The sequence below is a fragment of the Curtobacterium sp. AG1037 genome (genome assembly GCF_003349855.1).
Taxonomy (GTDB): domain Bacteria; phylum Actinomycetota; class Actinomycetes; order Actinomycetales; family Microbacteriaceae; genus Curtobacterium; species Curtobacterium citreum.
In genome coordinates this window covers 230,150-284,482 of sequence record NZ_QQAO01000003.1, presented here as the reverse complement: position 1 = coordinate 284,482, position 54,333 = coordinate 230,150, and the positions used below count along the sequence as shown (strand labels likewise).

At 73.3% G+C, this 54,333-nt stretch carries 59 protein-coding genes and 1 riboswitch (2 of these 60 only partly in view); of the genes, 39 read left to right on the top strand and 20 right to left on the bottom strand.

Annotated elements, in window-relative coordinates:
• Both DEU32_RS06045 and DEU32_RS06040 read right to left on the bottom strand, forming a co-directional pair.
• On the bottom strand, positions 1-428 hold the 5' portion of the coding sequence (locus DEU32_RS06045) for a GNAT family N-acetyltransferase (protein WP_114849751.1). The gene continues 43 nt to the left of window position 1, outside the view; only the first 428 of its 471 coding nucleotides appear in the window; its start codon is at positions 426-428; the stop codon falls past the left edge of the window.
• A complete protein-coding gene (locus DEU32_RS06040) occupies positions 425-1,237 on the bottom strand; it encodes a LysR family transcriptional regulator substrate-binding protein (RefSeq protein ID WP_181819209.1) in 813 nt (270 codons plus the stop codon). The genes DEU32_RS06045 and DEU32_RS06040 overlap by 4 nt, the downstream gene beginning before the upstream one ends.
• 32 nt (positions 1,238-1,269) lie before the next feature.
• On the opposite strand from DEU32_RS06040, the gene DEU32_RS06035 reads away from it, so the two are divergent.
• From DEU32_RS06035 to DEU32_RS06025, 3 genes are all read left to right on the top strand, one after another.
• Complete coding sequence (locus DEU32_RS06035) at positions 1,270-1,662, top strand: DUF5997 family protein (protein WP_114849749.1); 393 nt, start codon at positions 1,270-1,272, stop codon at positions 1,660-1,662.
• 31 nt (positions 1,663-1,693) lie between these two features.
• Entirely contained in the window at positions 1,694-2,209 is a 516-nt protein-coding gene (locus DEU32_RS06030) for a hypothetical protein (RefSeq protein ID WP_114849748.1), read from the top strand.
• Between the two features lie 121 nt (positions 2,210-2,330).
• Complete coding sequence (locus DEU32_RS06025; protein WP_058741376.1) at positions 2,331-2,858, top strand: Lrp/AsnC family transcriptional regulator; 528 nt, start codon at positions 2,331-2,333, stop codon at positions 2,856-2,858.
• A 46-nt stretch (positions 2,859-2,904) separates the two neighbouring features.
• Here the strand turns inward: DEU32_RS06025 and DEU32_RS06020 are convergent, their stop codons facing one another.
• Positions 2,905-3,336, bottom strand: coding sequence for a GNAT family N-acetyltransferase (locus tag DEU32_RS06020; RefSeq protein WP_114849747.1), 432 nt, complete (start codon positions 3,334-3,336; stop codon positions 2,905-2,907).
• A gap of 110 nt (positions 3,337-3,446) precedes the next feature.
• Here DEU32_RS06020 and DEU32_RS17100 point away from each other — a divergent pair, with 110 nt between their 5' ends.
• The 9 genes from DEU32_RS17100 to DEU32_RS05970 all read left to right on the top strand — a co-directional run bounded on the left by DEU32_RS17100 (position 3,447) and on the right by DEU32_RS05970 (position 14,720).
• Positions 3,447-4,856: a hypothetical protein gene (locus DEU32_RS17100; RefSeq protein WP_181819208.1), complete on the top strand. Its 1,410-nt coding sequence runs from the start codon at positions 3,447-3,449 to the stop codon at positions 4,854-4,856.
• Positions 4,857-4,944: 88 nt separating this feature from the next.
• Positions 4,945-6,987, top strand: a complete 2,043-nt coding sequence (locus tag DEU32_RS17385) for a cell wall anchor protein (RefSeq protein ID WP_220152768.1) — start codon at positions 4,945-4,947, stop codon at positions 6,985-6,987.
• Between the two features lie 172 nt (positions 6,988-7,159).
• The gene (locus DEU32_RS06000) at positions 7,160-8,485 is read left to right on the top strand and encodes an esterase family protein (RefSeq protein ID WP_229666651.1); all 1,326 of its coding nucleotides are present in this window, start codon (positions 7,160-7,162) and stop codon (positions 8,483-8,485) included.
• A gap of 86 nt (positions 8,486-8,571) precedes the next feature.
• On the top strand, positions 8,572-11,010 hold the full coding sequence (locus DEU32_RS05995; RefSeq protein ID WP_114849745.1) for a bifunctional lysylphosphatidylglycerol flippase/synthetase MprF: 2,439 nt from the start codon (positions 8,572-8,574) through the stop codon (positions 11,008-11,010).
• Positions 11,011-11,324: 314 nt separating this feature from the next.
• A riboswitch (FMN riboswitch) is annotated at positions 11,325-11,456 on the top strand.
• A gap of 81 nt (positions 11,457-11,537) precedes the next feature.
• On the top strand, positions 11,538-12,185 hold the full coding sequence (locus DEU32_RS05990; RefSeq protein ID WP_114849744.1) for a riboflavin synthase: 648 nt from the start codon (positions 11,538-11,540) through the stop codon (positions 12,183-12,185).
• Complete coding sequence (gene ribB / locus DEU32_RS05985) at positions 12,182-12,943, top strand: 3,4-dihydroxy-2-butanone-4-phosphate synthase (protein ID WP_373286833.1); 762 nt, start codon at positions 12,182-12,184, stop codon at positions 12,941-12,943. Before DEU32_RS05990 ends, ribB begins: the two co-directional genes overlap by 4 nt.
• Positions 12,940-13,422, top strand: coding sequence for a 6,7-dimethyl-8-ribityllumazine synthase (gene ribH, locus DEU32_RS05980; protein WP_114849743.1), 483 nt, complete (start codon positions 12,940-12,942; stop codon positions 13,420-13,422). The genes ribB and ribH overlap by 4 nt, the downstream gene beginning before the upstream one ends.
• Positions 13,423-13,515: 93 nt before the next feature.
• The gene (locus tag DEU32_RS05975) at positions 13,516-14,193 is read left to right on the top strand and encodes a TetR/AcrR family transcriptional regulator (RefSeq protein ID WP_114849742.1); all 678 of its coding nucleotides are present in this window, start codon (positions 13,516-13,518) and stop codon (positions 14,191-14,193) included.
• Positions 14,190-14,720 (top strand): hypothetical protein, encoded by a 531-nt coding sequence (locus tag DEU32_RS05970; protein WP_114849741.1) that lies wholly within the window; start codon positions 14,190-14,192, stop codon positions 14,718-14,720. Before DEU32_RS05975 ends, DEU32_RS05970 begins: the two co-directional genes overlap by 4 nt.
• A 196-nt stretch (positions 14,721-14,916) precedes the next feature.
• Here the strand turns inward: DEU32_RS05970 and DEU32_RS17095 are convergent, their stop codons facing one another.
• Positions 14,917-15,087, bottom strand: a complete 171-nt coding sequence (locus DEU32_RS17095) for a hypothetical protein (protein WP_174777903.1) — start codon at positions 15,085-15,087, stop codon at positions 14,917-14,919.
• Between the two features lie 91 nt (positions 15,088-15,178).
• Entirely contained in the window at positions 15,179-15,733 is a 555-nt protein-coding gene (locus tag DEU32_RS05965; protein ID WP_058742641.1) for a TetR/AcrR family transcriptional regulator, read from the bottom strand.
• Between the two features lie 135 nt (positions 15,734-15,868).
• Between DEU32_RS05965 and DEU32_RS05960 the strand changes: the two genes are divergently transcribed.
• The 5 genes from DEU32_RS05960 (at position 15,869) to DEU32_RS05940 (ending at position 22,242) form a co-directional block, all read left to right on the top strand.
• Positions 15,869-17,902: an aldo/keto reductase gene (locus DEU32_RS05960; protein ID WP_114849740.1), complete on the top strand. Its 2,034-nt coding sequence runs from the start codon at positions 15,869-15,871 to the stop codon at positions 17,900-17,902.
• Between the two features lie 32 nt (positions 17,903-17,934).
• On the top strand, positions 17,935-19,047 hold the full coding sequence (locus DEU32_RS05955) for a LacI family DNA-binding transcriptional regulator (RefSeq protein ID WP_258554791.1): 1,113 nt from the start codon (positions 17,935-17,937) through the stop codon (positions 19,045-19,047).
• 211 nt (positions 19,048-19,258) lie between these two features.
• The gene (locus DEU32_RS05950; protein ID WP_114849739.1) at positions 19,259-20,782 is read left to right on the top strand and encodes an MFS transporter; all 1,524 of its coding nucleotides are present in this window, start codon (positions 19,259-19,261) and stop codon (positions 20,780-20,782) included.
• Between the two features lie 292 nt (positions 20,783-21,074).
• Positions 21,075-21,584 (top strand): flavin reductase family protein, encoded by a 510-nt coding sequence (locus DEU32_RS05945; protein ID WP_114849738.1) that lies wholly within the window; start codon positions 21,075-21,077, stop codon positions 21,582-21,584.
• A 43-nt stretch (positions 21,585-21,627) separates the two neighbouring features.
• Positions 21,628-22,242: a superoxide dismutase gene (locus DEU32_RS05940; protein ID WP_058742645.1), complete on the top strand. Its 615-nt coding sequence runs from the start codon at positions 21,628-21,630 to the stop codon at positions 22,240-22,242.
• Positions 22,243-22,478: 236 nt separating this feature from the next.
• On the opposite strand, the gene DEU32_RS05935 is transcribed toward DEU32_RS05940, so the two are convergent.
• The gene (locus DEU32_RS05935; protein WP_114849737.1) at positions 22,479-23,051 is read right to left on the bottom strand and encodes a TetR/AcrR family transcriptional regulator; all 573 of its coding nucleotides are present in this window, start codon (positions 23,049-23,051) and stop codon (positions 22,479-22,481) included.
• 168 nt (positions 23,052-23,219) lie between these two features.
• Between DEU32_RS05935 and DEU32_RS05930 the strand changes: the two genes are divergently transcribed.
• Positions 23,220-24,194 (top strand): carbohydrate kinase family protein, encoded by a 975-nt coding sequence (locus DEU32_RS05930; protein ID WP_181819207.1) that lies wholly within the window; start codon positions 23,220-23,222, stop codon positions 24,192-24,194.
• 42 nt (positions 24,195-24,236) lie between these two features.
• Here the strand turns inward: DEU32_RS05930 and DEU32_RS05925 are convergent, their stop codons facing one another.
• The 5 genes from DEU32_RS05925 to upp all read right to left on the bottom strand — a co-directional run bounded on the left by DEU32_RS05925 (position 24,237) and on the right by upp (position 29,777).
• Positions 24,237-25,724, bottom strand: a complete 1,488-nt coding sequence (locus DEU32_RS05925; protein ID WP_114849735.1) for a serine hydrolase — start codon at positions 25,722-25,724, stop codon at positions 24,237-24,239.
• Entirely contained in the window at positions 25,721-27,070 is a 1,350-nt protein-coding gene (locus tag DEU32_RS05920; RefSeq protein WP_058743216.1) for a deoxyribodipyrimidine photo-lyase, read from the bottom strand. The genes DEU32_RS05925 and DEU32_RS05920 overlap by 4 nt, the downstream gene beginning before the upstream one ends.
• Entirely contained in the window at positions 27,067-27,573 is a 507-nt protein-coding gene (locus tag DEU32_RS05915) for a MarR family winged helix-turn-helix transcriptional regulator (RefSeq protein ID WP_114849734.1), read from the bottom strand. Before DEU32_RS05915 ends, DEU32_RS05920 begins: the two co-directional genes overlap by 4 nt.
• A 288-nt stretch (positions 27,574-27,861) precedes the next feature.
• Positions 27,862-28,632, bottom strand: coding sequence for a winged helix-turn-helix domain-containing protein (locus DEU32_RS05910; RefSeq protein ID WP_058741916.1), 771 nt, complete (start codon positions 28,630-28,632; stop codon positions 27,862-27,864).
• A gap of 509 nt (positions 28,633-29,141) precedes the next feature.
• Entirely contained in the window at positions 29,142-29,777 is a 636-nt protein-coding gene (upp, locus tag DEU32_RS05905) for a uracil phosphoribosyltransferase (RefSeq protein ID WP_114849733.1), read from the bottom strand.
• A gap of 75 nt (positions 29,778-29,852) precedes the next feature.
• Here upp and DEU32_RS05900 point away from each other — a divergent pair, with 75 nt between their 5' ends.
• Entirely contained in the window at positions 29,853-30,284 is a 432-nt protein-coding gene (locus DEU32_RS05900; RefSeq protein ID WP_114849877.1) for a nucleoside deaminase, read from the top strand.
• Between the two features lie 49 nt (positions 30,285-30,333).
• Here DEU32_RS05900 and DEU32_RS05895 read toward each other — a convergent pair whose 3' ends face one another.
• A complete protein-coding gene (locus tag DEU32_RS05895) occupies positions 30,334-30,711 on the bottom strand; it encodes a hypothetical protein (protein WP_114849732.1) in 378 nt (125 codons plus the stop codon).
• A 49-nt stretch (positions 30,712-30,760) separates the two neighbouring features.
• The gene (locus DEU32_RS05890) at positions 30,761-31,717 is read right to left on the bottom strand and encodes a cation diffusion facilitator family transporter (protein WP_114849731.1); all 957 of its coding nucleotides are present in this window, start codon (positions 31,715-31,717) and stop codon (positions 30,761-30,763) included.
• A gap of 74 nt (positions 31,718-31,791) precedes the next feature.
• Here DEU32_RS05890 and proC point away from each other — a divergent pair, with 74 nt between their 5' ends.
• On the top strand, positions 31,792-32,622 hold the full coding sequence (proC, locus tag DEU32_RS05885; RefSeq protein ID WP_114849876.1) for a pyrroline-5-carboxylate reductase: 831 nt from the start codon (positions 31,792-31,794) through the stop codon (positions 32,620-32,622).
• Positions 32,623-32,718: 96 nt separating this feature from the next.
• Here the strand turns inward: proC and DEU32_RS05880 are convergent, their stop codons facing one another.
• Positions 32,719-33,375 (bottom strand): TrkA family potassium uptake protein, encoded by a 657-nt coding sequence (locus DEU32_RS05880; protein WP_174779406.1) that lies wholly within the window; start codon positions 33,373-33,375, stop codon positions 32,719-32,721.
• Between the two features lie 43 nt (positions 33,376-33,418).
• Positions 33,419-34,852 carry a TrkH family potassium uptake protein gene (locus tag DEU32_RS05875; RefSeq protein ID WP_114849730.1) on the bottom strand — a complete coding sequence of 478 codons (1,434 nt, stop codon included), beginning with the start codon at positions 34,850-34,852 and terminating at the stop codon, positions 33,419-33,421.
• 71 nt (positions 34,853-34,923) lie between these two features.
• On the opposite strand from DEU32_RS05875, the gene DEU32_RS05870 reads away from it, so the two are divergent.
• The 5 genes from DEU32_RS05870 (at position 34,924) to DEU32_RS05850 (ending at position 36,622) form a co-directional block, all read left to right on the top strand.
• Positions 34,924-35,439 (top strand): helix-turn-helix transcriptional regulator, encoded by a 516-nt coding sequence (locus tag DEU32_RS05870; RefSeq protein ID WP_114849729.1) that lies wholly within the window; start codon positions 34,924-34,926, stop codon positions 35,437-35,439.
• A 126-nt stretch (positions 35,440-35,565) separates the two neighbouring features.
• A complete protein-coding gene (locus DEU32_RS05865) occupies positions 35,566-35,763 on the top strand; it encodes a helix-turn-helix domain-containing protein (RefSeq protein WP_058741922.1) in 198 nt (65 codons plus the stop codon).
• Positions 35,764-35,894: 131 nt separating this feature from the next.
• A complete protein-coding gene (locus DEU32_RS05860) occupies positions 35,895-35,993 on the top strand; it encodes a 30S ribosomal protein bS22 (RefSeq protein ID WP_003792170.1) in 99 nt (32 codons plus the stop codon).
• An 84-nt stretch (positions 35,994-36,077) separates the two neighbouring features.
• On the top strand, positions 36,078-36,332 hold the full coding sequence (locus tag DEU32_RS05855; RefSeq protein ID WP_114849728.1) for a glutaredoxin family protein: 255 nt from the start codon (positions 36,078-36,080) through the stop codon (positions 36,330-36,332).
• Complete coding sequence (locus DEU32_RS05850) at positions 36,329-36,622, top strand: Dabb family protein (protein WP_114849727.1); 294 nt, start codon at positions 36,329-36,331, stop codon at positions 36,620-36,622. The genes DEU32_RS05855 and DEU32_RS05850 overlap by 4 nt, the downstream gene beginning before the upstream one ends.
• A gap of 107 nt (positions 36,623-36,729) precedes the next feature.
• Here DEU32_RS05850 and aspS read toward each other — a convergent pair whose 3' ends face one another.
• Positions 36,730-38,070, bottom strand: a complete 1,341-nt coding sequence (aspS, locus tag DEU32_RS05845; RefSeq protein ID WP_114849875.1) for an aspartate--tRNA(Asn) ligase — start codon at positions 38,068-38,070, stop codon at positions 36,730-36,732.
• 139 nt (positions 38,071-38,209) lie between these two features.
• Here aspS and DEU32_RS05840 point away from each other — a divergent pair, with 139 nt between their 5' ends.
• A complete protein-coding gene (locus DEU32_RS05840) occupies positions 38,210-38,548 on the top strand; it encodes a hypothetical protein (protein ID WP_147281416.1) in 339 nt (112 codons plus the stop codon).
• The gene (locus tag DEU32_RS05835; protein ID WP_114849725.1) at positions 38,545-38,760 is read left to right on the top strand and encodes a hypothetical protein; all 216 of its coding nucleotides are present in this window, start codon (positions 38,545-38,547) and stop codon (positions 38,758-38,760) included. The genes DEU32_RS05840 and DEU32_RS05835 overlap by 4 nt, the downstream gene beginning before the upstream one ends.
• On the opposite strand, the gene DEU32_RS05830 is transcribed toward DEU32_RS05835, so the two are convergent.
• On the bottom strand, positions 38,749-39,150 hold the full coding sequence (locus DEU32_RS05830) for a MerR family transcriptional regulator (protein ID WP_114849724.1): 402 nt from the start codon (positions 39,148-39,150) through the stop codon (positions 38,749-38,751). The genes DEU32_RS05835 and DEU32_RS05830 overlap by 12 nt on opposite strands.
• 40 nt (positions 39,151-39,190) lie before the next feature.
• Here DEU32_RS05830 and DEU32_RS05825 point away from each other — a divergent pair, with 40 nt between their 5' ends.
• The 6 genes from DEU32_RS05825 to ccsB all read left to right on the top strand — a co-directional run bounded on the left by DEU32_RS05825 (position 39,191) and on the right by ccsB (position 45,523).
• Positions 39,191-40,681 carry a SulP family inorganic anion transporter gene (locus DEU32_RS05825; RefSeq protein ID WP_114849723.1) on the top strand — a complete coding sequence of 497 codons (1,491 nt, stop codon included), beginning with the start codon at positions 39,191-39,193 and terminating at the stop codon, positions 40,679-40,681.
• A gap of 67 nt (positions 40,682-40,748) precedes the next feature.
• Positions 40,749-41,405, top strand: coding sequence for a histidine phosphatase family protein (locus DEU32_RS05820; protein ID WP_114849722.1), 657 nt, complete (start codon positions 40,749-40,751; stop codon positions 41,403-41,405).
• Positions 41,405-42,016: a TlpA disulfide reductase family protein gene (locus tag DEU32_RS05815; protein ID WP_114849721.1), complete on the top strand. Its 612-nt coding sequence runs from the start codon at positions 41,405-41,407 to the stop codon at positions 42,014-42,016. The genes DEU32_RS05820 and DEU32_RS05815 overlap by 1 nt, the downstream gene beginning before the upstream one ends.
• A 45-nt stretch (positions 42,017-42,061) precedes the next feature.
• The gene (locus tag DEU32_RS05810) at positions 42,062-42,760 is read left to right on the top strand and encodes a cytochrome c biogenesis CcdA family protein (protein WP_114849874.1); all 699 of its coding nucleotides are present in this window, start codon (positions 42,062-42,064) and stop codon (positions 42,758-42,760) included.
• A gap of 97 nt (positions 42,761-42,857) precedes the next feature.
• A complete protein-coding gene (locus tag DEU32_RS05805) occupies positions 42,858-44,537 on the top strand; it encodes a cytochrome c biogenesis protein ResB (protein WP_058742577.1) in 1,680 nt (559 codons plus the stop codon).
• Positions 44,538-44,545: 8 nt separating this feature from the next.
• The gene (gene ccsB, locus DEU32_RS05800) at positions 44,546-45,523 is read left to right on the top strand and encodes a c-type cytochrome biogenesis protein CcsB (RefSeq protein WP_114849873.1); all 978 of its coding nucleotides are present in this window, start codon (positions 44,546-44,548) and stop codon (positions 45,521-45,523) included.
• A gap of 262 nt (positions 45,524-45,785) precedes the next feature.
• Here ccsB and DEU32_RS05795 read toward each other — a convergent pair whose 3' ends face one another.
• Complete coding sequence (locus DEU32_RS05795) at positions 45,786-46,766, bottom strand: o-succinylbenzoate synthase (RefSeq protein ID WP_114849720.1); 981 nt, start codon at positions 46,764-46,766, stop codon at positions 45,786-45,788.
• A gap of 208 nt (positions 46,767-46,974) precedes the next feature.
• Between DEU32_RS05795 and DEU32_RS05790 the strand changes: the two genes are divergently transcribed.
• The 4 genes from DEU32_RS05790 to DEU32_RS05775 all read left to right on the top strand — a co-directional run bounded on the left by DEU32_RS05790 (position 46,975) and on the right by DEU32_RS05775 (position 50,827).
• A complete protein-coding gene (locus DEU32_RS05790; protein WP_141862289.1) occupies positions 46,975-47,544 on the top strand; it encodes a hypothetical protein in 570 nt (189 codons plus the stop codon).
• 123 nt (positions 47,545-47,667) lie between these two features.
• A complete protein-coding gene (locus tag DEU32_RS05785) occupies positions 47,668-48,597 on the top strand; it encodes a 1,4-dihydroxy-2-naphthoyl-CoA synthase (protein WP_114849718.1) in 930 nt (309 codons plus the stop codon).
• Entirely contained in the window at positions 48,597-49,733 is a 1,137-nt protein-coding gene (locus tag DEU32_RS05780; protein ID WP_114849717.1) for an AMP-binding protein, read from the top strand. The genes DEU32_RS05785 and DEU32_RS05780 overlap by 1 nt, the downstream gene beginning before the upstream one ends.
• Positions 49,734-49,831: 98 nt before the next feature.
• The gene (locus DEU32_RS05775; RefSeq protein WP_114849716.1) at positions 49,832-50,827 is read left to right on the top strand and encodes a 1,4-dihydroxy-2-naphthoate polyprenyltransferase; all 996 of its coding nucleotides are present in this window, start codon (positions 49,832-49,834) and stop codon (positions 50,825-50,827) included.
• A gap of 55 nt (positions 50,828-50,882) precedes the next feature.
• Here DEU32_RS05775 and DEU32_RS05770 read toward each other — a convergent pair whose 3' ends face one another.
• Positions 50,883-51,206, bottom strand: coding sequence for a DUF4229 domain-containing protein (locus tag DEU32_RS05770; protein WP_058742574.1), 324 nt, complete (start codon positions 51,204-51,206; stop codon positions 50,883-50,885).
• Positions 51,207-51,284: 78 nt separating this feature from the next.
• Here DEU32_RS05770 and DEU32_RS05765 point away from each other — a divergent pair, with 78 nt between their 5' ends.
• A complete protein-coding gene (locus DEU32_RS05765) occupies positions 51,285-51,641 on the top strand; it encodes a PLDc N-terminal domain-containing protein (protein WP_114849715.1) in 357 nt (118 codons plus the stop codon).
• A complete protein-coding gene (menD, locus tag DEU32_RS05760; protein ID WP_181819206.1) occupies positions 51,613-53,370 on the top strand; it encodes a 2-succinyl-5-enolpyruvyl-6-hydroxy-3-cyclohexene-1-carboxylic-acid synthase in 1,758 nt (585 codons plus the stop codon). Before DEU32_RS05765 ends, menD begins: the two co-directional genes overlap by 29 nt.
• 364 nt (positions 53,371-53,734) lie before the next feature.
• Here menD and DEU32_RS05755 read toward each other — a convergent pair whose 3' ends face one another.
• A protein-coding gene (locus DEU32_RS05755; RefSeq protein ID WP_114849872.1) for an isochorismate synthase MenF crosses the window boundary here: on the bottom strand, positions 53,735-54,333 show its end. It continues 661 nt past the right edge of the window; the window shows 599 of its 1,260 coding nt (coding positions 662-1,260); the start codon falls outside the window, past its right edge; the stop codon is at positions 53,735-53,737.

Here is a 54,333-nt window from a genome sequence, read left to right as displayed (position 1 = left end):
CCGAGCTGCGCGTACAGGTCCTGCGCCCCGGTGTTGTAGCCGAAGACGTTCAGGCCGATCGACGTCGCGCCGTGCTCACGGGCGACCCGCTGCCCGGCCTCGAGCGCCCGTCGGGCGTGCCCGCGCCGCCGGTGCTCCTCGTCGACCTCGACGTCGAACACCCACCACTCCGCGCTGCCGACCGAGAACGGTCCGATCCAGAGGTACCCGACCACGTCTCCGGCGTCGTCGACCACGTCCCACACGGAGTGCTCCGGCAGGGGAGCGCCGCCCGGGAACCACTGGTCGAGCGACTTCTGCTTGTTCGCCTCGGCCTGCTCGCGGGTCTCGCCGGAGCGCATGCGGGACGCGACGTACTCGGCCATCGTGCGGTCCAGCCACCCCGGGATCCGGTCCGCCGGCATCGGGACGAGCTGCGTCCCGGTCACCGGTTCCCCTTGGAGCCGCGCTTCGGCTTGCCGTTCCCGAGCCGCTGCGTGCCCGGTCGGCCGGTCCCGCGGGGCTTCCGCACGCCCTTGCCCCCGGCCTTGCCGCCGGACGCCTGCTTCGCGGTGGCCTTGCCGCCGCCGCTCCCGGTGCCCGAGCCGCGCCCTCCGCCGCGCCCACCCGTGCCGGACCGACCCGTGCCGGAGCCACCCCGCGACCCACGCGAGCCGTCGTCGTCGGCGTCCGGAGTGCCTCCTGGTCGGTCCTGCGCAGCACGCGAACTGTTGGCGGTCCGCCCGCGCACCACACCGATGAACTCCTCCGTCGTCTCGGACGCGTCCGCGTCCCGCCAGACGAGCGCGATCCGGGTCCCCGCGGCGTCCGCGAGCGGGCGCGCGACCAGGTCCTTCCGGCTCGCGGCGCGGAAGAGCGACTGCGGGAGCACCGCGACGCCGACGTTCGCCTCGACCAGGTCGAGCACCGCGGCGACGTCGGCGGGGACCGGGCCGGCGTCGACGACGTGCACGTCGGCCAGTTCGGTGTCGGAGACGACGTCGGCGGCGGCGAGGGGCGCGTCCTTCGGCATCGCGACGACGGCCGTCTCGGTCCAGAGCGGGATGGCGTTCAGGTGTACGCCGACGGGCATCCGCGCGAAGGCCATGTCGGCCTCGCCGGCGAGGGCCTCGTCGACCCCGTCGTGGCCGATCGGGAGCAGGCCGAGGGTGGCGTCCGGGAAGCGTTCCCGCCAGACCCGGACCCACTTCGCGGGGGAGACCCCCGGGACGAAGGCGATGGTGAGGGCCGCGGTCATGCAACCGAGCATAGGGGCCGTACCCTAGACCCATGGCGCAGGAACAGACGATGAAGGCCGAGACGGCTGCGAAGAAGCTCGGCATCCTGCTGGCGGCCGCCCCGGAGTCCTTCCGCGAGGGTCCCGTCACGCGGACCGCCTTCGACGAGCTCCGCACGCAGCCGCCGGCGTGGCTCGAGGACCTCCGTCGCGACGGCCCGCACCCGCGCCCCGTCGTCGCCCAGAAGCTCGGCGTCTCGATCTCCGGCCTGAACCGTGCCGGCATCGACGAGCCGCTCACGACCGCCCAGGTCAAGGAGTTGCTGCAGGAGATGCCCGAGTGGCTCGTCCGTGAGCGCGCGACCCAGGCCGAGGTGCACGCCGAGAACGCCCGCGTGAAGCAGCAGCGCGCCGAGAAGGCCGCGGCCCGCGCCGCCCAGGACTGACCACCCGGCCCCACCCCGACCACCGCACGCCATGACCGCCGCGCACGAGACCGTTGCCGACGCGATGCTCGTCGTGCCGCAGTTCGCGTCGGTGTGCTGCATCGTCGGCGATCGCTACCGTCCCCGGCCCGGCGTGATCGTGCCCGCGACGGTCATGCTCGTCGCGATGGTGATGCCGGTGGCGCAGGTCGGTTCCGTCTGGACGCTCCTGGCCGCCACGGCGCTGCTCCTCCTCGCCCCGCTGCCGGTGATGCGTCGTCGCCGCCCCGACGGGCGACGGGCGGAGCCCATGGACGTGCACCGGGCGCTGTCGTCGGTCGTGATGGCCGGCATGCTCCTGATGGGGCACGCGACCGGCCTGGTCGACGACCATGCTGGACACGGCGTGGCCCTGTCCGCCGTGCTCGGTGCCGGGGTGATCGGCTACTGCGCGTTCAGCGGGTGGCTGCTCCGGTACGAGTGGGCCCGGGCGGACCGCCGCGCGGTCCGCAGCGGCGAGGTCTTCGCGATGACGGTCGCCGTCATCGGCATGACGCTCGCCATGTGACCCACCGGCCTGGAGGCACGACCCGCCTCCGCCCGTCGGCCCGCCCCGTTCCGTGGCCGGGTCCGGCGGTCGGACCGGTACTCCGCTGCGCGGGCGGACCGGCTCGCGGTAGCGTCGGGGCGTGTCCGACCGACCAGCACGCCGCCCCGATCCCGCGCCGCGCCTCGACGAGGTCGACGAGCGCATCCTCTGGACCCTGGCGGCCGACGCCCGGATCCCGAACAACCGGCTCGCGGCCGCCGTGGGGGTGGCACCGTCGACGTGCCTCGCCCGGGTGCGGGCGCTCGAGGACGCCGGGCTGATCCGCGGCTACCGGGCGGACGTCGACGTCGCGGGGCTCGGGTTCGCGATCGAGGCGATGGTCTCCGTCCGCGTGCACGCCGCCGCCCGGCACGAGCTGCGCGAGTTCGCGAAGCGCCTGCTCCGGGTGCCGGTCGTGCAGGACGTGTCGTTCCTCGCCGGCGACAAGGACTTCCTCGTGCACATCGCGTGCACGTCCACCGAGCAGCTGCGGGACTTCGTCGCCGACGAGCTGAGCGGGGACCCCTCGGTCGCGACGACGCAGACGAACATCGTGTTCGAGCGGCTCGTGGCCGACCGGGCGCAGCAGGGCCGGTCGTTCGACGAGCTGCGGCGCTGGCGGGCCTGAGCGGGGCGCCTCGTCCGGTCAGCGCTGCCGGGTCAGCCCTGTCGGGTCAGCGCTGCCGGGTCATCGGGACGTGCGGGATGGCGTCCTCGAGGAAGTCCTCGCCGGAGCGCACGAAGCCGAACCGGGCGTACCACTGCTCGAGGTGCGCCTGGGCGTTGATCGCGATCGAGCCGGAGCGTGACTCGGCGATGGCGGCCTCCATGAGCCGGGCTCCGAGGCCCTGTCCGCGGGCGTGCCGAGCGGTGGCGACGCGACCGATCCGCTCCGTGCCGTCGGCCTCGCGGAGCAGGCGCAGGGTGGCGTCGACCGAGCCCTGCCCGGCCCAGAACTGCAGCGTGCCCGGCTCGAGGTCGCGGCCGTCGATGTCCGGGTAGGCGCACTCCTGCTCGACGACGAAGACGTCCTGCCGCAGGCGCAGCAGCTCGTGCAGCGTGACGACGTCCAGGTTGCGCGTGGGGGCGTGGAAGATCGAGGTCACGACCGGCCTTTCTCGAAGAATCCTCCAGAAAGGGTTCCGATCCGGAGCGGGACGGCGTACCGTACCGGCCAACCACTCTACGTGCGCAGCCGAGATCAGGAGGTGAGCGCATGGACCAGCCGTTGCGCGACCCCTGGCGCGCGCTGCTCCGGATCGTCCTCGCGGGCGTCGGGGTCGCCGCTGCCCTCGTGCTGCTCTCGCTCGTGCTCGGTGCCCGGCCGGCCGCTGCCGCCGAGGGAGCGCCGCACCAGCGGGGCATCGTCGGTGGACTCGTGCAGGACCCCGGCGGAACCGTCCAGGGCGTCACCGGCGAGGTCGGCTCCGTGGTCGACCAGGCCGTCGCGCCCGTCCGGAAGGCCGTGCCGGCTCCGGCGCCCGCTCCGGCCGCACCTGCCCCGGCTCCGGCGCCCGCTCCGGCCGCACCTGCCCCGGCTCCGGTCCCTGCCGCACCCGTTCCCGCTGCTCCCGCTCCCGTTCCTGCCGCGCCTGCCCCCGCCGCGGCGGCACCCGCGCCGGCTGCTTCCTCGCCTGCGGCGCCGGCTCCTGCGGCACCCGCTGCTCCTGCACCCGCTCCTGCCGCACCTGCTGCTGCCGCACCTGCTGCTCCCGCTCCTGCCGCACCCGCTGCTGCCGGAGTCGGGACGACAACGGGGGCTCCGGACGTGTCCGAGACGAGCACCGCCTCCCGGCCGCTCTCCGGCACGCTCGTATCCGTCCTCGAGCCGGTCACCGGCACCGTGCAGTCGGTGACCGACGCCCGGCCGGTGACCGCGGTCGTCGAGGCCGTCGACACCGTCGTCGGCGCGCTCCCGCTGACGGGCACGCTCCTCAGCGACGACACCGTGGGGACGGTCGTCGCTCCGGTCACGGGTGTGGCCGACGACACCCTCGGCGTCGTCGGCGGAACGGTCGGCACGCTCCCCGAGACCGTCGGCGACGTCGTCGGACCGGTCGAGGCCGTCCTGCCGCTGCCGACCCTGCCCGCGCCGGTGCTGCCCGTGCCGTCCCTCCCGGTCCCGGCCCTGCCGACGCCCGGCGTCCCCGGAGTCGGCCAGACCGGACCGACGTCCCCGGCGCTCCCCGGCGGCAGCACCGTCGCGGTGCCGGCACCGGCGTCCGCAGGGGATCCGGCCGGTCCGGTCGTCCTCGCGGCGGCCGCGCCGTCCGCGAGCGCCGGACCCGCGAGCGACGACCAGCCGGTCGCGAGCACGACGTCGATCGTCACCGTCCGCGGGGTCGCCGCCGAGCACGCCACGACGGGCGCCGCGGGATCGGTCACGGTCGACGGCACCGCACTCCGCGTGCCCGCCGACGGCGACCGGGTCGTCCCGCTGCCGGGCGGTGGCGGATCGACGGGCTCCGGCTCCGGCGGTGGCTCCAGTTCCGCCGGGGCTGCACCGGTCGGCGTCGACGGCACCGTCGGCACCCAGGTCTCCCTCGCCGCGGGGTCACGCGGCACGCTCGACGACGACGTGGTCCCCGCGTCGGTCGTCGGCGACCACGACGTCGCTCCTGACTGAGGTCGGTGCGCCTGTCCAGCACGGCAGGCACGCACCTCCCGGCCGCACCTGCGGTCGGTGACGATCTCGATCAGGAAGTGACACGACCATGAACAAGCACGTCTCCAGGGGGCTGTGGTTCGCCCTCTGCCTCGGAGGCCTGACGCTCGGAGGGGCAGCGGCTGCGAACGCCGCGACGACCTCCGGCGCGGACGGCATCCTGTCCGGCACCCAGGTTGCGCCGTCCGTGAGCGCCCCGGTGTCCGTCGCCGGGAACGCCCTCGGGGTGCTCGGCGACGCCGTCTCCGCTCCCGCTCCGGCAGCGCCCGCTCCGGCCCCGGCGGCGCCCGCTCCCGCGGCTCCGGCCCCCGCTCCTGCGGCTTCGACCCCCGCTCCTGCGCCCGTCACGTCGGGCGCGGACGGCGTGGCCTCGGGGACCCAGGTGGCCCCGGTGGTCACCGCCCCGGTCGCCGTCTCCGGCACCGCGGTCGCGGTCGGCGGCGACGCCACCACGAGCACTCCGGCCCCGGCCGCCGCTCCCGCCCCGGCTGCTCCGGCTCCGGCTCCCGCTCCGGCCGCTCCGGCACCCGTGACGTCCGGCGAGGACGGCATCGGCTCCGGCACCCAGGTCGTCGGTGACGTCACCGCTCCGGTCACGGTCGGCGGCAACGCGGTCGGTGTCCTGGGGGACGTCACCGCGACGGCGCCGACCCCGGCACCCGCAGCACCCGCGGCGCCCGCTGCCGAGCCGACGACGTCGGGTCAGGACGGCGTCGCCTCGGGCACGCAGGTCGCCCCGGTCGTCTCGGTCCCGGTGACCGTGACCGGCAACGGGATCGGGCTCCTCGGGGACGGTACGTCGACCTCGACCGGTGGGACCGGCTCGGGCACGGGTTCCTCGACCCCGTCGGCCGGTGGCACGACCTCGGGTCAGGACGGCATCGGTTCGGGCACGCAGGTGTCGCCGGTGGTGAGCCTGCCGGTGACGATCGGTGGCAACGGGATCGGTGTCGTCGGTGACGGCACGTCGACCTCGACCGGTGGGACCGGCTCGGGCACGGGCTCCGCGACCCCGTCGGCCGGTGGCACGACCTCGGGTCAGGAAGGCATCGGTTCGGGCACGCAGGTGTCGCCGGTGCTGAGCCTGCCGGTGACGATCGGTGGCAACGGGATCGGTGTCGTCGGTGACGGTACGTCGACCTCGACCGGTGGCACCGGTTCGGGCACGGGTTCCACGGTCCCGACGGCCGGTGGCACGACCTCCGGCGCCGGCGGCCTGCTGTCCGGGACGCAGATCGTCCCCGTGATCAGCATCCCGGTCACCATCGGCGGGAACGGGATCGGTGTCGTCGGTGACGGCACGTCGACCTCGACCGGTGGGACCGGCTCGGGCACGGGTTCCTCGACCCCGTCGGCCGGTGGCACGACCTCGGGTCAGGACGGCATCGGTTCGGGCACGCAGGTGTCGCCGGTGCTGAGCCTGCCGGTGACGATCGGTGGCAACGGGATCGGTGTCGTCGGTGACGGCACGTCGACCTCGACCGGTGGCACCGGTTCGGGCACGGGTTCCACGGTCCCGACGGCCGGTGGCACGACCTCCGGCGCCGGCGGCCTGCTGTCCGGGACGCAGATCGTCCCCGTGATCAGCATCCCGGTCACCATCGGCGGGAACGGCATCGGCGTCGTCGGTGACGGCACGAGCACCACCCCCGGCACCGGGACCGACCCGGGCACCCCCGGCACCCCGGGCACCCCCGGTGAGCCCGGCACCCCCGGCACCCCCGGCACCCCGGGAACGCCCGGCACCCCGGGAACGCCCGGGACGCCCGGCACCCCCGGAACGCCCGGCACTCCGGGAACCCCTGGTGAGCCCGGCACGCCCGGCACCCCGGGCACGCCCGGCACCGGGACCGACGGCACGACGCCCGTCGTGACCACGGTGCCGGTCGCGACCACGACCGCCACGGTCGCCGCCGCGACCGAGGTGACCACCGCCTCCCGTCCGACCGTCGCGACCACGTCGACGACGCAGGCCGGACAGCCGCAGCTCGCGTACACCGGAGCCGCGTCGCAGACGGTGCCCGCGGCGGTCGCGCTGCTGCTGCTGATGGCGGGAGCCGGGGCGTTGGTCCTGCGCAAGCGGCTCGGCTGACACCACCACGGGTCGGAGGGGCACCGTCCGCGGTGCCCCTCCGACCCGTGCGCCGTCGAAGCGCAGGCTTGGACGACACCGAACGTTCCCTGGGAGCACTCGGTACCGAACCTGTGCGCAGTGGAAGCGCTTGCGCGGCCCCGCGGCAGCGGGGGAGCGCCACGATGAGAGCGTGCTCCACGAACTCCTGCGCATCCCGATCACCGGCCGGGCGGTCCTCGTCCCGGTCTACGTCATCACGGCCGTCCTGGCGGCCTGGGTCCTCGTCGGACCGGCGCGGGAACGGCACCGCGGACGGCGGCTCGCGTTCCGCGTCGGTGCCGGTGTGCTCGGTGCCGTGGTCGGCCTCGTCGCGGTGTGGTGGACGGGTGACGTGCAGGACCTGTTCGGCGTCGCCTTCACGCCGATCACCCGGATGTGGGTGGCGTTCGCGTTCGCCGGGGTCGCCCTGCTCCTGGTCGTCCTCGTCCAGGGCGGGTGGCGTCGCCGGGGACTGGCGGTGGCCGCCGCGGCCGCGGTCGTCCTGTCTGCGGGCCTGGGCGTGAACGTCGACTTCGGCTTCTACAAGAACGTGCAGCAGGCCATCGCGACGAGCCCCTACAAGACCGTCAAGCTGGCGGAGCGCAGCAGCTCGGCGACCCCCGCGACCGACCTCTCCGGGTGGCAGGCCCCGGCGGGCATGCCGAAGACCGGCGAGACCATCAGCGTGGCGATCCCCGGCACGGTGTCCCACTTCCGCGCCCGCAAGGCCGTGGTGTGGCTGCCGCCGGCGGCCCGGGTCGCGAACCCGCCGAAGCTCCCCGTCATCATCGCCTTCTCGGGGCAGCCCGGACAGCCCGCCGACCTGTTCCAGACCGGCAACATGGGGCAGTACCTCGACCACTACGCCGCGGCACACCAGGGCCTCGGGCCGATCGTCGTGTCGCCGGACCAGCTCGGGGCGCCGAACCGCAACCCGATGTGCCTGGACTCGCGTCGACTCGGCCGGAGCGAGACGTACATCATGACCGACACCGTGGACTGGATCCAGTCGCACCTGCCGGTCGAGAGCGGCCCGTCGCACTGGGCCGTCGCCGGCTTCTCCGAGGGGGCGACCTGCGCGATGCAGCTCTCCGCCGCGCACCCGGACGTGTTCGGTACCGCCCTGGCGATCTCGAGCGAGATCGGTCCGAAGAACGGCAGCGTGCAGCAGACCATCGCGCTCGGGTTCGGCGGGGACGCCGCCGCCTACCGCGCCGCGATGCCCGTCGCCCTGATGGCGGCACACGCGCCGTACCGCGACCACCTCACGGTCTTCGGCTACGGTCAGGACGACGCCCCGTACACGGCGTCGACCGAGACGCTCCGGACCGCCGCGGAGCGGGCCGGGATGCAGACGCAGACCTTCGTCTCGCCCGGGTCCGCCCACGACTGGAACACCGTGCGGTACGTGCTCGCGCACGGGCTGCCCCCGGTGCTGGCGCACCTCGGTCTCCCGGCAGCGGAAGGCACCCTGTGAACGACCAGACGGCGACGGCGCCGCCGGACTCCGGCACCGCGCCGGGCACTTCCCCCCAGGGCGCCCCCGGACCACGGGAGCCGCGCATGCCCGGCAAGGTCCAGGCGGCCACCGTCGCAGCCGCCCGGACCGTCGGCCGGTCGGTCCGCCGGTACCCCGTCACCACCGTCGTCGTGCTGCTCGTGCTCGTGACCTCGGTGGTCGGTGTGGTCCTCCGGGTCTCCCACGGCATCACGCCGTCACACTTCGGGCCGCTCCGGGTCTTCGCCGCGTCGACCGGCCTGCTCGCACTCGTCGCCACGATCGTCGGCGTCGTCGTGCTGCTCGGCGCGTCCGAGCGCCTGATGGGGCCGTGGCGCACGGTCACCGCCTTCGTCGTCACGACGGTCGTCGGCACCGGCCTCGGCGCGCTCACCGCGTTCCTCGACCCGGACGGCCGTCCGATCGGTTCGCTCCTGCTCGGCCGGGCGACGAGCTTCGACCCGTGGACCGCGATGGTAGGGACGATCGTCACCGCGAGCGCCTTCGCCGGGCCGCTCTGGCGTCGGCGCATCCGGGTCAACGCCTTCGCGGTCGTCGCGGCGCTCCTGCTCTACGCCGGGCACGTCTCGGACCTGTACGCCGCGTTCGCGGCCGTCGTCGGCTGGGGCCTCGGGACGATGCTCCGGAGCGGTCCGGCCCGGATCGGCTGGGTGCGCAGCTCGCACCGCGAGACCCGGGTGCTCCTCGGGACCGTCGTGCTCGTGTCCGCGATCGGCCCGGTCATCGCGCTCGTGTCGCGCGCCCGCGTCGGACTCCTCGCGCCGCTCGCCGCGGTCGTCGGGGCCGGCCCGGTCACCCCGGTCCGCGGCTGCCACGCCGACGGCGCCGTGAACACGTGCCTCCGCGGGCTCCTCGACTACCGGGCGACCGACCCGTGGACCCTCCTGCTCGCCGTCGCACCGCTGCTCGTCCTGGTCGTGGGCGGTCTCGGGCTGTTCCGGGGGAGCCGCTTCGCGGTCTGGCTCGTCGTCGCCGTCGACCTGGTCACCGCGATCGCGGCGGCGGTCACCTACAGTGCCGTCCCCGGTCGGGTGCAGCAGCTGCACGCGTCGGAGAACCTGGTCGTGGTGGACCTGTCGATCGCCGCGTCCATCGTCGTCCCGCTCGCGACCGCGCTCGTGCTCGTCGTCCTGCGCCGGTCGTTCACGGTGCTGCCGTCCCGCCGTCGCATCTCCACCTTCGCGGTCGTCGTGCTCGCGGCCGCCGCGGTCATCGTCGTGGTCGTGCTCGTCACCGCGGCGTCGTCGCCCCAGCGGGTCCCCGACCCCTTCCGCCTGGTGATCGCCGTGCTCGGCCCGCTGTCCCCGGTGACGTTCTGGGACCGGCTGCCCGCGATGGACCCCGCGCTCCGGTTCGTGCTCGGCGTCTCCGGCCCCCTGCTGTGGACCGTCATCGCGCTCGCCGCGATCCGGCCGACGGGCGCCGCGCCGCACGCGCTCGACAGCGACGAGGTCGGCATGGACCGCGCCCGCGCCCGCGCACTCCTGGAGGCGGCGGGCGGCGACACCTTCGGGTGGATGACGACGTGGCAGGGCAACGCCTACTGGTTCGCCGCGGACGGCCGCGCCGGGGTCGCGTTCCGGCGCAACGGCCGGGTCGCGGTGACGGTCGGTGGGCCGTTCGGGTGGCCGGACGCCCGCGACCGGGCGATGACCGAGTTCGCCCGGTACTGCGACGACAACGGGTGGACGGCGGTGTTCTACGGCATCGAGGCCAGCGCGGCCGAGCACCTCACGGGGCAGGGCTGGGCGACGCTCCCCGTCGCCGAGGACGCCGACTTCGACCCCCGCACGTGGACGACCACCGGCAAGAAGAAGCAAGACGTCCGCACCTCGGTGAACAAGGCGAAGCGCGAGGGCATCACCGCCCTGTGGTCGTCCTGGCAGGACCTGCCGGTGGCCACCACCCGGCAGATCGAGGCGATCTCCGAGGAGTGGGTCTCCGAGCGGGAGCTGCCGGAGATGGGCTTCACGCTCGGCGGGATCGACGAGATGCGCGACCCGGCCGTCCGGACCCTGGTCGCGCTCGACGCCGAGGGCACGGTCCTCGCGGTGACGAGCTGGCTGCCCACGTTCCGCGAGGGGCGCGTGGTCGGCTGGACCCTCGACGTGATGCGCCGCACCGCCGCGGCCCCGAACGGCGTGATGGAGTTCTTGGTCGCCAGCGCCGCGGACCGGATGCGCGAGGACGGCGTCGAGCGGCTCAGCCTGTCCGCGGCGCCGCTCGCGTCGTCGGGGGACGCACCGCCGTCGAGCGACGGCGTGCAGAACCTGCTCGACCTGGTCGGCGGGGTGCTCGAGCCGGTCTACGGGTTCCGGTCGCTCCTGCGGTTCAAGGCGAAGTTCGGTCCGGACCTGCACCCGCTCGTGCTCGCATACCCGGACCCGGTCGCGCTGCCGTCGATCGGCATCGCGGTCGTGCGGGCGTACCTGCCCGACCTGTCGCTCCGGCAGGCGGTCGCCCTGGTGCGCGGTCGCGGCTGACGGGCGGTCCGCGACGACGGACGGGAGGATCGTGGCGGGCCCCGCCACGATCCTCCCGTCCGTCCCGCCCCCACACGACGGGACGGTCCCGCCCTGCCGAGGCGCCGCCGAGCTGTCGAGGCGCCGCCGAGCTGTCGAGACGCCGTGTGCGCGAGACGCCGCCTCGTGCGCGAGACGCCGCCGGATCCGGGGGCGTCTCGGTGACTCCGAGCCGTCTCGCGCCCGCGTTCTCCGGCCCACCAAGTCCCGCCACGTCACACCACGCAACCGGCCGGACGTCGTGCCGGTGGGGTGGGGTATGGTTCGGGGTACGCAAGCGCTCCGGGGTCGGTGCAATTCCGAACCGGTGGTGACAGTCCACGAGCTGACGTCGGGTACGCCCGACCGAGGTTGACCCGGTGGGACTCCGGGACCGACGGTGAGAGTCCGGATGGGAGGAAGCGCTGGCGGGCAGGGCGATCCGTCGTCCCCTCCCGCCGATGCCGACGTCCGTCGAGCACACCCGGAGTCCCGTTGAGAGGACACCAGTGTTCACCGGCATCATCGAGGAACTCGGCACCGTCACCGCCGTCGAGCAGCACGGCGACTCCGTCGCGCTCACCGTCCGCGGACCGGTCGTGGTCGCGGACGCCCGGCACGGCGACTCCATCGCCACGAGCGGCGTCTGCCTGACCGTGGTCGAGCGGACCGACGACACCTTCACGGCCTTCGTCATGGCGCAGACCCTCGACATGAGTGCGCACGGCTCGCTCGCCGTGGGGGACCGCCTGAACCTGGAGCGCGCGGCCTCGGTCGGCGACCGGCTCGGCGGCCACATCGTGCAGGGGCACGTCGACGGCACCGCGACCGTCCTGTCGACGAACGACGGCGACGGGTGGCGGCGCGTGCGGTTCTCGCTCGCACCGGACCTCAGTCCGCTCGTCGTCGACAAGGGCTCGGTCGCGATCGACGGCGTCTCGCTCACCGTCAGCGCCGTCTCCGACGAGACCACCGACCCGGCGTCCGCCTGGTTCGAGGTCAGCTTGATCCCCGAGACGCTCACCGCGACGACCCTCGGGGAACGCGTCCCCGGCGACCGCGTGAACATCGAGACCGACGTCCTCGCCCGCCACGTCCGGCGCATGCTCCGGCTCGACGCGGCGGTCGCCGCGGAACCCGCCCTGGAGGCACGGTGAGTGCCCTCGACGCCGCGCACGTCGTGCCCCTGCCCGTGGCCGACTCCGGCGCGCCCGTGGCGGGCTCCGGCCCGACCGCGGCTGGTTCGGGCCCGTCCGCGACCCGGGGTCTCTCCTCGGTCGAGGACGCCGTCGCGGCCATCGCGGCGGGTCGGCCCGTGATCGTGGCGGACGACGAGCACCGCGAGAACGAGGGCGACGTCGTCCTCGCCGCGGAGCTCGCGACGCCGGAGTGGATCGCCTGGACCGTGGCGCACTCGTCCGGGTTCATCTGCGCGCCGGTCAGCGCGGACATCGCGGACGCGCTCGACCTGCCGCCGATGGTCGCGCACAACGAGGACGTCCGGGGCACCGCCTACACGGTCACCGTCGACGCCGCGGTCGGGGTCACGACCGGCATCAGCGCGCACGACCGCGCCAGGACGCTCCGGGTGCTCGCGGACCCGACGTCCGTGCGGGACGACCTGCACCGTCCGGGGCACGTCGTCCCGCTGCGCGCGCGACCAGGTGGGGTCCGGGAGCGCGCCGGGCACACCGAGGCCTCGATCGAGCTCGTCACCGCGGCAGGGCTCCGGCCCGCCGCGGCGATCTGCGAGATCGTCGGCGACGACGGCGAGATGATGCGGTTGCCGCAGCTCGTCGAACTCGGGGCACGCGAGGGCGTGCCCGTCATCACCATCGCCGCACTCGTCGACTGGCTCGACGCGGCCGACCGGGCAGCGACGGACGTCGCGTCCACCGAAGGGACCACACGATGAGCGGAGCAGGAGCCGCGGAGCGCGACCACGTCGACGGGACGGGCGTCCGGGTGGCGATCGTCGCCGGGCAGTGGCACGAGACGATCGCGGGCGGGTTGCTCGCCGGCGCCCAGCGCGAGGTGCAGCGGCTCGGCGCGACGGCGCAGGTCGTTCCCGTGCCGGGGAGCTTCGAACTGCCGGTCGTCGCGAAGGCGGCGCTCGAGTCCGGCTTCGACGCGGTCGTCGCCCTCGGGGTGATCATCCGCGGCGGGACCCCGCACTTCGAGTTCGTCTCGGACGCGGCGACGAGCGGTCTGACCCGGGTGGCGATCGACACCGGCAAGCCCGTCGGCTTCGGCGTGCTGACGCTCGAGGACGAACAGCAGGGCCTCGACCGCGCCGGCCTGCCCGGGTCGAAGGAGGACAAGGGAGCCGAGGCCGCGCACGCCGCGATCGCCACGGCTGTGTCCCTCCGGAGCCTGCGCCAGATGGCCGGCTGACCACCCGACCCACCCGACGAGCACTCCGCACACCTCGTGCGGGGTGCTCGTCGTCGTTGTGCCCGGGAGCGGTCCGGGGTGTAGCTTTTGAACATGTTCGAAAATGACGCCGCGCCGGTGACGAAGCGCGACCGCACGCGGGCCCGCATCCGCGAGGTGGCGATCCGGTCCCTCCGCGAGCACGGGTACGACGGCACGACCATGCGGGGGATCGCGGACGAGGCCGGGTTGTCGGTCGGCAACGCCTACTACCACTTCCCGACGAAGGACCACCTGGTCCAGGAGCTCTACGTCGAGGTGCAGCACGAGCACGTCGCCCGAGCCACCCCGGAGCTCGAGGGCGTCGAGGAGCTCGCCGACCGCGTGGGGGTCGTCGTGCGGACGGGCCTGGCGAACCTGCGGTCCTGGCACGGGATCGCGCCGCAGTTCCTGACGACCGCGATCGCGCCCGGGTCCCCGAACAACCCGATGTCGCCGGAGTCCGCGCCGGCGCGCGACGTCGTGCTCGGGCTCTTCCGTCAGGCCGTCGACGGGTCGCGCACGAAGCTCCCGGCGCCGCTCGGCGAGGACCTGCCGCGGGCGCTGTGGACCGCCTACCTGCTCGTCACGCTGTTCTGGGTGTACGACACCTCGCCCGACCAACGTCGGACGGACCGGCTCGTCGACACCGCCCTCGGGGTGCTCCGCTTCGCCCTGCCGATGCTCCGCGTCCGGCCCTTCCGCCGCACGGTCACCGAGATCGTCGGCATCGTCGCCGGGCGGGACGCGTGACCGCCGGACCGGGGCGCGGTTGGACCGTCGCCGATTCCGTCGAGCTCGAGGCCCGCGCGTACGGCTGGCTGGTCCTCGTGACGCTGCCGGCCGTCACCCTCGCTGCGATGCAGGTCCTCGTCCTCGGCCCCGGGAACGGAGGCCTCGACTGGTCGGTCCTGTGGTGGTCGGTCGCCGTCCCGCTCACCTCGGCGCTGCCGGCGCTCGGGGCAGCGATCGTCGTCCTCCCGGTCACGTACGGCGTCGGTCGGTGCCTGCGGCGGGTGGACTCGGACGCGGCGCACGTCGGATGGACGGCCGTGACGGCCGGGCTCAGCGCCGCGGTGATGATCGAGGTGATCACGGGGGCGACCTCGTACACGGCCCCGTTCCGTGCCGACGCGCTCCTGTTCGGGCTGGTCTACGCGGTGCCGTTCGGCATCGCGGCCGCGGTCGCGGGTGCCCTCGCCCGGATCGGTCAGCTGCGCCGCGCCGCCGCCGTGGTCCCGGTCCCGGCCGTGGAGTCGTTGCCGACGCCGTTGGGGTAGGGGCGACGCCGCGTCGAACCAGGGAACCGACGTCGAACCAGCTGTGGGGGGTGGTTCGACGTCGGCTCCGTGGTTCGACGCCGGCCGTCGGGCGCAGCGCGACCGGCGGACGCGGAGCGCGACAGCCGGGCACACGCAGGACGGCCCCGCACCGATCGGTGCGGGGCCGCCCTGACGAGCGCCGGTGGCGCGGAGGTCAGCGCTTGCCGAAGACGTGGATCGGCAGGTAGAACGAGAGCGACATGAGCAGCAGGCCGCCCATGAAGACGAACGCCTGGCCGGACTGCACCTGGAACGCGAACCCGAACAGGTACATCGACACCAGCAGCAGCAGGATCGAGAAGAAAGCGGCGATGACGCGGCCCACGGTGGTACCTCCGGTTCGAGCGGGTGGATCCCGACCAGTCTATCCCCAGGTCGGCCGGGGCCGGTGCACGCCCCGACCACGGGGCGCCGGTTCACGCAGCGGGGCGGGTGGCGATGAGGCGGTCGACGACGGCGAGCAGCGTCTCCATGTCGACGGTGCCGCGGTTCGGCCGGACCTCGGACCCGGTCACCGCGCCGAGGGAGGCCTGGTGGTACAGCCCGTCGCCGAGGAGCTTGACGGCCTGCGCGGTGGGCGCGTCGCCGAGCTCGTCGACGAGGGTCTCGAGCCACGCGTTCTCGGTGTCGTCGAGCGTCCGGCCGGCTTCCTCGTACCCGGCCTGCTGCAGCCGGCTGGCCGCCAGGAGGGCGAGGTCGAGCTCGCTGCCGACGAACAGGCAGTTCCGCACGAAGTAGCGCGCGGCGCCGTCCTCGGCCTCGCGCATCCGCTCGACGTCGATCGCCCCGAGGTCGGACAGCCGCTCGCACAGCCCCTCCACCAGGGCTGCCTTCGAGCCGAAGTGGTACAGCAGTCCACCCTTCGAGACGCCCGCCCGCGCGGCGACGGCGTCGAGGGTCGCCGGACGCTCGCCTTCCTCGCACACGATGGCGACGAAGCTGTCCAGGACACGGTCTCGGGCGCTTGCCATGCGCACGAGTCTAGGCAACCGCCCGCACGCCGACGAACGGCCGGTTCCGTGAACGTTCACGAACTCCTTGTCCGCGCGCTCGGCGGTGGGTAGCGTCGCAGCGACCGCACGGCCCACCGCACGAACAGGAACCGCATGTCAGCGCAGACCGCGACCCCCTCGACCACGCCGTCCACGGGCGCCGACCGGCCCGGATGGGCGGTGCTCGGCCCCGGCAGCATCGCCCGCCGCTTCCTGTCGCAGCTGCCGGCGAGCACCGGCACGCTCGTGGCCGCCGGGAGCTCGTCGCCGGAGCGCGCGCAGGCCTTCGCCGACGAGGCCGCCGAGCACGGGTTCGCCGACGTCGCCGCGGTCGACCACGCCGGGGTGCTCGCGGACGACCGGGTCGACGCCGTCTACGTCTCGACGGTGCACACCGGCCACGCCGACCTCGTGCTCCGCGCCCTCGCCGCCGGCAAGGCCGTGCTCTGCGAGAAGCCGCTCGCCCCGAACCACGGCACCGCGATGGCGCTCGTCGACGCCGCGCGTCAGGCAGGTCTGCCCCTCGTCGAGGCCTACATGTACCGCTTCCACCCGCAGACCGCGGCGCTCCTCGACCTCGTCCGACAGGGTGCGATCGGCGACGTCCTGCACGTGGACGCGTCCTTCGCGTTCCGCACGGGCGAGCGCAGCGGTCGACTGTACGACCCAGCGACGGCGGGCGGCGGCATCCTCGACGTCGGCGGGTACCCGGTCACGATGACCGCCGCGATCGTGCAGGCGGCGACGGGTGTCGCCGTCGCCGAGCCGGTCGACCTGACGGCCACCGGGACCCTCGGCCCCACCGGGGTCGACGAGTGGACGGTGGCGCATCTGACCTACCGCGGCGGCCTCACGGCGAGCGTCCGGACCGGCGTGCACCTGCAGGACGACAACGCGGTGACCGTCCACGGCAGCCGCGGCCGCATCGTCCTCGCCGACCCGTGGACGCTGTCGGCCGACCCGACGATCACGGTCAGCACCGTCGACGAGGAGCCGCGCACGATCTCCTTCGCCGGCGAGCACCCCTACGCCCGCGAGGCCGACGCGACGACCGACGCCCTGCGCGCCGGAGCCGTCGAGGCATCGCAGATGACCCTGGACGAGACGCTCGCGACCGCCCGCACGCTCGACCGCTGGCGCGCCGCGATCGGCCTGCGCTACCCGTTCGAGGCGGAGACGGCCGACATCCCCACGGTGAGCGGTGCCCCCTTGCGCGTCCGCGACGACGCCCCGATGCGGTACGGCGAGGTCCCCGGCGTCGGCAAGCGCATGTCCCGGCTGGTCATGGGTGTCGACAACCAGCCCGACCTCGCCCACGCGAGCGCGCTGTTCGACATGTTCGTCGAGCAGGGCGGCAACGTCTTCGACACCGGCTACGTCTACGGCGGCGGCGTCCTCGAGGGTCGACTCGGCAAGTGGATCGAGAACCGCGGCATCCGGGACGACGTGGTCGTCATCACCAAGGGCGCCCACACCCCCTACTGCGACCCGGAGTCGCTCACCCGGCAGCTGCTCGAGAGCCTCGAGCGGCAGGGCACGGACCACGCGGACATCTACATGATGCACCGCGACAACGAGGACGTACCCGTCGGGGAGTTCGTCGACGTGCTCGACGAGCACCGCCGCGCTGGTCGGATCCGGGTGTTCGGCGGCTCGAACTGGAGCACCGTCCGGTTCGACGAGGCGAACGAGTACGCCCGGGCGAACGGCAAGCACGGGTTCGAGGTCCTCAGCAACCACTTCGGTCTCGCCGAGGCGTACGACGTCCCGTGGGCCGGCTGCCGCCACGCGACCGACCCCGAGTCGAAGCGCTGGCTCGAGGAACGGCAGGTCCCGCTTCTGCCGTGGTCCTCCCAGGCCCGCGGGTTCTTCACCGGCCGTGCCGCCCCCGGCGACACGAGCGACCCGGAGCTCGTGCGCTGCTACTACTCGGACGAGAACTTCGAGCGCCTCCGCCGCGCCCGCGAGCTCGGCGAGCAGCACGGCGTGCCCGCGACCGCGATCGCCCTGGCGTACGTGCTGCACCAGCCGTTCCCGACCTTCCCGCTGTTCGGTCCGCGCACCATCGAGGAGGCCCGTTCGTCGATGACCGGACTGTCCGTCGAGCTGAGCCCCGAACAGGTCGCCTGGCTGGACCTGCGCGCCTGACCGCGGCGCCCGGCCGACAGCACGACCCGAACGTGACCGACACCACGCCCCCCGGCGCGACCGACACCACCCACCCCGCGGACGAAGCAGCAGCGGACGGAGCAGCAGCAGACGAAGCAGCAGCAGACGCAGCAGCAGGCGCCGACGCGTCCGCGGGGCGGTCGGCCACCCGCGCCACGATCCACGACGTCGCCGCGGCTGCCGGGGTCTCTCGTCAGACCGTGACCCGTGCGATGAACGGCATGTACGGCATCAGCGCGGCGACGAAGGAGCGCGTCCTGGCCGCCGCGTCGGCCCTGCACTACCGGCCGTCGCGCTTCGGCCGCGGGCTCGTCACCGGCGGTGACCGTCAGCTCGGCCTCGTGGTGAACGACCTCCGGAACCCCTACTCGCCCGAGCTCGCGGCCGCGGTGCTCGGCCTGGCGGCGGCCCGCGGGTGGAACGTGATGCTCGCCGACGTCGGGCTCGCGGGGGACTCCGACCGCGCGGTGCAGGCCCTCGGGGCGCAGACCGACGTGGTGATCGGCTACCTCGGCATCCGCGCGCCCGAGTGGATCGAGCGGCTCGGCACGGTCCCCGTCGTCGAGCTCGACCCCGCCGGCGAGGTCCTCCGCGGCGCCGTCCGCATCGACCCAGCGTCGGCCGTCGAGGACCTCGCCGACCACCTGACGGCCACGGGGGTGCGGCACCCGGTGATCGTCGACGCCTCGCACACCGGCCGCCCGAGCAGCCGCGGGCTCCTCGTGATCGACGCACTCCGGCGCCGTGGGCACCGACCGGAGATCGCGATCGCCGAGGCGTCGACGTCCGAGCACGGGGCCGCGATGGCCGCGCGGGCGCTCGAACGGTTCCCCGCGGTCGACGCGGTGCTCGCGTTCAACGACGTCATGGCGCTCGGCGTCCTCGCCGCGTGCCGTCGGGCCGGTGTCGACGTGCCCGGACGCGTCCGTGTCGTCGGCGTCGACGGGCTCGCGGTCGGCACGCTCGTCGCCCCCACCCTGACCACCTTGGCGGTCGACCTCGGCGCGGTCGCGCGCGAAGCGCTCGACCTCGCCCTCGGCATGCTCGCGGGGGAGCTGCCGCGCTCCGGCACGTCGGTGCAGCGCACCGTGCGCCACCGCCTGCTGGTGCGCGAGTCCGCCTGAGCGACCCGCGTCCGCAGGGTGACCACGAGGCGGACGGGAGGCCCGTGGCGGCGCCGCCACGGGCCTCCCGTCCGCTGTTCGGTTGCACTTGCAACCAATACCGTCCAGACGGTACACTCACGGAGTCCTGACGGGGCGCGTGCCGACACCGCGCCCCGTCTCGTCTGCTCCGCCGTCGACCTGGTCCGGCTCGAACCCCCAGGGAGTCACCGTGTCCGCACTGCTCACCAGCCCCGTCGCCACCGCCGTCACCGGCAGCCGCGCCCGACGGTTCGCCGCGCTCGCCGTGCTGATGCTGCCCGTCCTGCTCATCTCGGTGGACAACACCGTCCTGAGCTTCGCGCTGCCGACGATCGCCCGCGCCCTCGACCCCAGCGCGACCACGCAGCTCTGGATCGTCGACGCCTACCCGCTCGTCCTCGCCGGCCTGCTCGTCGTCATGGGCAGCATCGGCGACCGCATCGGACGCCGCCGGATCCTCGTCGTCGGCGCGACCGGGTTCGCGCTGTTCTCCGTCGCCGCCGCGTTCGCGACCGAGGCCTGGATGCTCGTCGCGGCCCGCATCGCGATGGGCGTCTTCGGCGCGATGCTCATGCCGGCCACGCTCTCGATCATCCGCAACGTGTTCACCGACGCGGGGGAGCGGCGGATGGCGCTCGCCGTCTGGTCGACGATGTTCGCCGCCGGCAACGCCCTCGGCCCGCTCGTCGGCGGTGTGCTCCTGGCGCACTTCCACTGGGGCAGCGTCTTCCTGGTCGCCGTCCCGATCCTCGTGCTCATGCTCGTCGGCGTGCCGTTCTTCGTGCCGGAGTCCCGCGACCCCGCGCCGGGGCCCGTCGACGTCCCGAGCATGCTGCTCTCGCTCGGGACGCTCGCGCCCGTTGCCTGGGCGATCAAGTCGATCGTGCACCCGGAGGAGCGCGGCTTCGCGATCGCCATGCTCGCCGTCGGCGTGCTCTGCGGCATCGCGTTCGTCCGCCGGCAGCTCCGGTCGCGCACGCCCATGCTCGACCTCCGGCTGTTCCGGAGCACGGCCTTCAGCGGCAGCGTGCTCATGAACATGGCGGCGATGTTCTCGCTCACCGGCTTCCTGTTCTTCATCGCGCAGCACCTGCAGCTCGTCGCCGGGCTCGACCCGTTCGCCTCCGGGATGGTGCTCATCCCCGGGTCGGTGCTCACGATCGTCGCCGGACTCGTCGTCGTGCCGATCGTCGCCCGGGTGGCCCCACGGTGGGTCGTCGCGGTCTCGCTGACGTTCTCGGCTGCCGCGTACGCGATGGTCTCGGTCCTCGGGCACCACGCGTCCGTGGTCGCCCTGGCGTTCGCGTTCGTGCTGCTCGGCATCGGGATCGGCGCGTCCGAGACGGTCACGAACGACCTCATCATCTCGACGGCGCCCGCGGACAAGGCCGGTGCGGCGTCGGCGGTGTCCGAGACGGCGTACGAGATCGGCGCGGTCCTCGGGACGGCCGTGCTCGGCACCATCCTCGCGACGGCCTACCGGGCGCACGTCGTGGTGCCCGGCGGCCTGAGCGGGTCGGCGCACACGGCGGCGCAGGAGACCCTCGGCGGCGCGGTGTCGGCGGCGCAGGACCTCGGCGGCACGGCCGGGCAGGCGCTGCTCGAGAGCGCCCGATCGGCGTTCGACTCCGGCGTGACGATCACGGCGGGCGTCGCCGCGGTGCTCATGCTCGTCGCGGCGGCCGCGTCGGTCGTCATGCTCAAGCGCGACTGACCCGGCGGCGCGCGACCGGCGCGGGCGGTCCTGCGTGGCCCCGTGCTTGCTCGCGCGCACTCGATGGAGCAGAAGACGTCGGGTCGGTGACCGCCGCCCGACGTCGACTGCTCCATCGACGACCCCGGGCAGGCTCCGGCGCACCCGGGTGTCGGCCTCCGGCGTCCCCTCCGGCGCGCCCGGGATCGGACGAACCTGGGAATCGTTGACCTGAACCACGGTTGAGGTCCTACGTTGGGACGTGGCCGCGCAGCCGCGGCCCACCCCACCCCGGAGGAACCCCACGACTGCCATGCCCGACGAAGCACCGGCCACGACCGCCGACGCGTACAAGGCCGCCTTCCGCGGACACCCCGCCGGTGTGGCGGTCATCACCGCCGAGGGACCCGACGGCCCCACCGGCCTCACCGCCTCGAGCGTCGCGAGCGTCGCCGTGGACCCGCCCGTCCTGGTGTTCTCGCTCTCGACGAAATCCGGCTCCGCCGGGGTCGTGCTCGGCGCCGACGTCTTCGTCGTGCACCTCGTCGACTCGCTGAGCGTCGGACTCGCCAAGCGCTTCGCCGCGACCGGCAGCCCGGCCGCCGACGACCCGATGTGGGGGACCCTGCCCACGGGCGAGCGGTACCTACCGACTGCGGCCACCGCCCTGCGCTGCCGGCCGCGCTCGACGACCGAGATCGGTTCGTCCACCGTGGTCGTCGCCGAGGTCCTCGACATCGTCGTCGGCCGCGAGCACGGCGAGCCGCTGGTCTACCACAACCGGGAGTTCCACTCCCTCTCCGAACGTTCCCGGCTCTCCTGAGTCGCGGAGCACCGTCCGACAACCACGAACGAAAGGACCTCCGATGGCTGAGTACACCCTGCCCGACCTGCCGTACGACTACGCCGCCCTCGAGCCGCACATCAGCGGCAAGATCATGCAGCTGCACCACGACAAGCACCACCAGGCCTACGTGACGGGCGCCAACACCGCGCTGCAGCAGCTCGGCGAGGCTCGTGAGTCGGGCAACTTCGGTGCGATCAACAAGCTCGAGAAGGACCTCGCGTTCCACCTCGGCGGCCACGTCAACCACTCGATCTTCTGGACCAACCTCGGGCCGGACACGAAGGTCCCCGAGGGTGAGCTCGCCGCGGCGATCGACGAGTTCTTCGGCTCCTTCGAGCAGTTCCAGGCGCAGTTCGCGGCGGTCGCGAACGGCATCCAGGGCTCCGGCTGGTCCGTCCTCGCGTGGGACCAGGTCGGCCAGAAGCTGGTCACGTTCCAGCTCTTCGACCAGCAGGCCAACGTCCCGCTCGGCGTCGTCCCGATCTTCATGCTCGACATGTGGGAGCACGCCTTCTACCTCGACTACCTCAACGTCAAGGCGGACTACGTCAAGGCCGTGTGGAACATCGTCGACTGGGAGAACGTGGCAGCGCGCTTCGCGAACGCGAAGGCGCAGTCGTTCGTCACCCTGTGACGCGACGTCGGTCACCCCGGTGACCGACCCACGGACGGGAGGCGCGGTGCCGGCTGGTACCGCGCCTCCCGTCCGTCGTCTGGTCACCGCGCGCAGTCTGGTCGCCGTGCGCAGTCTGGCGGTCGCGCGCGGTCTGCTGACAGGCGTCGGCCGATGGCCGCGGGTGGGCTGACGGGCACGCGTCTGCTGGCGGTTCGTCGATCCTGTGCGACCCGCCGGCGGGCGGACGGGCGCCGTCAGGCGGTGGCGAGGGAGCCGACGGACACCTCGAGCGCGATCGCCCGGAGCGCGCCGTCGACGTCCGTGCCGGCCGGGTCGACGAGGGCGCCCCACTGCACGCCACGTGCGGCACCGACGGCGGCGCGTGCCGTGCGCTCGGCGGTGTCCGGGCAGGCGCCGTGCGCGGAGCACCAGGCAGCGATCTCCGCGATCCGCCGCCGGAACGACCGCCGTTCGCGATCCCGCCCGTCGATGGACTCCACGCAGCCGAGCTCGAACGTCAGCCGCGCGGCGAGTCTGCGTTCGGGGGAGTCCAGTCCGCCGAACACCGTGACGAGGTGCCGGCCCAGTGCGTCGGTGTCGCCCTCGGGGTCGAGGACGAGATCGACCACGTCGGCGTCGAGGTGGTCGACCACCGCCTGGATCAGGGACTCCCGGGAGCCGAAGTGGTACACGATCGGGTACGCGCTCGTCCCGAGGACCCGGCCGAGGCTGCGGACGGAGACGTCCTCGAGCTTGGTGTCGAGCAGGTGCTGCGCGACCTTCTCGACGATCGCGGGCTTGAGCGTCGGGTCGGGCTTCCTGGGCATGGGATCTCCGGGGGTCGCGGTCGCGTGGTGGTCGGTCGACGCGCACGACGCAGCCGATCGCCTGAAATGTTAGCTGATCACCACGACATCCCGCACCTGCGAGGATCGACATCTGCTCGCAGCCTCCCTGAAGCAGAGAAATGCTCGAGTTTGACTACAATGGCGGACGTGTCATCGTCCTCCGAGCCCGTCGTGGTACCCCCACGGCCCGCAGCAACCCGAGCCGGACGGGAGGTCACGGGTCGTCGTCGCGGCGTCGGGAAGCGCTTCCTGGTCGTCGGCGACGTGCTCGACGGGGTCCTCGTGCAGACGAGCGCCGAGGCGGTGGGGACGCACGACCCGGCGGCCGTGATCCAGCACCGGTCGCTCGGCGCCGCGGGCAACACCGCCACCTGGCTCGGCTGGCTCGGGGCGGAGGTCGACCTCGTCGCCCGCGTCGGCGTCGACGACGTCCTCCGGCACGAGCGCTCCCTGGCGGACGCCGGCGTCCGGGCGCACGTCCGCTACGACGCGCGCGCCGCGACCGGGGCGACCGTCTCCGTACACGACGGCCGCGGCCGGACCGCGATGACGGACCCCGCGGCGAGCGGTGACCTCGACGCGGCGGACGTGCCGGGCGACCTCGTCGCGCGCGCGGACATCGTGCACCTCACCGGAGCGGCGATGCTCGGTGGTGGTGGTGCCGAGCGGATCGCAGGGCTCGTCGCACGAGCGGGGTCCGCGGGTGCGCGGGTGTCGCTCGATCCGTCCGCCGAGGCCGTGGTCCGCTCCGTCGGCCCCGAGGCGTTCCTCGCCGCCCTGGACGGCGTCGACGTGCTCTTCCCGGACGAGGCCGAGGCCCGCGCGCTGACCGGCGCGGCGACCGCAGTCGAGGGCGCCCGCCGGCTCACCGAGGTCGTGCCGCTCGTCGTCGTGACGACCGGGCCCGACGGGGCGCTGCTCGGACGTCCGGGCCGGAGCCCGCAGCGGGTCCCGGCCACCCCGGCGACGGTCGTCGACACGCTCGGGGCCGGGGACGCCTTCGCCGCCGGGTTCCTGCGTGCGTGGGCGACCGACCCTGTGCGGGTCGGCGCCGCCGCGCGCGAGGGCACCCGGGTGGCGTCGCGTGCGCTGGGCTTCGTGGGCGGACGGCCGCCGGTCTGACCGCCGGAGGTCCCGCCGGCCGCTCCCGCTCGGTGCGGGGGCCTAGCGCTCGGTGGGCTCCGCGATCACCGTCAGGGTCTGCACGAGTCCGGCGGCGAGCGGCGCGAGCTTGATCTCGACCCGCAGCCGTCCGTTCGTCCCCGGGAGCCACCAGCGCAGCTGTGAGGGCACGGTCGCGTGCTCCTCGACCGGGTCCGCGTGCAGGTCGGCACCCACGCGGGCGACGGCCTCGGCCAGTGCCCGCCGTCGCCGTTCGTACGGCTGGTCCATCGGGACGTTCGGGCTGCAGACGCGGTCGGCGAGGGCGTCGCCAGCGGGGTCCTGCGGGGCGTCGGCCCACCGCTGGAGCAGGGTCGTGACCGAGCGCTGGGCGTCCCGGGCGGCGGCGGCGGTCCGCTCGACGCCCGGCGCGACCGGGACCGGCTGGCCGAGGGTTCGGTCGGGCACGCGGGCTCGGTCCATCACGAGGGCTCGGTCCAACACGAGATCGAGCGCCCGGTCCGCGGCCGCGGAGACCTTGGCCTGCGTGGCGTTCTCGAACGCGACCACGCCGAGGCCGTGCTCGACGGACCAGCGCATGTGCGCGGAGAAGCCGGGGTAGCCGCCCGAGTGGCTGACGAGCTCACCGAACCGCGGGTCCTGCTCGACGAACAGCCCGAAGCCGTAGGCGGTCGCTCGGGTCGAGGTCGGGACCACCGACGGCGGCACGACGCGCATCGCCTGCTGCATGAGCCGTCGGTCGGCGGGGGAGAGTGGTCCGGGCTCCGGGGTGGTCGACGTCGCGGAGGCCAGGTGTCGTGCCCACCGGGCGAGGTCGCGGACGGTCGAGAACAGTCCGCCGATCGACGAGAACGCTCCGGGTCCGCTCATCGGCTGCGGGGTCCACGACCCGTCGTCGTCGCGCTGCCCGGTCACCACGTACCCGCGGGCGTCCTCGGCGCGGAACACCGTGTCGTCCAGGCCGAGGGGTGCCAGCACGCGGCTGGTCGCGGCTTCGTGGAACGTCGTCCCGGCCGCGACGGCCACCGCGCGACCGAGCAGGGCGTACCCGGTGTTCGAGTAGGCGAACCGGGTCCCGGGCACCGAGTCGAACAGCAGCCCGCGCCGGAGCACGTCGTCGAGCGCGGCGTCGGCGATCGACTCCTGCCGGTCGGCCCACGGGTCGTCCGTCGGGAACCCGCCGGCCATGGTGAGGAGCATGCGCAGGGTCGGGACCGGGGCGTCCGGCGAGGGCAGCACGACCTCGGCGAACGCCGGCACTGCGTCGGTGATCGGGGCGTCCAGGTCGGCCCAGCCCTCGGCGACGAGCGTGAGGAGGGTCGCCGCGGTGACGCTCTTCGTGCAGGACGCGATGCGGTAGACCGTCGCGGCGTCCGGTGCTCGGCCGTCTCCGCGGTCGCCGTGACCGCCGGAGGCGACGAGCCCGTTGCGGTCGAACACGCCCCAGACGCTGCTCGGGGCCGTCCGGGCCGCGACGCGCTCGCGGAACAGCGCGTCGACCTCGGCCAGCAGGTCGTCGGGCAGGCTCATCCGCGGCGCATCCTGTCGTAGGCGTCGAGGGCGCGCTGCCGGCTCGCCTTGAGGTCGACCATCGGCTCCGGCCGGTCCTCGTCCGCGGGGACCCAGCGGTGCACGTACTCGCGGTGCGGGTCGAACCGCTCGAGCTGCCGGTCGGGGTTGAAGACGCGGAAGTACGGCGCCGCGTCGAACCCGGAACCGGCGACCCACTGCCAGTTGCCCGCGTTGTTGGCCGGGTCGGCGTCGACGAGGGTATCCCAGAACCACTGCTCGCCGATCCGCCAGTCGACGAGCAGGTTCTTCACGAGGAAGCTCGCCGCCGCCAGCCGAACCCGGTTGTGCATCGCGCCGGAGTGCCAGAGCTCCCGCATCCCCGCGTCGACCAGGTCGAAGCCCGTGCGACCGTGCCGCCAGCGGTCGATCTCGTCCTGGTCCGCGTCGCGCCACGGGAAGGCGTCGAACTCACGGCGGACGTTCACGGTGGCGATGTCGTCGCAGTGGAAGTACTCGTTCCAGTTGAACTCGCGCCACGCGAGCTGTCGAAGGAAGGCCGGCGCCTGCCGACGCTGCTCGGGCTCGAGTTCGCCGTGCAGTCGGTGCCACACCTGGTACGGGCTGACCTCGCCCCAGCGAAGGTGCGGGGACAGGTCGCTCGTCGCCGCCATCGCGGGCTCATCGCGCTGGTCGTAGTCCTCGAGCGCGTCGTGGACGAACCGTTCGAGCTTCCGGTGCGCCCCGGCCTCGCCCGGCTCCCAGGCGTCGCGGAGCCCGCCGGCCCAGTCCGGAGCGGTCGGCAGCAGGGCCCAGTCGTCCAGGTCGTCGCCGTCCACGTCCGCCGGCGCCGGCAGGTCGCGGGGCTTCGGCAGCGGGTGCCGGGGTTCGGGCATCGCCTGCGCCGCGCGCCAGAACGGCGTGAAGACCTTGAACGGCTCGCCCTGGCCGGTCAGGACGGTCCACGGCTCCCAGAGCAGGTTCGCCGCGAAGCTGTGCGCCTCGGTACCGGCGTCGGTCAGGCCGCTCTTGATGCCGGCGTCCAGGTCGCGCTCGACCCGGCCGTAGCGACGGTTCCAGTAGACCGCGTCCGCACCGGCGTCGCGGACCAGGGCCGGCACCACGTCGGCAGCAGCGCCCTTCCGGAGCACGAGTCGTGACCCCCGGTCCCGCAGCTCGCCGTCGAGCGCCGCGAGCGAGTGGTGCAGCCACCAGCGGCTCGCGGCCCCGACCGGTCGGATGCCGTCGGTCTCCTCGTCGAGGACGACCGCGACCGTGACGGGTCCACCGTGGTCGATCGCGGCACGGAGCGCGGGGTTGTCGGCGAGCCGCAGGTCCTCCCGCAGCCAGACGACCGCGCCGCTCATGCGTCCACCGTGGCCCGGTCACGCGGGACGCGGGTGGTGCTCCGCCCCGGTGCGTCCGCCGCGACCCGGAGCTTCGTGCACAGGGCGGTGAGCGTCTGGAGCTCGTCGTCGTCGAGACCGGCGCCGACCTGCTCCGCGATGGTCTGCGCGTGCTGCACGGCGACCGAGCGGTAGACGTCGAACCCGTGCGCCGTGAGGGCGACGATGACCCCGCGGGCGTCGCTCGGGTCCGGCTGCTTCTCGACGATGCCCTTCGACGCCAGGCGCTCGACGAGTCGGCTGACGCTCGGCTGGGTGAGCAGCAGGTGTCCGGTGAGCTCGCGCATCCGGCACCGACGGCCGGGCTGCGTCGACAGGTTGAAGCACACGTCGTACTCGTTGAACGAGATCTCCGCGCTCGGGAAGTCGGCGTTGAGCGCCCGCATGACCGTCACCTGCGCCCGGAACAGTGCTTCCCAGGCCGCGACGGCGGTCGCCTTGTCGCTGCGGCGTGACTCGTCCACGGTGCGGCCCCTTCGGTCGTGCGGTCAACCCACACTAGCGACGGAGCACGAGCGCGCCGTGCAGACGGGGGACACGCCCGCGGACGGGTCGGCAGACGCAACGAGGGCCGGTCGCCTTCTGGGCGACCGGCCCTCTCCCTTGCACCAAGAGTGTCCTGCAATCACATTCCGCAGCCAGTGCCACAGCAAACACTGTCTGCAAGAAGGACTGTATAACGGCGAGGTAACGGCGCGCCAGCGTGTGACGAGGTCGTTCGCTGCGAGTTCACCGGGAGGACGCCGAGCGGATCAGAAGAGGTCGGGCGAGGGCGTCGAGGCGTAGCGCACCGCGACGTCGGCGTGCCGGTCGAACCGGTAGCCGACACCCCGCACGGTGCGGACGATCTCCTCGAACGCGCCGAGCTTCGAACGGAGCCGACGGACGTGCACGTCGATCGTGCGCTCGTTCGGGGTCTCGTCCTCGCCGTCCGACCACAGGCCCTCGATGATGGCCGCGCGGTCGACGGTCTGTCCCTCGCGGAGGACGAGGAACTGCAGGAGCTCGAACTCCTTGTAGGTCAGGGGAGCGGCCTCGCCGTCGAGCGTGACCCGCTTCCGGGAGATGTCGATGACGACCCCGGTCTCCTCGGGCTCGGGCTTCTCGGCCTGCTTGCGGGCGGCGACGGCGGAGCGGTCCTGCAGGGCGAGCCGGACGACGTCGACGTCGCGGCCTCCGGAGCCCTCGGCGGCGACGGCCACCGCGGCGTACGTCTCCGAGGTCGGCACGAGCTGCGCGGTGAGGGCCTTGAGCTGCTCGACCACCGCGGCGAGCGAGGTGCCCGCGGCAGCGGCCTGCGCCTCGTCGATGCCGACGTACAGCGCGAAGCCGCGGGCCTCGGTGCCCTCGGGCAGCGACCGGTTGCGCTGCGGCGCGACGACCGGGCTGGTCGGGATGCCGTCCGGGACCGGCGGGGCGGCCGGCGCGCGACGGGACCGGATCGACGTCACGGTGCCGAGGTCCGTCGACACGGACGCGGGGGAGCGGTGAGCGGTGCGGGGCTGGGCGATGGTGAGCGACATGGCGGTTCTTCCGTGCGGGTTGCTGCGCTGCGTGCGGCGCGGCGGTGTCGAATGCGTCGGTCCGGGTTCGGCGGATCGCCGTGTCGCCCTGCGGTCCGTCGGTGGACCGGGGCCTTCCCGGGGGTACGGGTGCACCGTCTCGAGCACGGTCGCTGTCCGTCGTCGATTCGGTGTCACCCGGGGATCACACGCTCGCGACCGGGGTGGTGTCGCGGGGGATCCAGCTGGAACGGGTACCGATCAGGCACACATTCGACAACGCATGACCGCCGTCGTCGGCATCATCGTGCCGACGGTCCCCACTGCCCCTCGGGAGGAGCACGTCTCGAGGACGCGGGTGGACGGGTTCGCAGTCATGGGACGAGTATCAGCGGTATACCAACCCCGTGTCAACCGTCCGTGCGGACGGTGCGCGGTCCGGCCCCCGGGATGCAGGACGCCCCCGACCACGCGGGACGCCACGCCTTCCGGCAGGGTCTCGCGCGAGCGGGGGCGTCGCGTCGGTGGTGCTACTCGGCCAGCCCGTACAGGCGGTCGCCGGCGTCGCCGAGGCCCGGGACGATGTACCCGTTCTCGTCGAGCTTCTCGTCGAGGGCGCCGAGCACGATCGTGACGTTGCGGTCGCCGACGGCCTGCTCGACGGCGGCCAGGCCCTCGGGAGCGCCCAGGATGCACACGCACGTGACCTCCTCCGCGCCGCGGTCGAACAGGAAGTCGATCGCCGCCGCGAGGGTACCGCCCGTCGCGAGCATCGGGTCGAGCACGAAGCACTGGCGGCCGGACAGGTCGTCGGGCAGGCGCTCGGCGTAGGTCTGGGGCTCGAGCGTGGTCTCGTTGCGCGCCATGCCGAGGAAGCCGACCTCGGCCGTGGGGACGAGCTTGACCATGCCCTCGAGCATGCCGAGGCCCGCGCGGAGGATCGGGACGACGAGCGGGCGGGGCTTCGCGATGGAGACGCCCATGGTGTGCGCCACCGGGGTGTCGATCGGCGTGGCCGTGACGCGGACGTTGCGCGTCGCCTCGTACGCGAGGAGCGTGACGAGCTCCTCGGTCAGGGCGCGGAACGTGGGGGACGGTGTGGTCCGGTCGCGGAGCACCGAGAGCTTGTGGGTGATGAGCGGGTGGTCGGCGACGTGGACTCGCATGGAGTCGAGCGTACCGTGCCGATGGGGCAGGATCGACGCGTGGAAGACCCCGCCGGCCGCCCGTTCACCGCCGCCATGGACCGTGCCCTCGCCGAGGCACGCGCGTGCCTGGCCACCGGTGACGTCCCGGTCGGGGCCGTCGTGCTCGACGCCGACGGCGCCGTCGTGGCGGTGGGGCGCAACGAGCGCGAGGCGCGGCAGGACCCGACCGCCCACGCCGAGGTCCTGGCGCTCCGGGCCGCGGCCGAGGTCACGCGGGACTGGCACCTCGCGGAGCACACGCTCGTGGTGACGCTGGAGCCGTGCCCCATGTGCGCCGGTGCCGCGCTCGCCGCCCGGGTGCCGCGGATCGTGTTCGGGGCGTGGGACCCGAAGGCCGGGGCGTCGGGGAGCGTCTACGACATCGCGCGGGACCGCCGGCTGCCGCACCGGTCCGAGGTCGTCGGCGGCGTGCGGGAGGCGGCCTGCGCCGCACTGCTCGACGCGTTCTTCCACGAACGACGCTGACCCCGCGGACCGCGGACCGCGGACCACGAACCGCGGACCGCGGAGCGCCCTACTTCCAGAGCACCGCGACGAGCACGTTGATGATCGCCAGCGCCCCGGCCGAGTGGAAGAACGGCAGCGCGGCCTTCGCCTTCGCCTTCCCGGCGTCGGCCTGCGCCTGACGCGCCCGGGCGACGAGCGCCAGGACGAGCGCGACCACCGCGACGGCCAGCTTCACGCCGAGCTTCGCGTGGTTCGCCCCGCCGTCCGTCGTGGCATCGAGGATGCCCATCATCGCGAGGCCCGTGACGAGCTGCGTGACGAGCCCGATGACCATCCAGCCGGTCTGGAACCCGCCCTTCCGGCGCACCTGCACGAGGAACGCGCCGATCACGGCCGCGAGGCCGAGGAAGTGCAGGATGAGCAGGACCGAGGAGAGCGCCGTCATGGACACGAGCCTGGCGGAAGCGGGTGGTCCTCCGCCAGCAAGGCTGCCCTCAGTCGGCGGCGCGGATGACGATCGCCTCGGTCGGCGGTCGTGGTCCGGTCCGGAGCACGTCCGGCTCGACGTAGATCACCCGTGCGGCCGGGACCGCTGCGCGGATCCGCTGCTCCACGGCGTCGATGCCCGCCGCGACGTCGCCGAGCCGCCGGTCGCCGTCGACGGCGACCTTCATGCCGACCATGAGCTCGTCCGGGCCGAGGTACAGGGTCTTGAGGTGCACGATCGAGTCGACCTCCGGCCCGTCGAGCGTCGCGGTCCGGATGCGTTCGACGTCGGCGTCGTTCGCTCCCTCGCCCACGAGCAGGCTCTTCGTCTCGATGCCGAGCACGACCGCCACCGCGATGAGGAGCAGGGCGATCAGGATCGTGCCGGCCGCGTCGAACACCCCGTTGCCGGTGACCACCGTCAGCCCGACGCCGAGCAGCGCGAACACCAGGCCGGTCAGGGCCGCCGTGTCCTCGAGCATGACGACGGGGAGTTCGGGCGCCTTCGCCCGGCGCACGAACTGCACCCACGACTGCGACCCCTTGTGCGGGCGGGCCTCCCGCAGCGCCGTGCGGAGCGAGAAGCCCTCGAGCCCGATCGCGACGACGAGCACGGCGACCGGCAGCCACCAGTTCTCGAGCGGGTGCGGCGCCGCGAGCTTCTCGAGCCCCTCGTACAGCGAGAAGACCCCGCCGACGGTGAACAGGATGATCGACACGACGAACGCGTACACGTACCGTTCGCGCCCGTGGCCGAAGGGGTGCTCCTGGTCGGCCGCCTTCCGCGCGCGCCGTCCGCCGAGCAGCAGCAGGAGCTGGTTCGCGGAGTCGGCCAGGGAGTGCACGCCCTCCGCGAGCATCGCCGCGGACCCGCTGATCGCCGCCGCGACGAACTTGACGATCGCGATCCCGACGTTCGCGGCCAGTGCGGCGAGGATCGCCCTCGTGCCTCCCGAAGCGCTCACAGGTGTCCCTTCTCCCGACGTGCCCCGATCCTAGGCGCGACCGGTGCGCGAGGTCGCTGGATAGGGTCATGAGCATGACGATCGAACTGCCCCGCACCGCCATGCTCGGCGTCGGCTCCATGTCCGGCGCGGTCCTCGACGGCCTGCTCGCCGCGGGGCTCGACCCGGCGACCGTGACGCTCACGACGAAGTCCGAGGGCTCGGCTGCGGCACTGCGGGAGCGCGGGCTCGACGCCCTCGCCACCGACACGGACCCGGACGCCAACCGGCACGCGGTCCGCGGCGCCGACCTCGTGGTGCTCGGGGTCAAGCCGTACATGGTGGCCGACGTGCTCGACGAGGTCGCCGCGTCCCTGCACCCGGGCGCCGTGGTCGTCAGCGTCGCCGTCGGCACGACCACCGCAGCGATGGAGACTCGCGTGCCCGCCGGCGTCCGCGTCGTCCGCGCGCTGCCGAACACCCCGATCGGCGTCGGGCACGGCGTCACCGGCATCAGCGCCGGCGCGACCGCCGACGACGCCGCGGTCGCGCTCGCGTCGTCCGTGTTCAGTGCCTCCGGCACCGTGCTCACCGTGCCCGAGGACCGGCTCGACGCCCTGTCCGCGGTCTCCGGTTCCGGACCCGCCTACGTCTTCCTGCTCGTCGAGCAGTGGCAGGAGGCCGCCGAGCGCCTCGGCTTCGACCACGAGCAGGCCGCCGCGATGGTGCAGGGGACGCTCCGCGGCGCGGTCGAGCTGCTGGCCGCCTCCGGGCGGGAGCCCGCGGACCTCCGGCGGGCGGTCACCAGCCCGGCCGGCACGACCGAGCGCGCCGTCGCCGTCCTGCAGGACGCGGACCTCGCCGCGACCCTGGAGCGCGCGTCGCGCGCGGCGATCGGACGGGCCGAGGAGATCGCGCGGTCCTGACACCGTGCGGTCCAGCCCTCGCGTCGCCGGGGGCGACGAACACCGGACGGGAGGATCGTGGCGGGCCCCGCCACGAGCCTCCAGGCCGTCAGCGGGTCACTCGAGCGCAGCGAAGCGTTCCAGGTCCGTCTCGGTGCCGGAGACGATGATCACGTCGTCCTCGCCGATCACGCTGTCCGGCGTCGCCGGCACGAACGCCCGCCCCGGCGACTTGATGCCGAGCACGGTGAGTCCGTGCCGCGTGCGGATGACCGTCGTGGCGAGGTCCTTGCCGCGCACCGCGCGGGGCGGGTGCATCTTGACCACCGCGAAGTCGTCGTCGAACTCGATGAAGTCGAGCATGCGTCCCGAGACCAGGTGGGCGGTCCGCTCGCCGGCCTCGCGCTCCGGGTAGACGACGTGGTTCGCGCCGATGCGGGACAGGATCGTGCCGTGCGACCGGCTGACGGCCTTCGCCCAGATCTGCGGGATCCCGAGGTCGACGAGGTTCGAGGTGATGAGGACGCTCGACTCCAGGTGCGAGCCGACCGCGACCACGGCGATCGCGAAGTCCTGCGCACCGATCTGCCGCAGGGCGTCGATGTCGGTGGCGTCCGCCTGCACGGCGTGGGTGACCCGGTCCGACCACTTCTGCACCAGCGCGGCGTCGGTGTCGACGACGAGGACCTCGCGGTTCTGGCGCTCGAGCTGCCCGGCGGTCGCGGCGCCGAAGCGGCCGAGGCCGAGGACGAGCACGGGGGCGTCGTGGCTCACGGCTCCGGTGACGGGGTGAGGCGCACGGCGGTCGGCGCGTCGGTCAGCCAACGATGGGCCTCTCTTCGGGTCGGCGGAACAGCTGCCGGCTCTGGCTGGCGGCCAGGGCTGCGGCGATCGTCACTGTACCGACCCGGCCGAGGAACATGGTGGCGGCGAGCACGTACTTGCCGGACTCGGGCAGCTCGGCCGAGATCCCGGAGGACAGGCCGCACGTGGCGAAGGCCGAGATGACCTCGAACAGCACGCGGTCCAGGGAGTCGCCGGTGATCTGCAGGAGCACGACGGTGGCGACGGCGACGATCGTCGCGCCCCACAGCACGACGGCGACGGCGACGCGGAGGACGTCGCTCGGGATGCGGCGGCCGAACGCCTCCATGCTGCGGCGCCCCCGCGCCTCGGCGACGGCGGCGAGGAACAGCACGGCGAGGGTGGTCACCTTGATGCCACCAGCGGTCGAGGCCGAGCCGCCGCCGATGAACATGAGCATGTCGGTGACGAGCAGGCTCGCGCCGTGCATCTGCTCGACGTCGATCGTCGCGAAGCCGCCCGATCGGGTCATCGTCGAGAAGAAGAGCGCCTGGAACGCGGTGTGGCCGGCGCCCTCGGACCCGAGCGTGCGGGGGTTCGAGGCCTCGAGCGCGGTGTAGACGACGGCGCCGAGGAGCAGCAGCACCGCACTCGTGGTCAGCGTGAGCTTGACGTGGATGGGCCACCGCCGCGGGGAGCGGAGCTGCTTGGTGAGCGTCCGGATGACCGGGAAGCCGATCGACCCGAGGACGACGGCGACCATGAGCAGCGACAGGAACCAGTAGTCGTGGGTGAACGGCGCGAGGCCGTCGGCGTTCGGCGCGAACCCCGTGTTCGTGAACGCCATCGCCGCGTAGTAGAAGGAGTCGCCCACCGCCGTCCAGAACGGGTACCCGGCGACGAGCACCGACGGCAGGAGCAGGAGCCCGACCGCGATCTCGATGGTCAGCGTGCTCACCGCCACCGTCAGCAGGAGCGTGCCGACCTCGCCGAGCCGGACCGCCTGGCCCTCCGGCACGGCGCCGTGGTGGGTGCGGAGCGGGTTCGAGTCGCCCGCGGCGATGAGCTTCGCGCGGAGCCCGAGCCGACGGGTCACCACGAGCCCGAGGATCGACGCGAAGGTCAGGACCCCGACGGCGCCGATCTGCGTGCCGATCACCACGAGGGTCTTGCCGAACACCGACCAGTGCGTGGCCATGTCGACCGTGGCGAGTCCGGTCACGCAGACGACCGACGCGGCGGTGAACAGGGCGTCCGAGAAGTGCGTCGTCGTGCCGTCCGCCGAGGCCATCGGCGTCATGAACAGCAGCGTGAACAGGAGCACCAGCGCGATGAAGACGAGGATCGCCAGTCGGGAGGGCGAGGAGCGCAGCACCGCGGCGATCCGGCTCACCTGTCGCCGGGAGGCGCTCACCTGGGGCGGGAGCGGCTCGGTGCGGTCGAGCATCGTATGCCTCCGGGGACATGGGCGGGACAGCGGTCATGGTACATCCGTGCCCGCCCGACTAGCCTTGCCGCATGGCCGACATCTTCACCGTCGTGGCGGACCCGACCCGGCGCGAACTGCTCGGTGCGCTGCTCGCCGCGTACGGGTCGGACAGCACCGGGGGCGAGCTCAGCGTCGGGCAGCTCGTCACGAAGCTCGGCGTGAGCCAGCCGACCGTGTCGAAGCACCTCCGGGTCCTGCGGGACAACGGCCTCGTGTCCACGCGCGATGAGGGCCAGCACCGCTTCTACCGCCTCGACCCCGAGCCCCTCGTCCGGCTCGAGGAGTGGGTGGTCCCGTTCACCGGCGCGGTGGACGCCGACGGCACCCCCGCCACGACGGCCTGGACGCTCGACGGCCAGCCGGTCTCGATCCGCCGCAACGGCACCGCCGGCAAGGCCACGGTCGAGGTCGGCACGGAGCTCGGCCGCGTGATGGCCGAGGCGTCCTACCGCGCGACCGCGGCGTTCAGCGGGGCGCAGCAGGGCTGGGAGCGCGTCGTCGAGAGCAGTCGGAAGCGCTTCACCCGACGGGGCGAGGACGACTGACGTCACGGTTCGGCCCCGAGCCTCGGAAGTGCCTGGACACGTCGTCCCGTCGGCCCCTACAGTTACCAGAGACCACACAGGTCACACCCATCCCGCGCGGGAGCGCGGGTCACCCGAAGGACCACCATGAGCGGCAGTTTCGACGACGTGCGCTTCCTCACCGTCGCAGAGGTCGCCGAGATGATGCGCGTCTCCAAGATGACGGTCTACCGGATGGTGCACGCCGGTGAGCTGCCCGCGATCCGCTTCGGCCGGTCGTTCCGCGTCCCGGAGTCCGCGGTCGCCGACGTCCTGCGCGGCGGCGGGGTCGCCGACGTCGGCTAGCGCCCGTCCGCCCGGCCACGCCGCTCGTTCGACAGGACCGCTGCGCTCCGCTAGACTCGGCCGGGTTGATTTTCCGCGGTCTCTTCGGGCCCGGTGTCCACACATCAGCATCGTTCCGAGCGAGGTCCACTATGGGTTCTGTCATCAAGAAGCGTCGCAAGCGCATGGCGAAGAAGAAGCACCGCAAGCTCCTGCGCAAGACGCGTCACCAGCGTCGCAACAAGAAGTAAGTCCAGTACTTGCACCCGAAGCCCCGGTCCGCCGGGGCTTTCGTGTGTCCGGGCGCCGGTCCCCCTGCGGGCTAGGGTGATGACATGCCCGCCGTGACCCTGTTGACGAAGCCCGGCTGCCACCTCTGCGACGACGCCCGACCGATCGTCGAGCGGGTCGTGGCCGACCATCCCGGCACCATCCTGCAGGAGCGGTCGATCCTGGACGACGACGCGCTGCGCGAGCAGTACGCCGAGGACATCCCGGTCGTCCTGGTCGACGGGCGGGTCCACAGCAACTGGCACGTGGACGCCGACCGGCTCCACCGTGCACTCGAGAAGGCCGAGGCCCGCGCATGATCCACCACGTCGTCTCATGGACCCTGCGGGAGGACCTCGACCGCTCGGCGTCGATCGACCGCATCCGCGAACTGCTGACCGGCCTGGTCGGCACCGTCGAGGCGATCCGCTCCCTCGAGGTCGTCGAGAACGTCGCCTACCCGGGGAAGAACCAGGACGTCGCGGTCGTCGCGACGTTCGACGACCTCGTCGGGCTGGACGCGTACCAGGTGCACCCCGACCACCAGGCGGCGGCAGCGGAGATCCGCGGACTCGTCACGTCGCGGGCGGCCATCGACTGGGAGCGGTGATCCGCGCCTCTCGTCCATGACGTGCGACCAGCCGGGACCGTCCCGGTCGTGGACACGAGAACGGCCACCCTCCTGCAGGAGGGCGGCCGTTCTCGTGTCGTCGCAGGTTACGGGGTGAGCCGCGTCGGCCCGCGGAACAGGTACGTGACCTCGCGGATCGACGGCTCGTGCAGCGCGAGCATGAGCACGCGGGCCAGACCCATGCCGAAGCCGCCGTGCGGCGGGACGCCGTAGCGGAAGAAGTCGAGGTACCAGTCGATCTCGGCGGTGTCGAGACCCTTCTCCTCGGCCTGTGCCGCGAGGCGCTCGACGCGGTGCTCGCGCTGCGCGCCGGTCGAGATCTCGGCGCCGTTGAACAGCAGGTCGTAGCTGTTCGTGAGCGTCGGGTCGTCCTCGTGGCGCATGTGGTAGTAGGGCCGGATCGTGGCGTCGTAGTCGGTGACGAACACGAACTCGGAGCCGTGCGTCTCCTTCGCCCAGGCGCTCACGCGGCGCTCGCCCTCGGGGTCCAGATCACCGTCGGCGCGCACGACCTCGTAGCCGCTTTCGGCCACGATCTTCCGGGCCTCGGCGAGGGTGACGCGGGGGAACGGGGCGGTCGGCACGACGAACTCGAAGCCGAAGACCTCCTCGATCTCCTCGCCGTACTTCTCCTTGACGGCGGTGAAGCCGGCGACGAGCAGCTCCTCGTGCATGGCCATGACGTCGGCGTGCGACTCGACCCACGAGATCTCGGCGTCGACGCTCGTGAACTCGGTGGCGTGCCGGCTCGTGAACGACGGGTCCGCGCGGAAGGCGTCGGCGATCTCGAAGACCGCGCCGAAGCCGGCGGGCTGCGCCATCTGCTTGAAGTTCTGCGGCGACTGCGCCAGGTAGGCCGTCGTCTCGAAGTACTCGAGCTGGAAGAGCTCGGCGCGGGACTCCGACGCCGACGCCATCAGCTTCGGGGTGTGGATCTCGATGTAGTCGCGCTCGACCCAGTACGTGCGGAACGCGTGCTCCATCGTCGTCTGGATGCGGAAGATCAGGTTCTGCTTCCGGTTGCGCAGGTCCAGGAAGCGCCAGTCGAGCCGCTTGTCCAGGGAGGAGTCGTCGGCGATCGGGGTCTCCGGGATCGCGGCGCTCACCACCTCGAGCGAGCCGACCTTGACCTCGAGCCCGCCGAGCTTCACGCGCTCGTCGTGCTTCAGGGTGCCGCGCACGTGCACGAAGGTGCCGTGGGCGAGACCGGAGATCGCGTTGGTGATGCCGAGGGCGGCCTGGGCGGCGTCGTCGCCGTCCTCCGCCTCGCGCGTGGCCGGGTTCACCAGCTGCGCGGCACCGGTCTCGTCGCGCAGGACGACGAACTGGACCTTCTTCTGGTCACGGACGGTCTCCACCCATCCGGCGACGGCAACGGGGCCGTCGGGGAGGGCGGCGAGGTCGGCGATACGGGTGCGTTCGATCACGGTCGTCGAGTCTACGGCCTCCTCCACAGGGAGGGTTCCGCGGGTGGTCCTCCACAGGTCCGGACGGGAGGCACGGGTCGGGTCCGCCTGGTCCGTAGGGTCGGGTGCGTGGTCGGGTCGCGAGTCGAGAGGGGACCGGGTGACGGCAGGGGGAGTGGGGCTCGCGGCCTGGCCGCCCCTCGCGGTGGCGACGGTCGTGGCGGCGCTCGTCGCGACGACGCTGACGCTGCTGGTGGGGGTCGTCGGCGGGTGCTGGGCGGTCGTGCGGTGGCGTCGGGACGTAGCGAGGGAAGAGCGCGACCGTGCGTGGTCACGCTTCGTCTGGACCGTCGACCAGGCCTGCGCCGCGGACGTCGGGCGCGCGGAACTCGGTTGCGCGAGCGCCGAAGCGATGTACGACATGCAGATTCTTCGCGAGGACGACGCGACCGTCGGCAGCATCGTGCTCGAGATCATCACGGGAAGGAACGGCAGATGACGGTGGAGGACCCGATCGACGCACTCATCCTGCGACGGCGGGAGGAGTTCCGGGAGCGTGTCCGGCGGCAGTACCGGCTGCGGCCGTGGCGCGCCCGACGCGTGCTCGAGCGGCACGACACGCTCATCCGGCACCTCGAGGAGACCCGGGCTGCGCGGCGTGAGCGCGCGCGGCTCGTGGCGGCGGGGTTGCTCCCGGCATCACGGGAGTGATGCGCGGAGGGTGCTCAGCGTCCCGATGAACTCCTCCGCCATGCCGGCACGCTCGACGAGCTTCGCGTGGCGAGCCCGGGCGTCGTCCAGGAACGCGTCGAGTCGGGCGGCGCGGGTCCTGGCATCGTCCGGGTCGGCGTCGCGCAGGCCGTCGACGACCCGGAGCAGCTCGGCCATCTCGTCGAGGGTGAACCCGAGGGGCTTCATCCGTCGGATCACGAGCAGGCGCTCGAGGTCGTCGCCCGTGTAGACGCGGAAGCCCCCGGTGGTGCGGCCGCTCGGGACGAGGAGCCCGACCTCGTCGTAGTGCCGGATCGTCCGGAGGGACATCCCCGCACGCTCGGCCAGCTCGCCGATGTGCATGGTCGCAGGGAGGCCGGCATCGCTCATCGTCCAACCCTACCCTCACGTGAGGGTAGGGTTGCCCGCGATGACCGTGATCACCCATGCCCCCACGCCGCCGCGCGTCCTCGATGCCCTCCGATCGCCGCGGATGCTGACGCGCGAGGTCCTCGCCGGCGTCGTCACCGCGCTCGCCCTGATCCCCGAGGCGATCTCGTTCTCGGTCGTCGCCGGCGTCGACCCCGCCGTCGGGCTGTTCTCGAGCGTCGTCATCGCCGTGGTGATCGCGTTCGTCGGCGGTCGCCCCGCGATGGTCTCGGCCGCCGCAGGGTCGGTCGCCCTGGTGATCGCTCCGCTCGTGCGCGACCACGGGATCGCCTACCTCGTCCCCGCGGTGGTGCTCGGCGGCGTGTTCCAGCTCGTCCTCGGGTTCCTCGGGGTCGCACGGCTGATGCGCTTCATCCCGCGGAGCGTCAACGTCGCGTTCGTGAACGCGCTGGCCATCCTCATCTTCACCGCGCAGCTGCCGAACCTGTTCGGCGGGGATGTGCCCGTCGTGGTGTGGCCGCTCACCGCGCTCGGCGTCGGCATCGTCGTCGGGTTCCCGTTCCTCACGAAGGCCGTCCCCGCGCCGCTCGTCGCCGTGGTCGTCGTCACGGCGATCACGATCGTCTTCGGCATCGCCGTGCCGACCGTCGGCGACGAGGGGGCCCTGCCGACGGCACTGCCCGGCTTCGGCGGGATCACCGTCCCGATCACGTTCGAGACGCTGCAGATCGTCGCGCCGTACGCGTTCGGCGTCGCGATCGTCGGACTCATCGAGACACTCCTCACGGCACAGCTCGTCGACTCGATCACCGAGACCCGGTCGAGCGCCTGGCGGGAGTCCTGGGGGCAGGGCATCGCGAACATCGCGTCCGCGTTCTTCGGCGGCACGGGCGGCTGCGCGATGATCGGCCAGACGGTCATCAACGTGAAGACCGCCGGCGCGCGCACCCGGATCTCGACGTTCGTGGCCGGCGTCTCGGTGCTCGTGCTGACGATCGTGCTGCACGACCTGGTCGCGCAGATCCCGATGGCGGCGCTCACCGCCGTGATGCTCATGGTGTGCGTCGCGACCTTCGACTGGCACAGCATCCGACCGCGCACCCTCGGGCGGATGCCGCTCGGCGAGACCGCCGTCATGCTGATCACGGTCGTGGTGGTCGTCGCGACCGACAACCTCGCCACCGGCGTGCTCGTCGGGGTGGTCGTCGCCGCACTCGTCTTCGCGCGGCGGGCGGCGCACCTCGTCACGGTCGTGCGGGAGCCGGTGGACGAGCGCACCGTCCGCTACCGGGTCCGCGGCGCGCTGTTCTTCGCGTCGTCGAACGACCTCGTCACCAGGTTCTCGTACGCCGAGGACCCCGAGCACGTCATCGTCGACATGAGCGACGCGCACGTGTTCGACGCGAGCACCGTCGCCGCGCTCGACGGCGTGGAGCAGCGGTTCGCGAAGCACGGCTCGACGGTCGAGGTCGTGAACCTCAACACCGGGTCGGTCGCCCTGCACGGACGGTTGACGGGGCGCCTCGGCTGAACGTCCCCGCATCCGTGAATCCGCTGTGGGGCGGGTGGGAACAGCGGAGCGACCTAGACTGGAACCCATGCCCGCGACACGGATCCACCTCGTCCGGCACGGCGAGGTCCACAACCCGGGGCGAGTGCTCTACGGCCGTCTGCCCGGCTTCGGCCTGAGCGACCTCGGCGCCCGGATGGCCGCGGCGTCGGCGACCGCGTGGAAGGAAGCCGGCGTCGATGTTCGCCGCATCGTGGCGTCCCCGCTCCAGCGCACGCAGGAGTCCGCAGCGCCGTGGGCCCAGGCCTACGGCCTCGACGTCTCGCTCGACGAGCGCCTCATCGAGCCGACGAACCGGTACGAGGGGCAGCGTCCCGGCTTCACGAAGCGGTCGCTCGGTCGCCCGACGGAGTGGCCCTGGATCGCGAACCCGTTCCGCCCGAGCTGGGGCGAGGCGTACGAGTCCATCGCGAACCGCATGCTCGCCGCCGTCACCGCGGCGTGGGAGAGCGTCGACGAGGGCGACGTCGTCCTCGTGAGCCACCAGCTGCCGATCTGGACGGTGCACCGCAAGCTCACGGGGGAGCCCCTGTGGCACGACCCGCGCAAGCGCCGGTGCGACCTGTCCAGCATCACGACCGTCGAGCGTGTGCCCGCCACCTCGTCCGGCCGCTTCACCGAGGTCGGGTACGCGGACCCGGCGCACGCGTTGCGCGGATCTGCCGTCGACGAAGGAGCTGTCTGATGTCCACCCGAACCCGGTTCGCCACCCTCGCGGCGACGGCGGTGATCGCCGCCCTGGCGCTCGCCGGGTGCTCGTCGTCGAACGACTCGCTGTCCAAGCAGTACGGCAGCGGGACCACGCAGAACTACATCTCCGGCGACGGCGCGGTGACCGAGGTCGCCGCCGACAAGCGCACCGACCCGGTCGAGTTCAGCGCGAAGGACTCCGACGGCGACACCATCTCGTCGAAGGCGCTCCGCGGCAAGGTCGTCGTCCTGAACTTCTGGTACGCCGGCTGCCCGCCGTGCCGTGCCGAGGCGAAGTACCTCAACCAGGTGCACGACCAGTACGCCGACCAGGACGTCGCCTTCGTGGGTGTCAACGTCCGGGACGAGGCCGGTACCGCCGCCGCGTTCGAGCGCACCTTCAAGGTCGACTACCCGAACGTGCTCGACGCGGGGACGGGCACGATGCAGCTCGCGCTCTCCGGGCAGATCGCCCCGAACGCCGTGCCCGCGACGATCGTGCTCGACAAGCAGGGTCGCGTCGCCGCCCGTGTGCTCGGCGCGGTCGACGGTCCGAGCATCCTGCAGACCCTGGTCGGCGACGAGCTGCACGGCAAGGCCTCCTGACCCGTGTCCGGCAACCCCTTCGCCGACGCGATCCTCAGCGGCCAGATGGTCGTCGCGCTGCCCGTGGCCGCGCTCGCAGGGCTCGTGTCGTTCCTGTCGCCGTGCGTGCTGCCGCTCGTCCCGGGCTACCTCGGGTACGTCGGCGGCGTCGCCGAGGGCGGGCAGCGTCGCGGCCGTGTGGTGCTCGGGGTGCTGCTGTTCATCCTCGGCTTCACCGCCGTTTTCGTCGCGTACACGACCGTCTTCGGTGCGCTCGGCTTCTGGCTCGTCCGCTGGCGCGACCTCATCACGCAGGTGCTCGGCGTCGTGGTCATCGCGATGGGGCTGGTGTTCGTCGGCCGGTTCACGTTCCTGCAGCGCACGCTCAAGCCGTCGTGGACGCCCGCGACGGGTCTCGTCGGCGCGCCGCTCCTCGGCATCGTGTTCGGCCTCGGCTGGACCCCGTGCCTGGGCCCGACGCTCGCCGCGATCAACCTGCTCAGCGTGCAGTCGGGCAGCGCTTGGCAGGGCATGTGGCTCGGCGTCGCGTACTGCCTGGGCCTCGGCGTCCCGTTCGTCCTCGTGGCGCTCGGCGCCGGCTGGGCCACCGGGGCGATCCGCGCCGTCAAGCGCCACATGCGTGTCGTCAACATCATCGGAGGAGCGATCCTGATCGTCATCGGTCTGCTCATGGTCACCGGCATCTGGTCGGCCGTCATGTCGAGTCTCGGGGCGGTGATCCAGAGCTTTGTCCCCGCAGTCTGACCGCGACGTCGACGACACCGCGCGCGCCGACGCCCCAACGGACGCCACCGCGACCGACGCCACCGCACCCGACGACACCGTCTCCGGCGGCGACCCCATGCGACCGTCCGACCACGTCGACAGCACCGCCGCCGCGGCCGCGGACGACGCCGACGGCGGGGTGACGCAGCCGAAGCTCGGGTTCGTCGGCTACCTGCGCTTCTTCTGGCGGCAGCTGACCAGCATGCGGACCGCACTGTTCCTGCTCATGCTCCTCGCGCTCGCGGCGATCCCCGGCTCCCTCGTGCCGCAGCGCACCGCGGACCCGAACGGCGTCGTGCAGTACAAGGCCGACCACCCGCAGCTCTTCCCGGTGCTCGACACGCTCCAGGTCTTCGACACCTACACCTCGGTGTGGTTCTCGGCGATCTACCTGCTGCTGTTCGTGTCCCTCATCGGCTGCATCGTGCCGCGGACGAAGCACCACTGGCAGGCCCTCCGCACCCGCCCGCCGCGGACCCCGGTGCGGCTCGGTCGCCTGGCGGGCTACCGCTCCGTCCCGGTCGAAGCAGCGGCGCTCCAGGGCGACCGGACGACCGACGTGGGCGGTGCGACGGACGCGGCCACGAGCCTCCCGTCCGTCGACCACGCCGTGACGCGAGCCGCCGCGCTCCTGAAGCGGTCCGGCTATCGCGTCGAGCGCTTCGGCGACTCGGTCAGCGCGGAGCGCGGCTACCTGCGCGAGACCGGCAACCTCGTGTTCCATGCGGCCCTCGTCGGTGTGCTCGTCGCCGTCGGGCTCGGCGGTGGCTTCAGCTACACCGGACAGCGGCTGCTCGTCGAGGGCCAGACGTTCTCGAACGTCCTCGGCTCCTACGACTCGTTCAACCCGGGTCGCTGGTTCACCCAGTCCGACCTGCAGGGCTACAACCTGACGCTCGACAAGTTCACCACGACGTACGAGGAACGCAACCTCGACGCACTCGGCCAGGCGCTCGACTACTCGGCGACGATCACCGCGCGCCAGAAGGACGGGCAGGAGCGCACGGAGCGGCTCGGCGTGAACGAGCCGCTGTCCATCGGCGGCACCAACGTGTACCTGCTCGGCAACGGCTACGCGATGCAGGTGACGGTGCGCGACGGCGACGGGAACGTGGCGTTCAAGGACGTCGTGCCGTTCCTGCCCGAGGACGCGAACTACACGTCCACCGGTGTGATCAAGGTCCCGGACGCGAAGCCGTCGCAGCTCGGCATGGTCGGGTTCTTCTACCCGACGGCGTCGAAGCTCGGCTCCGGTGCGTTCGCGAGCGCCTACCCGGACGCGCAGAACCCGCTGCTGACGCTGCAGGTGTACCGCGGCGACCTGGGGCTCGACAGCGGCGTCCCGCAGAGCGTCTACTCGCTCGACACGAGCGGGCTCGAGCAGATCGCCGGACGCCAGTCGAAGGCGGCGAGCATCGAGCTGAAGCCCGGGCAGTCGAAGGAGCTCCCCGACGGCACGGGCTCGATCACGTTCGACGGCGTCAAGCGCTACGTGTCGCTCGACGTGCACCACGACCCGTCGCAGCTCTTCGTCGCCGGCTTCGCGGTCCTCGCCGTGCTCGGTCTGCTCACCTCGCTGTTCGTCCCGCGCCGACGTGTGTGGGTGAAGGCGGTCCCGCGTCGCGGTGCGGAACACGGCGAGTACGACCTGGAGTACGCCGGGCTCGCCCGCGGCGAGGACCCCAACCTCGAACGAGCGGTCGCGGACATCGCTCGACGCCACCTGTCGGACCTCGGAGTTAGGATCCCTGCGTGAACCCGGACATGACGACCAACCTCGCGACCTACTCGGTCGTGCTGACCTACTCGGCGATCGCCGTGTACGTCATCGCGTTCATCGCGTTCGCGCTGGACATGGCGAAGCGCTCGGGTGAGGTCACCGCCGCCGCTGCCGGGGCGTCCACCGCGGCGGCCGAGCGGACGGTCGCCACCGTCCAGGGCGGCACGGTCGTGCTCGAGAAGGTCGCCGAGTCGGCTGATCGGTCGGACCGCGGCACGAAGTTCGAGCGCGTCGGCATGGCCGTGACGATCCTCGCGCTCGTGCTGCACGTCGGGGCGGTCGTCCTCCGGGGCATCGCGGCTGACCGTGTGCCGTGGGGCAACATGTTCGAGTTCTCGCTCACGGGCACGGCGCTCATCACGCTGATCTTCCTGCTCGTGCAGTTCTGGCAGAACCTGAAGTTCCTCGGTGTCTTCATCAGCGGCCTGACGATCATCCTGCTCGGCATCGCCACGGTGAACTACTACGTGCCCGTCCGGCCGCTCGTGCCGGCGCTCGAGTCGTACTGGCTCGTCATCCACGTGTTCGTGGCGATCGCCGGGACCGGGTTCTTCGCCCTCGGCGCCGGGCTCGCGGTGGCGCAGCTCGTGCAGACGTCCCGACAGAGCCGCGGTCTCGCGACCAAGCTGCGGTTCATGGAGACCCTGCCGGACGCCGACCGGCTCGAGGTCCTGAGCTACCGGGTCATCCTGGTCGGCTTCGTCCTCTGGACCTTCACGCTGATCGCCGGTGCCATCTGGGCCGAGCGAGCGTGGGGCCGCTACTGGGGCTGGGACACGAAGGAGGTCTGGACCTTCATCATCTGGACCCTCTACGCCGGGTACATCCACGCCCGTGCGACGCGCGGCTGGCGCGGGGCGCGCTCGTCCTGGCTGGCGCTCATCGGGTTCGCCGCGGTGATGTTCAACTTCGCCGTCGTGAACGTGTTCTTCAAGGGGCTGCACAGCTACTCCGGCCTGTGAGCCGTCGGGTGCGGTGACGGACCAGGATCCGTGACGGACGGGAGGCGCGGTGCCGGCTGGCACCGCGCCTCCCGTCCGTTACGGGTGCGGCCCGGCGGTCGCGTGCTCGCTCGGGCTGGGGTGCGCTCGAGCGGGCCACATCTGGGCCGCTCGACGTCGCCCGGCGACGGAATGCGCCCGCGCGGCGAACGCGCGCGGCGTGTCCTGCCCACTCGGCGCCCGCTCGGCGCGCCACAAGGGCGCACGGGCCGCCGCCCGCGGGTCAGGCCGCGGCGAGCAGGGCGTGCGTCCGCCGGAGCCGGTCGAGCCACCACGCCCGGCGCTCCGGGGCCGCGGCGTGCCGCTCGAGCAGCTCGACCGACACCTCGGCCCGCCGGACGGCGACGCGCCCGCCGACCGGCAGGAGCGGGGTCGCGGTCACGTCGGCCTCGAACATCGCCGCCGTGCCGAGGCCGGCGGCGTAGCCTGGGGACATCGCCGCAGCCGCGAGGAACGCCCCCATCCCGAGCCCGACCGAGGTGTCGAGCGCGCTGGACACCACGCAGGGCAGTCCGGCCTCCGCGACGACCCGCTGCGCAGCGGTCACGCCCCCGAGCGGCTGCGCCTTCACGACCAGGACGTCGGCAGCGCCGGCCCGTGCCACCGCGAGGGGATCGGCGGCGCGACGGACGCTTTCGTCGGCGGCGATCGCGACCCCGAGCCCGGAGGTCCGGCGGCGGAGGTCGGCGAGCTCGGGGACGGTCCGGACCGGCTGTTCGGCGTACTGCAGGTCGAAGGGTGCGAGGGACTCGAGCGCCCGGACAGCCTGGTCGACGGTCCACAGGCCGTTCGCGTCGACCCGGACGGCGGCGTCCGGACCCATCACACGACGGACCGCGGTGACCCGGTCGACGTCGTCCTCCAAGGTCGTCCCGGGTTCGGCGACCTTCACCTTCGCGGTCGTGCACCCGGGGTAGCGGGCGAGGACCTCGGCGACGCGGTCGGCGGGGACGGCCGGGACGGTGGCGTTCACCGGGACGGAGTCGGCCGCCGGTTCGTGGTCGGTCCAGCCGAAGTCGATCGCCGCGCGGAGCCACGCGGTGGCCTCGGCGTCGTCGTACTCGACGAACGGCGAGAACTCCGTCCAACCGGCGGGGCCGCGGAGCACGAGGGCCTCGCGGATGGTGGTGCCCCGGAAGCGCACCCGCATCGGCAGGGCGACGACGTGGGCGTCGGCGGTCAGGTCGGCGAGGTCGGGGAGCACGGTCCATCCTCCCGCAGGGACTGTGAGCGCGCTCGGCCCCCGCCGCAGGTCACGGTCCGGACACGTCCAGCGCGTCCGCCGGTTCCTCGGAGCGGACCGCCAGGGCCGGCCATTAGCATGCGACGGTCGGCCAGCGCGGACGCACGTGCACCACGTGACCGACGTCGCGGCGACGACCGCGACGCACCCTGTGACGAATGGAGGGCCGGTGCCGCCGGAACCGCAGCAGCGCGCGCAGCGAGCAGCCGCGCCCGCGACGAGCGCGCAGCGGCGACCCGCCCCCGCACCGGCCCGCACGACGCAGGACAAGCAGGTCCGCACGGCGCCGGACAAGCAGCTCCGAGCCGCGCAGGGCAAGCAGGCCCGCGGCGCCACGAACCAGCGGGTGGGCGCCCGTCCGGCCGGGAGCGGCACGAGCGACTTCGAGCGCCTCATGCAGCGCAACACCGTCGACGCCCGGACCCTCGCGCAGCGGGCCCGCCGGCGCAAGAACCCGATGGCCGGCAAGATCGCCCTCGGCCTCGCGATCGTCTCGGCTGCGGTGGACGCCAGCGCCTTCGCGGTGTTCATGGGCGGCGACACCACCTTCGCGTTCGGCATCTGCTTCGTCGTGGTGTTCCTGACGCTGATCGCCGCGGTGCTCGGCTTCGTCGCCGCGGTCGGGTCGTTCGGCCGCTGGTACGGCGCGATCGGGGTCGTCCTTGCGTTCTTCGCGAACCCGGTGATCCTCATCGTCCTGCTGGTGGTGGTGGCGCCCGAAGCGCTCACCACCATGTGACCGGCCCGACGCACCACGAGCACGCCGCACCACGAGCACGCCGCACCACGAGCACGACGCGGCCCGACGCACCACCAGCACGAGCACGACCGCCTGCCCGGGCGACGGCGATACGGTGGAGGCATGCCCGCCCCCGTCTCCGACCTGTTCGACCCCGACGTCTGGACCGCGGCTCCGATCGCGGAGCACTTCACCGATATCACGTACCACAAGCACGTGTCGCAGGGCATCGTCCGCGTCGCCTTCGACCGCCCCGAGGTCCGGAACGCCTTCCGTCCCCGCACGGTCGACGAGCTGTACCGCGCCCTGGACGACGCCCGCCAGGACCCCCGCGTCGGCGTCGTCCTGCTCACCGGCAACGGCCCGAGCCCGAAGGACGGCGGGTGGGCGTTCTGCTCCGGCGGCGACCAGCGCATCCGCGGACGCAGCGGCTACCAGTACGTCGGCGACGAGGGTGCCCCGCCCGAGGGCGTCGACCCCGCCGCGGCGCAGGCGTCGATGGGCCGCCTGCACATCCTCGAGGTGCAGCGCCTCATCCGCATGATGCCGAAGGTCGTCATCGCGGTCGTCCCCGGCTGGGCGGCCGGCGGCGGGCACTCGCTGCACGCGATCTGCGACCTGACGATCGCCAGTGCCGAGCACGGGAAGTTCAAGCAGACCGACGCCGACGTCGGCTCGTTCGACGGCGGGTACGGCAGCGCCTACTACGCCCGCCAGATCGGCCAGAAGCTCGCGCGCGAGGTCTTCTTCCTCGCCGAGGAGTACTCCGCCCAGCGCGCCCACGAGATGGGTGCGGTGAACAAGGTGGTGCCGCACGCCGACCTGGAGCGCGAGGCCATCGCGTGGGGCGAGACGATCCTGGGCAAGTCGCCGACCGCGATCCGGATGCTCAAGTACGCCTTCAACGCGGTGGACGACGGGATGGTCGGCCAGCAGGTCTTCGCGGGCGAGGCCACGCGCCTCGCCTACGGCACGGACGAGGCGGTCGAGGGCCGCGACTCGTTCCTGCAGAAGCGCGAGCCCGACTGGACCGCCTTCCCCTGGCACTTCTGATGGCCCGTCCGCTGGTCGCGCTGGGGGCGTCCGACCCGTCGGCCGTGCTGCGCGGCCTGGAGGCAGCGCTCGCCGGCGGCCCCGCGCTGCTCCCCGTCGCGGAGGACGCCCCGGCCCTGCCGACCGCACCACCGTCCCACGTCGAGCAGCGGGTCGCCCTGGTCGTCGAGACGAGCGGCTCGACGGGGACCGGCAAGCGGGTGGCGCTGTCGTCCGACGCCGTCCTCGCGGGAGCGGCGGCCGCGGACGCGGCCCTCGGCGGACCTGGTGCCTGGCTCCTCGCGCTGCCGACGCACTACATCGCCGGCATCAACGTCCTGACACGGTCGATCACGGCCGGGACGACCCCGGTCGTGCTGCCTGCCGGCCACTTCGACCCCGCGGCGTTCGCGGACGCGGTCGACCGGCTCGACGTCGGTCCGGCCGCCCCGCGGCGCTACACCTCGCTCGTCCCGGTGCAGCTGGCGCGGGTGCTCGACGACCCCCGGGCGACCGCGGCCGCGGCGACCCTGGACTCGGTGCTCGTCGGCGGGCAGGCTACCCCGGTGCCCCTCCGCGAGCGTGCCCGTGCCGCCGGGGTCCGCGTCGTCACGACCTACGGCGCGAGCGAGACGAGCGGCGGCTGCGTGTACGACGGCGTGCCCCTCGGGCCGGTGCGGGCCGCGGTCGACGGCGGGGAGCTGCTGCTCGCCGGGCCGGTGCTCGCCGAGGGGTACCTCGGCGACGACGAGCGGACGTCGCGGACCTTCACGGAGCGCGACGGCCTCCGCTGGTACCGGACGGGCGACGCCGGGCAGGTCGAGGACGGCCGCGTCCGCGTGCTCGGGCGGCTCGACGACGTCGTGATCTCCGGTGGCGAGAAGGTCCCGCTCGGTGCGGTCGAACGCATCGTGCGGGGCATCGCCGGACAGGAGGGCGCGGTGGTGACGCGCCGGGCGTCCGCGGAGTGGGGTGAGGTGCCCGTCGTCGTGACGGAGCGGTCGCTCGACCTGGACACCGTGCGCGCCCGCGTCGGCGACGCCCTCGGTCGGGCCGCCCGGCCCGCCGACGTCGTCGTCGTGGACCGCCTGCCGATGCTCGCGTCGGGCAAGCCGGACCGCCGGGCGGTGCGCGCGATCGCCGACCCTGCCGGCTGACGGACCCCGCGTCCTGACGGGCCGGGCCGCCTGACGGGCCGGGCCGGCGTGGGGAGGTGCGCCGTGCCTCCCGGTCGACGTCGGTACGATGGTCGGCCGTGGCACGTACGAAGAACACGACCCCGGCGAAGCGCCGCAGCGGCAACCCGGCGAAGGCGGCTGCCCCGCAGCGCACGAAGCGGCGCGCGACCGCACGCGACTGGATCGGCGGGGCGCGCCTGCGCACCCTGACGCTCGGCGTCGTCCCGGTCGTCCTGGGGACCGGCGTCGCGTTCGTCGACAGCGGCGAACCCGGCGACTTCGGCGCGTACCTGGCGAAGGACCACCACCTCGTCGTGGCCCTGCTCGCCCTCGCGGTCGCGCTGTTCCTGCAGATCGGCGTGAACTACAGCAACGACTACTCGGACGGCGTCCGAGGCACCGACGAGTTCCGCGTCGGACCCGCGCGTCTGACCGGGGCCGGGCTCGCGAAGCCGCGCACCGTGCTCACCGTCGCGCTGACGTTCTTCGGCCTGGCCGCGATCGCAGGTCTCGTCATCGTCGTGCTCACCGGGCTGTGGTGGCTGCTGCTCGTGGGCGCCGCCGCGATCGTCGCCGCCTGGTTCTACACCGGGGGCAAGCGGCCCTACGGGTACAACGCCCTCGGCGAGGTGTTCGTCTTCGTGTTCTTCGGGCTCGTCGCCGTGCTCGGTACCGAGTTCGTGCAGATCCGTGCCGTCACGACGAGCGGGTGGGCGGCGGCCGTCGCCGCGGGCCTGTTCGCGTGCGCGGTCCTCATGGTGAACAACATCCGCGACATCGACGAGGACCAGCAGGCGGGCAAGCGCACCCTCGCGGTCGTCGTCGGCCGTCCGGTGGCCCGCGTGCTCTTCGCGCTGTTCCTGCTGCTGCCCTACGTCGCGCTGCTCTGGTTCACGCTGCTGTACTTCCGGACCGGCTTCGCGTACTTCTCGCTGCTGCTGGCCCTGCCGGCGCTGGCGATCGGGGTGTCGTCGCGGAAGCCGCGGGAGCTCATCACCGCGCTCCAGCTGTCGTCCTTCGCGTCGCTGGCCTACGGCGTCGTGCTCGGCGTCACGCTCGCCGTCCAGCCGTAGCGGCCGCTGCGGCGGTCAGGCCCCAGCGACGCCGGGCCCGGCCGGTGGCGGCGAGTCACTCCTCGCCGGACTCCCGACGGACCTCGTGCCGCTCGGCATCGGACACCGGACGCGGCGCGGGGGAGTCGGAGTCGGCGGCGTCGACGAAGTCGTCCTCGAAGTCGCTGTCCGCGTCGTGCTCCTTGCGGGGCCGACGGGACGCGAGGCTCGAGGTGACCTGGCCGCGCAGTCCCGGGAGCGCGATGTACGAGACGAGCAGGCCGATGAGCGCCGCACCGATCGTCGCCCAGTACCAGGGCAGACCGATCACGAACAGGACGACGAGGGCCACGGCGAAGATGCCGAGCCGGGCCAGGGTGTAGACGAGCCACGCTTTCACCCGACGAGTCTACGGACCCCACGGCGCACGGCGGCTGACGGGCAGGCGCATCCCAGGTGCCGAACCTAGACTCCGCCCATGGTCCGTCTGTGGTTGATCGTCGTCGTCGCCGCCGTGGCCTTCACGGTCTACGCGGTCATCGACTGCGCGACCATGCCCCGGCAGCGCATCCGGTCGCTCCGCAAGGGCTGGTGGATCCTCCTCGTGCTCGTCCTGCCCATCCTCGGCGCCGTGCTGTGGTTCCTGCTCGGCCGGGCCCCGGCGGCCAGCGGCCCGGGCCCCCGCTACCGTGGACCCGAAGACGACCCGGACTTCCTCGGTGGCCCCCGCGCCCCCGAGCCCCACCGCACGGACAAGGACCAGGACGACGAGACCCTCCGAGACCTCGAAGAACAGTTCCACGAGCGTGACGACGACGGCCCCGCCGATCGCTGACGATCCTGCGGGATCCGGCAGCCCGGCGACCGACTTCGCCCTCGCGCTCCTCGGCGCCCTCGCGCGCGCCGGCGTCACCGACGTCGTCGTCAGTCCGGGTTCACGCTCGCAGGCCCTCGCCCTCGCCGCCGTCGCCCTCGAACGGGCCGGCGGGGTCACGGTGCACGTCCGGCTCGACGAGCGCACCGCCGGGTTCTTCGCCCTCGGGCTCGCCGTCGAGAGCGGCCGGCCCGCCGCGGTCGTGACGACCTCGGGCACCGCCGTCGCGAACCTGCACCCCGCCGTGCTCGAGGCGCACCACTCCGGCGTACCGATGGTCGTGCTCAGCGCCGACCGTCCGGACGAGCTCCGCGGCATCGGCAGCAACCAGACGACCGTGCAGCCGGGGCTGTTCGGCCCTGCGGTCGCCTTCGTGCGGGACGTGCAGGCGCCGACCGCGGGTGGGGTCGACCAGGACGCCGTCCGGTCCCTCGCGCGCGAGGCCGTCGCGGTCGCCGCAGGCCACACCGGCCAGCCGGGTCCGGTCCAGCTCAACGTCGCCTTCCGCGAGCCGCTGTCCGCGGGGCTCCGCGCCGAGGACGTCCAGGGCGTCCCCGACGACGAGGTCGACCTCGAGCACGCCCGGCGCCGGGTGCACACGGACCTGCCCGTCGCGGAGCTCGCACCCGACGAGGTCCCCGGGACCGTCGTCGTCGCAGGACACGACGCCGGCGAGGACGCCGAGCGGATCGCGTGGGAGCTCGGTGCGCCGCTGCTGGCCGAGGTGTCGAGCGGGGCGCGCTTCGGACGGAACCTCGTCGTCGCCTACCGCGACCTGCTCCGCGACGCCGACTTCGGTGGTGCGGTCCGCCGCGCGGTCGTGCTCGGACACCCCACGCTCAGCCGCGAGGTCCCCGCGCTCCTGCAGCGCGACGACGTCGAGACGGTCGTGGTCCGCGGACGGGGGGCCGACCCGTACGACCCGGCCCGTGCCTCCCGTCCGTCCGCCGAGACCACCTTCGTGTCCGACGTCCGCGTGACGGGCCGGACCACCCCGGCACACCGGGCGTGGGTGGGGCGCTGGGTGGCGACGAGCCGCGCGCTCCTCGGCGACGGCGACGCCGGTCCGGACCTGGACGCCAAGCGGTCCGCCGACCGGACCGAGCGCAACCGATTCCTGCGCGACGAGGTCGCGCTGCGCCGCCGCGCGGTCGACCGCGAGATGCTCGTCGAGGCGGTCTGGGGTGCGACGTGGCCGCACGACCGGCTCGTGCTCGGCGCCTCGCAGCTCATCCGGGTCGCGGACGCGCACGTCGCCGGCAAGAAGCTCCGGGTGCACGCCAACCGCGGGCTCGCGGGCATCGACGGCACGGTGTCGACGGCGCTCGGGATCGCGGCGGCGCTGGACCGGTCACCGGACTCGATCGGCACGACGCGGGTGCTCGTGGGGGACCTGACGTTCCTGCACGATCTCGGCGCGTTCGTCACCGGGACCGAGGAGCGGCGGCACCGCGTGCAGGTCGTGGTCGGGAACGACGGCGGGGGCGCGATCTTCCGCGGCCTCGAGGTCGCCGCGACCACGCCCGAGCAGGACATGCGCCGGATGATGACGACGCCGCAGCAGGTGGACGTCGAGCGCGTGGTGACGGGGCTCGGGTGGTCCTACCGGCGGGCGGCGACGTGGGGTGACCTCGAGGCGGTGCTCACCGATCCCGCGCAGCGACTGGTGGTTGAGGTACCGCTGGGCTGACGGGCCGGAGCCCGCTCGTGGGCTTTCGTCTCGTCTCGTCTCGTCGAGACGGTCCGGTCGCGTCGAGACGCCGCCGGATCCGGGGGCGTCTCGCGTGTGGCGGTGCGTCTCGCGCGGACGCGGGCGTCTCGCGTCCGCCGTGTGGCCGGGTGGCACCGGACGGGAGGCACGGTGCGGGCCCGCCACGATCCTCCCGTCCGGGGGCGGTCACGCGGGTGACGTTCCTGCCCATCGCACCCGACATGGGAAGCCGATCCGCGCGTCGGAGGCCGGAAGGAACGACTGCCCACGCGCGGATCGGTCTCCCGTGCGCGGATCGGCACCCGACGCGCGGATCGGCACCCGCCCGCCTGCCGGCGCGCGCTCAGGCCAGGGCGTCGCGCACCGGGCGGAACTTGAGCGCCGTCTCGGCGACCTCGCGCGCCGGGTCGGAGCCGGCGACGATGCCTGCGCCGGCCCAGGCGCGGACGGTCCCGTCGTCCTCGATGCGAGCGCTGCGGAGCGCGAGCATCCACTCGCCGTCGCCGTTCGCCCCGAGCCAACCGACGGGTCCGGCGTAGCGGCCCCGGTCGACGCCCTCGAGCTCGGCGACGAGCCGCACGGCCACGTCGGTCGGCGTCCCGGCGACCGCGGCCGTCGGGTGCAGCGCGTCGGCGACGTCGAGCGAGGTCGTCCCGGCGGGGAGCGTCGCGCGCACGTCGGTCGCGAGGTGCCAGAGGTTCGGCAGCTGCAGCCGGAACGGCTCCGGGTCGGCCCGCAGGTCGGTGGCGATCGGTCGGAGCGCCGCCAGCAGGCTCGCGATCGCGAAGCCGTGCTCCTCGACGTCCTTCGCGCTCGACGCCAGGGCCTCGGCGGCGGCGCGGTCGGACACCGGGTCGGTCCCGCGCGCGGCGCTGCCGGCGAGCACCCGCGCGGACAGCTCGGTGCCGTCCGTCCGGGCGAGGGTCTCGGGTGTCGCGCCGA

Coding starts and splice junctions, on each gene's coding strand:
- DEU32_RS06040 (WP_181819209.1), bottom strand. CDS start 1,237: ATGACCGCGGCCCTCACCATCGCCTTCGTCCCGGGGGTCTCCCCCGCG.
- DEU32_RS06035 (WP_114849749.1), top strand. CDS start 1,270: ATGGCGCAGGAACAGACGATGAAGGCCGAGACGGCTGCGAAGAAGCTC.
- DEU32_RS06030 (WP_114849748.1), top strand. CDS start 1,694: ATGACCGCCGCGCACGAGACCGTTGCCGACGCGATGCTCGTCGTGCCG.
- DEU32_RS17100 (WP_181819208.1), top strand. CDS start 3,447: ATGGACCAGCCGTTGCGCGACCCCTGGCGCGCGCTGCTCCGGATCGTC.
- DEU32_RS17385 (WP_220152768.1), top strand. CDS start 4,945: ATGAACAAGCACGTCTCCAGGGGGCTGTGGTTCGCCCTCTGCCTCGGA.
- DEU32_RS05995 (WP_114849745.1), top strand. CDS start 8,572: ATGCCCGGCAAGGTCCAGGCGGCCACCGTCGCAGCCGCCCGGACCGTC.
- ribH (WP_114849743.1), top strand. CDS start 12,940: ATGAGCGGAGCAGGAGCCGCGGAGCGCGACCACGTCGACGGGACGGGC.
- DEU32_RS05975 (WP_114849742.1), top strand. CDS start 13,516: ATGTTCGAAAATGACGCCGCGCCGGTGACGAAGCGCGACCGCACGCGG.
- DEU32_RS05965 (WP_058742641.1), bottom strand. CDS start 15,733: ATGGCAAGCGCCCGAGACCGTGTCCTGGACAGCTTCGTCGCCATCGTG.
- DEU32_RS05960 (WP_114849740.1), top strand. CDS start 15,869: ATGTCAGCGCAGACCGCGACCCCCTCGACCACGCCGTCCACGGGCGCC.
- DEU32_RS05945 (WP_114849738.1), top strand. CDS start 21,075: ATGCCCGACGAAGCACCGGCCACGACCGCCGACGCGTACAAGGCCGCC.
- DEU32_RS05940 (WP_058742645.1), top strand. CDS start 21,628: ATGGCTGAGTACACCCTGCCCGACCTGCCGTACGACTACGCCGCCCTC.
- DEU32_RS05935 (WP_114849737.1), bottom strand. CDS start 23,051: ATGCCCAGGAAGCCCGACCCGACGCTCAAGCCCGCGATCGTCGAGAAG.
- DEU32_RS05925 (WP_114849735.1), bottom strand. CDS start 25,724: ATGAGCCTGCCCGACGACCTGCTGGCCGAGGTCGACGCGCTGTTCCGC.
- DEU32_RS05920 (WP_058743216.1), bottom strand. CDS start 27,070: ATGAGCGGCGCGGTCGTCTGGCTGCGGGAGGACCTGCGGCTCGCCGAC.
- DEU32_RS05910 (WP_058741916.1), bottom strand. CDS start 28,632: ATGTCGCTCACCATCGCCCAGCCCCGCACCGCTCACCGCTCCCCCGCG.
- upp (WP_114849733.1), bottom strand. CDS start 29,777: ATGCGAGTCCACGTCGCCGACCACCCGCTCATCACCCACAAGCTCTCG.
- DEU32_RS05900 (WP_114849877.1), top strand. CDS start 29,853: ATGGACCGTGCCCTCGCCGAGGCACGCGCGTGCCTGGCCACCGGTGAC.
- DEU32_RS05895 (WP_114849732.1), bottom strand. CDS start 30,711: ATGACGGCGCTCTCCTCGGTCCTGCTCATCCTGCACTTCCTCGGCCTC.
- proC (WP_114849876.1), top strand. CDS start 31,792: ATGACGATCGAACTGCCCCGCACCGCCATGCTCGGCGTCGGCTCCATG.
- DEU32_RS05875 (WP_114849730.1), bottom strand. CDS start 34,852: ATGCTCGACCGCACCGAGCCGCTCCCGCCCCAGGTGAGCGCCTCCCGG.
- DEU32_RS05870 (WP_114849729.1), top strand. CDS start 34,924: ATGGCCGACATCTTCACCGTCGTGGCGGACCCGACCCGGCGCGAACTG.
- DEU32_RS05865 (WP_058741922.1), top strand. CDS start 35,566: ATGAGCGGCAGTTTCGACGACGTGCGCTTCCTCACCGTCGCAGAGGTC.
- DEU32_RS05860 (WP_003792170.1), top strand. CDS start 35,895: ATGGGTTCTGTCATCAAGAAGCGTCGCAAGCGCATGGCGAAGAAGAAG.
- DEU32_RS05855 (WP_114849728.1), top strand. CDS start 36,078: ATGCCCGCCGTGACCCTGTTGACGAAGCCCGGCTGCCACCTCTGCGAC.
- DEU32_RS05850 (WP_114849727.1), top strand. CDS start 36,329: ATGATCCACCACGTCGTCTCATGGACCCTGCGGGAGGACCTCGACCGC.
- DEU32_RS05835 (WP_114849725.1), top strand. CDS start 38,545: ATGACGGTGGAGGACCCGATCGACGCACTCATCCTGCGACGGCGGGAG.
- DEU32_RS05830 (WP_114849724.1), bottom strand. CDS start 39,150: ATGAGCGATGCCGGCCTCCCTGCGACCATGCACATCGGCGAGCTGGCC.
- DEU32_RS05825 (WP_114849723.1), top strand. CDS start 39,191: ATGACCGTGATCACCCATGCCCCCACGCCGCCGCGCGTCCTCGATGCC.
- DEU32_RS05820 (WP_114849722.1), top strand. CDS start 40,749: ATGCCCGCGACACGGATCCACCTCGTCCGGCACGGCGAGGTCCACAAC.
- DEU32_RS05815 (WP_114849721.1), top strand. CDS start 41,405: ATGTCCACCCGAACCCGGTTCGCCACCCTCGCGGCGACGGCGGTGATC.
- DEU32_RS05810 (WP_114849874.1), top strand. CDS start 42,062: ATGGTCGTCGCGCTGCCCGTGGCCGCGCTCGCAGGGCTCGTGTCGTTC.
- DEU32_RS05805 (WP_058742577.1), top strand. CDS start 42,858: ATGCGACCGTCCGACCACGTCGACAGCACCGCCGCCGCGGCCGCGGAC.
- ccsB (WP_114849873.1), top strand. CDS start 44,546: ATGACGACCAACCTCGCGACCTACTCGGTCGTGCTGACCTACTCGGCG.
- DEU32_RS05785 (WP_114849718.1), top strand. CDS start 47,668: ATGCCCGCCCCCGTCTCCGACCTGTTCGACCCCGACGTCTGGACCGCG.
- DEU32_RS05780 (WP_114849717.1), top strand. CDS start 48,597: ATGGCCCGTCCGCTGGTCGCGCTGGGGGCGTCCGACCCGTCGGCCGTG.
- DEU32_RS05765 (WP_114849715.1), top strand. CDS start 51,285: ATGGTCCGTCTGTGGTTGATCGTCGTCGTCGCCGCCGTGGCCTTCACG.